At 58.4% G+C, this 54,751-nt stretch carries 54 protein-coding genes and 3 tRNA genes (2 of these 57 only partly in view); 39 read left to right on the top strand and 18 right to left on the bottom strand.

Annotated features, from left to right (window positions below; all coding sequences use genetic code 11):
* The 7 genes from MHN28_RS06150 to MHN28_RS06120 form a co-directional block, all read left to right on the top strand.
* Positions 1-765: the 3' portion of an ABC transporter substrate-binding protein gene (locus tag MHN28_RS06150; protein WP_239337149.1), read on the top strand. It extends 186 nt beyond the left edge of the window; only the last 765 of its 951 coding nucleotides appear in the window; its start codon lies off the left edge, out of view; its stop codon occupies positions 763-765.
* A gap of 10 nt (positions 766-775) precedes the next feature.
* Entirely contained in the window at positions 776-1,825 is a 1,050-nt protein-coding gene (locus tag MHN28_RS06145; RefSeq protein ID WP_239337148.1) for a betaine/proline/choline family ABC transporter ATP-binding protein, read from the top strand.
* Positions 1,822-3,942, top strand: coding sequence for a proline/glycine betaine ABC transporter permease (locus MHN28_RS06140; RefSeq protein ID WP_239337147.1), 2,121 nt, complete (start codon positions 1,822-1,824; stop codon positions 3,940-3,942). Before MHN28_RS06145 ends, MHN28_RS06140 begins: the two co-directional genes overlap by 4 nt.
* A gap of 106 nt (positions 3,943-4,048) precedes the next feature.
* Positions 4,049-4,714: an NnrU family protein gene (locus MHN28_RS06135; protein WP_239337146.1), complete on the top strand. Its 666-nt coding sequence runs from the start codon at positions 4,049-4,051 to the stop codon at positions 4,712-4,714.
* A 72-nt stretch (positions 4,715-4,786) separates the two neighbouring features.
* Positions 4,787-5,308: a DUF2478 domain-containing protein gene (locus MHN28_RS06130; RefSeq protein ID WP_239337145.1), complete on the top strand. Its 522-nt coding sequence runs from the start codon at positions 4,787-4,789 to the stop codon at positions 5,306-5,308.
* Between the two features lie 86 nt (positions 5,309-5,394).
* A complete protein-coding gene (locus tag MHN28_RS06125; protein WP_239337143.1) occupies positions 5,395-6,642 on the top strand; it encodes a D-arabinono-1,4-lactone oxidase in 1,248 nt (415 codons plus the stop codon).
* Complete coding sequence (locus tag MHN28_RS06120; protein ID WP_239337141.1) at positions 6,639-7,760, top strand: alanine racemase; 1,122 nt, start codon at positions 6,639-6,641, stop codon at positions 7,758-7,760. The genes MHN28_RS06125 and MHN28_RS06120 overlap by 4 nt, the downstream gene beginning before the upstream one ends.
* A gap of 299 nt (positions 7,761-8,059) precedes the next feature.
* Here the strand turns inward: MHN28_RS06120 and MHN28_RS06115 are convergent.
* Positions 8,060-8,143: transfer RNA gene (locus tag MHN28_RS06115), tRNA-Tyr, on the bottom strand.
* Positions 8,144-8,259: 116 nt separating this feature from the next.
* Between MHN28_RS06115 and rlmB the strand changes: the two genes are divergently transcribed.
* From rlmB to MHN28_RS06095, 4 genes are all read left to right on the top strand, one after another.
* Complete coding sequence (rlmB, locus tag MHN28_RS06110) at positions 8,260-9,033, top strand: 23S rRNA (guanosine(2251)-2'-O)-methyltransferase RlmB (RefSeq protein WP_239337139.1); 774 nt, start codon at positions 8,260-8,262, stop codon at positions 9,031-9,033.
* Entirely contained in the window at positions 9,014-9,328 is a 315-nt protein-coding gene (locus tag MHN28_RS06105; RefSeq protein WP_370645673.1) for a hypothetical protein, read from the top strand. Before rlmB ends, MHN28_RS06105 begins: the two co-directional genes overlap by 20 nt.
* Before the next feature lie 105 nt (positions 9,329-9,433).
* Positions 9,434-9,886 carry a YHS domain-containing (seleno)protein gene (locus tag MHN28_RS06100; protein ID WP_239337136.1) on the top strand — a complete coding sequence of 151 codons (453 nt, stop codon included), beginning with the start codon at positions 9,434-9,436 and terminating at the stop codon, positions 9,884-9,886.
* Between the two features lie 198 nt (positions 9,887-10,084).
* Complete coding sequence (locus MHN28_RS06095) at positions 10,085-10,555, top strand: CoA-binding protein (protein ID WP_239337133.1); 471 nt, start codon at positions 10,085-10,087, stop codon at positions 10,553-10,555.
* A 4-nt stretch (positions 10,556-10,559) separates the two neighbouring features.
* On the opposite strand, the gene MHN28_RS06090 is transcribed toward MHN28_RS06095, so the two are convergent.
* The 4 genes from MHN28_RS06090 to MHN28_RS06075 all read right to left on the bottom strand — a co-directional run bounded on the left by MHN28_RS06090 (position 10,560) and on the right by MHN28_RS06075 (position 14,491).
* Positions 10,560-11,135, bottom strand: a complete 576-nt coding sequence (locus MHN28_RS06090; RefSeq protein WP_239337131.1) for a hypothetical protein — start codon at positions 11,133-11,135, stop codon at positions 10,560-10,562.
* A gap of 74 nt (positions 11,136-11,209) precedes the next feature.
* Positions 11,210-11,527: a phosphoribosyl-ATP diphosphatase gene (locus MHN28_RS06085; protein ID WP_239337130.1), complete on the bottom strand. Its 318-nt coding sequence runs from the start codon at positions 11,525-11,527 to the stop codon at positions 11,210-11,212.
* A complete protein-coding gene (hisF, locus tag MHN28_RS06080) occupies positions 11,524-12,285 on the bottom strand; it encodes an imidazole glycerol phosphate synthase subunit HisF (RefSeq protein ID WP_239337129.1) in 762 nt (253 codons plus the stop codon). The genes MHN28_RS06085 and hisF overlap by 4 nt, the downstream gene beginning before the upstream one ends.
* 148 nt (positions 12,286-12,433) lie before the next feature.
* Positions 12,434-14,491, bottom strand: coding sequence for a spermidine synthase (locus MHN28_RS06075; protein WP_239337128.1), 2,058 nt, complete (start codon positions 14,489-14,491; stop codon positions 12,434-12,436).
* A gap of 406 nt (positions 14,492-14,897) precedes the next feature.
* Between MHN28_RS06075 and MHN28_RS06070 the strand changes: the two genes are divergently transcribed.
* A complete protein-coding gene (locus MHN28_RS06070) occupies positions 14,898-15,344 on the top strand; it encodes a DUF302 domain-containing protein (protein ID WP_239337127.1) in 447 nt (148 codons plus the stop codon).
* 42 nt (positions 15,345-15,386) lie between these two features.
* Here the strand turns inward: MHN28_RS06070 and hisA are convergent, their stop codons facing one another.
* Entirely contained in the window at positions 15,387-16,109 is a 723-nt protein-coding gene (gene hisA, locus MHN28_RS06065; RefSeq protein ID WP_239337125.1) for a 1-(5-phosphoribosyl)-5-[(5-phosphoribosylamino)methylideneamino]imidazole-4-carboxamide isomerase, read from the bottom strand.
* 134 nt (positions 16,110-16,243) lie between these two features.
* Here hisA and MHN28_RS06060 point away from each other — a divergent pair, with 134 nt between their 5' ends.
* Positions 16,244-16,645, top strand: a complete 402-nt coding sequence (locus MHN28_RS06060; RefSeq protein WP_239337123.1) for a DUF2147 domain-containing protein — start codon at positions 16,244-16,246, stop codon at positions 16,643-16,645.
* A gap of 4 nt (positions 16,646-16,649) precedes the next feature.
* On the opposite strand, the gene hisH is transcribed toward MHN28_RS06060, so the two are convergent.
* Positions 16,650-17,288, bottom strand: a complete 639-nt coding sequence (gene hisH, locus MHN28_RS06055) for an imidazole glycerol phosphate synthase subunit HisH (RefSeq protein ID WP_239337121.1) — start codon at positions 17,286-17,288, stop codon at positions 16,650-16,652.
* The gene (gene hisB, locus MHN28_RS06050) at positions 17,289-17,876 is read right to left on the bottom strand and encodes an imidazoleglycerol-phosphate dehydratase HisB (RefSeq protein ID WP_155147315.1); all 588 of its coding nucleotides are present in this window, start codon (positions 17,874-17,876) and stop codon (positions 17,289-17,291) included.
* Positions 17,877-18,029: 153 nt separating this feature from the next.
* On the opposite strand from hisB, the gene MHN28_RS06045 reads away from it, so the two are divergent.
* On the top strand, positions 18,030-18,269 hold the full coding sequence (locus MHN28_RS06045) for an Lrp/AsnC family transcriptional regulator (protein WP_155147317.1): 240 nt from the start codon (positions 18,030-18,032) through the stop codon (positions 18,267-18,269).
* A 1-nt stretch (position 18,270) separates the two neighbouring features.
* Here MHN28_RS06045 and MHN28_RS06040 read toward each other — a convergent pair whose 3' ends face one another.
* The 4 genes from MHN28_RS06040 to MHN28_RS06025 form a co-directional block, all read right to left on the bottom strand.
* Positions 18,271-18,873 carry a hypothetical protein gene (locus MHN28_RS06040; protein ID WP_239337120.1) on the bottom strand — a complete coding sequence of 201 codons (603 nt, stop codon included), beginning with the start codon at positions 18,871-18,873 and terminating at the stop codon, positions 18,271-18,273.
* Positions 18,874-18,920: 47 nt separating this feature from the next.
* Positions 18,921-19,787 carry a GNAT family N-acetyltransferase gene (locus MHN28_RS06035; RefSeq protein WP_239337119.1) on the bottom strand — a complete coding sequence of 289 codons (867 nt, stop codon included), beginning with the start codon at positions 19,785-19,787 and terminating at the stop codon, positions 18,921-18,923.
* Between the two features lie 84 nt (positions 19,788-19,871).
* Positions 19,872-19,946: transfer RNA gene (locus MHN28_RS06030), tRNA-Gly, on the bottom strand.
* Between the two features lie 36 nt (positions 19,947-19,982).
* A tRNA-Gly gene (locus MHN28_RS06025) sits at positions 19,983-20,057 on the bottom strand.
* 149 nt (positions 20,058-20,206) lie between these two features.
* On the opposite strand from MHN28_RS06025, the gene MHN28_RS06020 reads away from it, so the two are divergent.
* On the top strand, positions 20,207-20,359 hold the full coding sequence (locus tag MHN28_RS06020; RefSeq protein WP_239337118.1) for a hypothetical protein: 153 nt from the start codon (positions 20,207-20,209) through the stop codon (positions 20,357-20,359).
* A 15-nt stretch (positions 20,360-20,374) separates the two neighbouring features.
* Here the strand turns inward: MHN28_RS06020 and MHN28_RS06015 are convergent, their stop codons facing one another.
* From MHN28_RS06015 to MHN28_RS06000, 4 genes are all read right to left on the bottom strand, one after another.
* The gene (locus MHN28_RS06015) at positions 20,375-20,758 is read right to left on the bottom strand and encodes an MAPEG family protein (RefSeq protein ID WP_239337117.1); all 384 of its coding nucleotides are present in this window, start codon (positions 20,756-20,758) and stop codon (positions 20,375-20,377) included.
* 78 nt (positions 20,759-20,836) lie between these two features.
* Positions 20,837-24,274 (bottom strand): pyruvate carboxylase, encoded by a 3,438-nt coding sequence (locus MHN28_RS06010; protein WP_239337116.1) that lies wholly within the window; start codon positions 24,272-24,274, stop codon positions 20,837-20,839.
* Positions 24,275-24,401: 127 nt separating this feature from the next.
* A complete protein-coding gene (locus MHN28_RS06005; RefSeq protein ID WP_239337115.1) occupies positions 24,402-25,556 on the bottom strand; it encodes an alpha-hydroxy acid oxidase in 1,155 nt (384 codons plus the stop codon).
* 39 nt (positions 25,557-25,595) lie between these two features.
* Positions 25,596-27,374 (bottom strand): diguanylate cyclase, encoded by a 1,779-nt coding sequence (locus MHN28_RS06000; RefSeq protein WP_239337114.1) that lies wholly within the window; start codon positions 27,372-27,374, stop codon positions 25,596-25,598.
* A 181-nt stretch (positions 27,375-27,555) separates the two neighbouring features.
* Here MHN28_RS06000 and MHN28_RS05995 point away from each other — a divergent pair, with 181 nt between their 5' ends.
* A complete protein-coding gene (locus tag MHN28_RS05995) occupies positions 27,556-29,952 on the top strand; it encodes an ATP-dependent helicase (protein WP_239337113.1) in 2,397 nt (798 codons plus the stop codon).
* A gap of 408 nt (positions 29,953-30,360) precedes the next feature.
* Here MHN28_RS05995 and MHN28_RS05990 read toward each other — a convergent pair whose 3' ends face one another.
* Entirely contained in the window at positions 30,361-30,585 is a 225-nt protein-coding gene (locus tag MHN28_RS05990; protein ID WP_239337111.1) for a DUF1127 domain-containing protein, read from the bottom strand.
* Positions 30,586-31,490: 905 nt separating this feature from the next.
* On the opposite strand from MHN28_RS05990, the gene mraZ reads away from it, so the two are divergent.
* From mraZ to MHN28_RS05945, 9 genes are all read left to right on the top strand, one after another.
* Complete coding sequence (gene mraZ / locus MHN28_RS05985; RefSeq protein ID WP_239337109.1) at positions 31,491-31,994, top strand: division/cell wall cluster transcriptional repressor MraZ; 504 nt, start codon at positions 31,491-31,493, stop codon at positions 31,992-31,994.
* A gap of 4 nt (positions 31,995-31,998) precedes the next feature.
* Positions 31,999-32,991 carry a 16S rRNA (cytosine(1402)-N(4))-methyltransferase RsmH gene (rsmH, locus tag MHN28_RS05980; protein WP_239337669.1) on the top strand — a complete coding sequence of 331 codons (993 nt, stop codon included), beginning with the start codon at positions 31,999-32,001 and terminating at the stop codon, positions 32,989-32,991.
* Positions 32,988-33,356, top strand: a complete 369-nt coding sequence (locus MHN28_RS05975; RefSeq protein WP_239337107.1) for a cell division protein FtsL — start codon at positions 32,988-32,990, stop codon at positions 33,354-33,356. Before rsmH ends, MHN28_RS05975 begins: the two co-directional genes overlap by 4 nt.
* Positions 33,353-35,140: a penicillin-binding protein 2 gene (locus tag MHN28_RS05970; RefSeq protein WP_239337106.1), complete on the top strand. Its 1,788-nt coding sequence runs from the start codon at positions 33,353-33,355 to the stop codon at positions 35,138-35,140. Before MHN28_RS05975 ends, MHN28_RS05970 begins: the two co-directional genes overlap by 4 nt.
* Positions 35,141-35,162: 22 nt before the next feature.
* The gene (locus MHN28_RS05965; protein ID WP_239337105.1) at positions 35,163-36,644 is read left to right on the top strand and encodes a UDP-N-acetylmuramoyl-L-alanyl-D-glutamate--2,6-diaminopimelate ligase; all 1,482 of its coding nucleotides are present in this window, start codon (positions 35,163-35,165) and stop codon (positions 36,642-36,644) included.
* The gene (gene murF / locus MHN28_RS05960) at positions 36,641-38,035 is read left to right on the top strand and encodes a UDP-N-acetylmuramoyl-tripeptide--D-alanyl-D-alanine ligase (protein WP_239337104.1); all 1,395 of its coding nucleotides are present in this window, start codon (positions 36,641-36,643) and stop codon (positions 38,033-38,035) included. Before MHN28_RS05965 ends, murF begins: the two co-directional genes overlap by 4 nt.
* A gap of 36 nt (positions 38,036-38,071) precedes the next feature.
* Positions 38,072-39,154, top strand: a complete 1,083-nt coding sequence (gene mraY, locus MHN28_RS05955; RefSeq protein WP_239337103.1) for a phospho-N-acetylmuramoyl-pentapeptide-transferase — start codon at positions 38,072-38,074, stop codon at positions 39,152-39,154.
* 150 nt (positions 39,155-39,304) lie between these two features.
* A complete protein-coding gene (murD, locus tag MHN28_RS05950) occupies positions 39,305-40,705 on the top strand; it encodes a UDP-N-acetylmuramoyl-L-alanine--D-glutamate ligase (RefSeq protein ID WP_239337102.1) in 1,401 nt (466 codons plus the stop codon).
* 105 nt (positions 40,706-40,810) lie between these two features.
* Positions 40,811-41,185: a glycine zipper family protein gene (locus MHN28_RS05945; RefSeq protein ID WP_239337101.1), complete on the top strand. Its 375-nt coding sequence runs from the start codon at positions 40,811-40,813 to the stop codon at positions 41,183-41,185.
* Here MHN28_RS05945 and MHN28_RS05940 read toward each other — a convergent pair.
* A complete protein-coding gene (locus MHN28_RS05940) occupies positions 41,182-42,363 on the bottom strand; it encodes an NAD(P)/FAD-dependent oxidoreductase (protein WP_239337100.1) in 1,182 nt (393 codons plus the stop codon). The genes MHN28_RS05945 and MHN28_RS05940 overlap by 4 nt on opposite strands.
* Before the next feature lie 134 nt (positions 42,364-42,497).
* Between MHN28_RS05940 and MHN28_RS05935 the strand changes: the two genes are divergently transcribed.
* The 14 genes from MHN28_RS05935 to lpxC all read left to right on the top strand — a co-directional run.
* A complete protein-coding gene (locus MHN28_RS05935; RefSeq protein WP_239337099.1) occupies positions 42,498-42,791 on the top strand; it encodes an antibiotic biosynthesis monooxygenase in 294 nt (97 codons plus the stop codon).
* A gap of 166 nt (positions 42,792-42,957) precedes the next feature.
* On the top strand, positions 42,958-44,121 hold the full coding sequence (gene ftsW, locus MHN28_RS05930) for a putative lipid II flippase FtsW (protein ID WP_239337097.1): 1,164 nt from the start codon (positions 42,958-42,960) through the stop codon (positions 44,119-44,121).
* On the top strand, positions 44,121-45,218 hold the full coding sequence (locus tag MHN28_RS05925; RefSeq protein WP_239337094.1) for a glycosyltransferase: 1,098 nt from the start codon (positions 44,121-44,123) through the stop codon (positions 45,216-45,218). Before ftsW ends, MHN28_RS05925 begins: the two co-directional genes overlap by 1 nt.
* Entirely contained in the window at positions 45,215-46,624 is a 1,410-nt protein-coding gene (gene murC, locus MHN28_RS05920) for a UDP-N-acetylmuramate--L-alanine ligase (RefSeq protein ID WP_239337092.1), read from the top strand. Before MHN28_RS05925 ends, murC begins: the two co-directional genes overlap by 4 nt.
* 58 nt (positions 46,625-46,682) lie before the next feature.
* Complete coding sequence (locus MHN28_RS05915; protein WP_239337089.1) at positions 46,683-46,949, top strand: DUF2484 family protein; 267 nt, start codon at positions 46,683-46,685, stop codon at positions 46,947-46,949.
* Positions 46,946-47,212, top strand: a complete 267-nt coding sequence (locus MHN28_RS05910; protein ID WP_239337086.1) for a DUF2484 family protein — start codon at positions 46,946-46,948, stop codon at positions 47,210-47,212. Before MHN28_RS05915 ends, MHN28_RS05910 begins: the two co-directional genes overlap by 4 nt.
* Positions 47,213-47,235: 23 nt before the next feature.
* On the top strand, positions 47,236-47,529 hold the full coding sequence (locus MHN28_RS05905; protein WP_239337083.1) for a hypothetical protein: 294 nt from the start codon (positions 47,236-47,238) through the stop codon (positions 47,527-47,529).
* The gene (gene murB, locus MHN28_RS05900) at positions 47,526-48,452 is read left to right on the top strand and encodes a UDP-N-acetylmuramate dehydrogenase (protein ID WP_239337080.1); all 927 of its coding nucleotides are present in this window, start codon (positions 47,526-47,528) and stop codon (positions 48,450-48,452) included. The genes MHN28_RS05905 and murB overlap by 4 nt, the downstream gene beginning before the upstream one ends.
* Before the next feature lie 147 nt (positions 48,453-48,599).
* The gene (locus MHN28_RS05895; protein ID WP_239337077.1) at positions 48,600-49,481 is read left to right on the top strand and encodes a D-alanine--D-alanine ligase; all 882 of its coding nucleotides are present in this window, start codon (positions 48,600-48,602) and stop codon (positions 49,479-49,481) included.
* Complete coding sequence (locus MHN28_RS05890; RefSeq protein ID WP_239337074.1) at positions 49,469-50,464, top strand: cell division protein FtsQ/DivIB; 996 nt, start codon at positions 49,469-49,471, stop codon at positions 50,462-50,464. Before MHN28_RS05895 ends, MHN28_RS05890 begins: the two co-directional genes overlap by 13 nt.
* Before the next feature lie 8 nt (positions 50,465-50,472).
* Positions 50,473-51,807, top strand: coding sequence for a cell division protein FtsA (gene ftsA / locus MHN28_RS05885; RefSeq protein ID WP_239337666.1), 1,335 nt, complete (start codon positions 50,473-50,475; stop codon positions 51,805-51,807).
* Positions 51,794-52,207 (top strand): hypothetical protein, encoded by a 414-nt coding sequence (locus MHN28_RS05880; RefSeq protein ID WP_239337072.1) that lies wholly within the window; start codon positions 51,794-51,796, stop codon positions 52,205-52,207. The genes ftsA and MHN28_RS05880 overlap by 14 nt, the downstream gene beginning before the upstream one ends.
* Before the next feature lie 348 nt (positions 52,208-52,555).
* Positions 52,556-54,175, top strand: coding sequence for a cell division protein FtsZ (gene ftsZ, locus MHN28_RS05875; protein WP_239337070.1), 1,620 nt, complete (start codon positions 52,556-52,558; stop codon positions 54,173-54,175).
* A 213-nt stretch (positions 54,176-54,388) separates the two neighbouring features.
* Positions 54,389-54,751, top strand: the 5' end (the start) of a protein-coding gene (gene lpxC, locus MHN28_RS05870) for a UDP-3-O-acyl-N-acetylglucosamine deacetylase (protein ID WP_239337069.1). The gene runs 558 nt beyond the window's last position; 363 of the gene's 921 nt are visible here — the first part of the coding sequence; its start codon is at positions 54,389-54,391; its stop codon lies off the right edge, out of view.

Here is a 54,751-nt window from a genome sequence, read left to right as displayed (position 1 = left end):
GGCATGATGAACCAGTTCCAGGCGATCGCAGACGGCGACATCACTGCTACGCTTGAAATCTGGTCGTCCAACGTTTCGGACGAATACGCCAAGAAGATCGACGAAGGCACCGTGGTCGAGATCGGCGATCTGGGTCTGGACGCCAAAGAAGGCATCGCCTATCCGGCGCACGTGGCCGATCTGTGCCCGGGTTTGCCCGCATGGGAAGCGCTGAAGGATTGCGCGCAAGTCTTTGCAACTGCTGAAACTCTGCCGGGTGGCCGTTTGGTCGATTACCCCGCCGATTGGGGAACACCGGGCGCGGACCGCATGGTTGGTCTTGAGCTGCCGTTCAAAGCGGTTCCTGCTGGTTCCGAAGGTGCTCTGATCGCCGAGCTGCGTGCCTCGACCGAGCGTAAGTCGCCGCTGCTGATCACCTTCTGGCAGCCCCATTGGGCAATGTCGGCCTATGACGTTCAGTTCGTTGACCTGCCCGCAGGCGAAGAAGCCTGCTTCAACGACCCGGCCTGGGGCCCGAACCCGAACGCCGTGAATGACTGCGATTTCTCGCCTTCGCGCATCTTCAAGGCCAGCTGGAACGGCATGGAAGACAAGTGGCCTGCCGCCTTTGAAATCCTGTCCAACTTCGAACTGGCGGTCGAAGACCAGCAGCCGATGATGGGTGCGATCGACGTTGACGGCGGTCAGGTCGAAGAGGTTGTCGCGGCATGGATGGCCGAGAACGAAGACAAATGGCGTCCGGTTGTAGACGCGGCAACGCAGTGAGTTCGCATAAGTGACTGACGCGAATACGCCAGCCATTGCCTGCCAGAATCTCTGGCAGGTCTTTGGCCAAGGCGCAGACAAAGCCCTGACCGACGCGCTGACTCGGTCAGGGAATGACGCAGACAAAGCCGCCGCCGATCTGCGCGAACATGGGTTCATCCCGGCTGTTCAGGACGCCAATTTCGACGTTAAGGAAGGCGAGCTTTTCGTCATCATGGGGCTGTCGGGGTCCGGTAAGTCCACGCTGATCCGCTGTATCTCGCAACTGCTGCCTGGAACGGGCGGCGAGATCCGGGTCGACGGTGAAAACGTCATTGGAGCACCGAAGAAAGCGCTGACCGAATTGAGGCGCAAAAAACTGGGCATGGTGTTCCAGCATTTCGGCCTGTTTCCACATATGACTGTTGCCGAGAACGTTGCCTATCCTTTGCGCGTTCAGGGCGTTGGCAAAAAGGAACGTCTGGCTCGTGCGCAAGAAGTGGTCTCGCTGGTCGGTCTGGAGGGGCGCGAAGATAGCTTCCCGCGCCAGCTTTCGGGTGGTCAGCGGCAACGTGTCGGAATCGCGCGGTCCCTGGCCGTGAACCCTGACATTTGGTTTCTGGATGAACCATTCTCGGCCCTCGATCCCCTGATCCGCCGCCAGTTGCAGGACGAATTCCTGCGCATTCAGGCGACGCTCAAGAAATCCATCGTCTTTATCACGCACGATATCCAAGAAGCGCTGAAACTGGCCGACCGCATCGCCATCATGCGGGATGGCAAGATCGTCCAGATCGGCACGCCGACTGACATTGTCCTGCGTCCGGTCGACGACTATGTCCGAGAGTTTTCGAAGGACGTGGCGAAGGGCCAGCACGCCAAGGTCGCTTCGGTCATGCGGGATGACGATCAGCGGGGGCCGGACGATCCGGGCCTGACCACGTCAATGACTTTGGACGCAGCACTGGCGCACTGCATGGAACTGTATGAACCCGTTCCGGTGCGCGACGAAAACGGCAACATTGTCGGGACGGTTCATCCTTCTGATCTCGCCGCCGCGCTGCAGGTGGAAGAAACATGACGGCCGTAACGGATCTCCCGTCGCAACACGCGTCGCATCTTACGGTAGGTGCGAAGGCTGCATTGATCACTGTTGTTGTCGGAGCTATTTGCCTCGCGCTGGAAGGTGTTGCGCCGTGGCTGGTCAAGTGGCCCACTGCTTGGGAACTGCCGGCCACACAATGGGTCGGAGCGTTTCTGGACTGGTTTCTGAACGGTATCAAACCAGCGATGCGGTTGTTTTCCGACCTGATGGCTTACCCAATGTACTGGGCCAACGTGCTACTTGGTAGCCAGCCGTGGCCAATAGAGCCAATCGATTTGAGCGAGCCAATTGAGCCAATCGTCACGCCGTGGCCACTTGTCATTGCTGTTGTTACTGCAATTGGGTGGTATTTAGGCGGTCTGCCGATGGCTACGCTCGGCTTTCTGGGACTCAGCTTTGTTTTGGCGTCTGGCTATTGGACTGAAAGCATGAGCACGCTTGCGTTGGTTTCAGTATCAGTTCCTGTCGCGCTAGTCGTTGGCGGTGCCATTGGCATCCTCGCCAATGAAGTGCCGCGCGTGAAGTCCTTTGTTCAGGCCGTACTGGACGTGATGCAGACGGTTCCGACCTTTGCATATCTGACACCGCTGTTGCTTCTGTTCGGCTTTGGCCCGGTGGTCGGCCTGATCGCCTCGGCCATTTATGCAGCCCCGCCCATGGCCCGTAACGTGATGCTGGGTCTGGAACGGGTCGAGCCCGAGATCAAAGAGGCCGCGATCATGTCCGGCGGCACGCGATTCCAGCAACTGTTTCAGGTCGAAATCCCGGCTGCAGCCACGCAGATCATGGTGGGTGTGAACCAATGCCTTATGGCCGCCTTGTCGATGGTCATCATCGCCGCCGTTATCGGCGGTTTCAACGACATCGGTTGGGAGGTTCTGCTGACCATGCGCAAGGCCCAGTTCGGTGAATCGCTGTTGGCCGGTCTGGTCATCGTGGTCTTTGCAGTGGTCATCGACCGCATGAGCGGCACGCTGGCGACCGAGCGCAAACGGTATGATCAACGCGTCGTCTGGGCGATTCTGGTATTCACCGCCCTGTTCACCGCCGCCTTCTGGGCGTGGCTGCCGAACCCGTCCGAATTGACCCTTTTGGACCCGGTGGCCGAGGCTGTCGACAGTGGCCTGACCGCGTTCACGCAAGCCAACGGCCCTTGGCTGGACGCGCTCAAGAACAACTCTTTGTTCTATGTGCTGCTGCCGTTGCGGATCGGGTTGGACCAAGCCGTTCTGCCGTTCACTTGGGGTTTCCAATGGACGCCGGGTATGAGTTTTGGCCTGTTCGCCGTCGGTGCCGCAATCGCCGCGCTGATGGCATGGCGCGGTCACCTGACCGGCGGTTTGGTCGTGCTGATCCTGATCGGTATGTTGGAGACCGGCATCTCAAACCTGCCTTGGCCCTTTGTCCTGACCGGGGCCGCCGCGCTCAGCTTTGTCGCGGGTGGCTGGCGTCTGGCGGCGCTTTCGGTTGGGTTGCTGTGCACCATCCTGGTTTCCGGCCTGTGGGAGCGGGCGTTGCTGTCGCTTTATCTGAGTGGTGCCGCCGTGTTTTCCTGCGCGGTGGTCGGAGGGTTGATCGGCTTGGCCAGCGCTGTATGGGAACCGGTTTGGAAAGTCGTTCGCCCAATTTGCGACATGCTGCAGACGATCCCTCTGTTCGTGTTCCTGATCCCGGTTCTGATGGTGTTCCAGATTGGCGAGTTCTCGGCCTTTCTGGCGATCTGCGCCTATGCAATCGTTCCGATGATCCGCTACACGCGGCATGGGCTGGTCAATACGCCCGAAGAAATGATGGAGGCCGCCATTTCCAGTGGTGCGACCGAGTGGCAGATCATGCGCGATGTGCGCGCACCTTATGCCGCGCCAACGATCCTGCTGGGGCTGAACCAAACCATCCTCTACGCTTTCGCCATGCTGGTGATCGCCGCTTTGATCGGGACCACCGGTCTTGGCCAGTCGATCTATCTGGCATTGGGTCAGGCAGATGTAGGTCTGGGGATCTCGGCTGGTGCCGCCATGGCGATTCTGGCGCTCGTTGCTGATCGTATCGTCCAGGGGTTTGCCGAAGAACAGCGCAAAGCGTTGGGACTGTAAAACAGGGCAGGGGCGGCGCGTTCGCCCCATTGCCCGCACTTGATTTCGGACAAGGACCATATCGAGTCAGGGCGTTAAACCCCGACCAACACGTTCGGAGAATACTATGACCGGTTGGGCCTTTTTCCTCGCAGCACTGATCACATTTCTTCTCAGCCACGCCATACCCGTGCGTCCCGGAGTGCGGGGGCGGCTGATCGAAACCTTGGGACGCAGAGGTTACTTTGCGGGGTATTCCGCACTGTCCCTGCTGGTACTTGCGTGGTTGATCGTGGCAGCGGCACAAGCGCCGTATGTAGAGGTCATCCCGCCATTCGCCATTTTTCGCTGGGCGCCTCTTCTGGTGATGCCGGTCGTGTGCTGGCTGGCGGTCGCGGGACTGTCCATCCAGAACCCGTTTTCCTTTGGCGGGATGGGGCATCGCGCGTTCGATCCGGAAAATCCCGGCATCCTGCGCACCACCCGCCACCCGATTCTTGCCGCATTGATGCTATGGGCCGGTGCGCATTTGCTGGCCAATGGCAGCCTGTCCCACGTTATCCTGTTTGGTCTGTTTGCGGGCTTTGCAGTAATGGGAATGGCCTTGATCGACCGTAGAAAAGCGCGCGAAATGGGTATGGAATGGACGCGCCTGTCCCGCAACACGGCACGGTTTTCGCTGCGTCCTCCGCGCCCGTGGCCGCGCCGTTGGGTGTGGCTGACCTCGATCGCAATTTTTATGGTTCTGCTTCACCTGCACGCATCTGTGATCGGACTTTCTCCGTTGCCTTAGAGCAGGGGAGTGGTCGGGCAGGCACTTGCGTGCTATCTGGAATGTCACAATTTTGTACCAAGGGGTCCTTCGATGTATCTGGCCTATGTCACCACCACTGACCGCGGCGCAACCGACCGGCTGCTGAGCGCGGTTGCCGAACGCCTGCTGTCCAAAGGCGCGAGCCTGGCTGGCGTGGTGCAAACCAACACCGAATGTGCCGACAGCAGCAAATGCGACATGGACGTCCGGGTTCTACCGGAAGGAGAGACCATTCGCATCTCGCAGTCCCTGGGTGAGCAGTCGCGCGGTTGTCGTTTGGACCCGGCCGCACTGGAACAAGCCGTCGGATATGTCACCGCATCTTTGGCCGATGCACCGCACCTGCTGATCATCAACAAATTCGGCAAGCACGAGGCCGACGGGCGCGGGTTCCGCCCTGTGATTGCCGAGGCGTTGGCCCAAGACATTCCTGTGTTGGTTGGTGTGAATGGTCTGAACAAGGAAAAATTCGACGAATTCACCGGCGGGGCCGCGGAACAGATCGGGTCAGATCTTGAAAGCATCACTGCCTGGTTCGACCGCGTCACAGCGCAACGGGTGGCTGCAGCCTGACAAAGCTCCCGTAAGGTAAGCTTCTGTTTTCCTGACTTGTTTCGTAGCACGTGTGCTGCAATCCTCTCGCCCGGAGGAGAATTCACATGTGGACCAACTGGGCCGGAAACCAGCGCGCCGACACGCCAATCGCGCGGCCGTCGTCAATTGCGGACCTGCAACAGGCGGTTGCGCAACCCCAAACTATGCGCGTTTTGGGTGCGGGCCATTCTTTCACGCCGATTGTCGCAGGTGGAGATCGGATACTGGACCTTTCGGGGCTCGACCTGCCCATTTTGGGTGAGGCGACAGAGGGCCGCGTATGGGTCAACGCCAATGCGCGGTTGCGTGACCTGTCTCTGGCGTTGGCGGATCGGGGGCTGGCTTTCCGCAATCTCGGGGATATCAACGCACAATCATTGGCGGGCGCTGTTTCGACGGCGACCCATGGAACCGGTCGCGGGCTTCCGTGTCTGGCGGCAGAAATCACCGCAGCCAAGATGGTCGGAGCGAACGGGGATATCTTGTCTGAGGACGATATCTCTCTTGAAATTGCGCAGGTTACGCTGGGCATGTTGGGAATTTTGATCGAGGCGGAAATCTCGGTCGTGCCGAAATACAACTTGCGTCGACAGGTTCAGTTGTCATCGGTCGCAGAAAGCTTGGTCACGATGCACCAGAAATGGGCGGACAACCGAAATTTCGAGTTCTTCTACATCCCGTTCACAGGAAAGACTGTGGAACTTCGCCATGCCTTGACCGAAGCGCCAGAGAGCAAAGCGCCGCGTGATCTGGATATGATCGCCGTGAAAGTGCTGAAACTGGCACGCAGTGTGGGCAGGGTCAGCGAAGGTCTGCGAGCAGCGATCCTGAAACTTCTGACACTTGCTCAATCCGACGAGGACTATGTCGGCGAAAGCTGGCGCGTCCTTTGCAGCGATCGGCGTATACAGTTCAAGGAAATGGAGTATCATCTGCCGCCTGACGTGGCAGGTGATGTGCTGCAAGAGGTCCTGACCCGACTGCACCGTGACCACAAGGACATCTATTTCCCGATCGAGGTTCGTCAGACGGCGGGTGACACGGCCTGCTTATCTCCATTTCAGGGTGGGCCGCGCATATCGATTGCCATCCACACCGACGCGAGTGAAGATCACCAGAGGTACTTCGAAGCGATCGAACCGCTGTTTGTCGAAGCCGGAGGACGCCCTCATTGGGGCAAGATGCACAACTTGACATATAAAGACCTGTCCGCGCTCTACCCGGATTTCGACCGGTTTTGTGAATTGCGGGAACAGCTTGATCCGACCGGTAAGTTCTTGACCCCCGCGCTTGCCCGGCTGTTTCGCCCATGAATGAGACCTACCTAAAAAACCTGTCTGATATGCTGCGGTCACATGGCGTGGACAAGCCCGTGGTCGTCGTGGATCTGGACCTGCTAGACGCCAATTGCGCCGTGGCCCAGGGCAGCGCGGACGCAGGGCTGGCGCGCCGTCTGGTCGCCAAGTCCTTGCCTTGCCTGCCATTGCTGGATCACATTCGGGCGCAGATTCCGGCCTCTGGCCTGATGACGTTTTCCGAACCGATGCTTCAGGCGCTTTTGACGGTCGAGCCCGAGACGGACCATCTGGTCGGTAAGCCCTTGCCCGTCAGCTCTGCCGCGAGACTCCTGTCGGCGAATGCAGGTGCAGCCATGCGCGTCCAATGGTTGATCGACACTCCGGTTCGACTTGGCGAGTATCTGGCATTGGCTTCGGACCAGCAGCTGTGTCTGCGGTTTTCGCTGGAGCTTGATATCGGCCTGCACCGCGGTGGAATTCGGCCCGAACGCGTGTCAGAGATCGCTCAACGCATCGCTGCGCACCCTTACGGCCAGCTTGCCGGGGTCATGGGGTACGAGGCGCATCTGGCCAAGCTACCGGGTATTTTGCGCAAACGGGCGGCGAGAACCAGCTCTGACGCGTTCAAGGCGGCAGTGTCTGCATTGCCAAATGGCGGGACCGGTATGTGCCTGAACACAGGCGGCAGTCTGACATTTCAATCCTACCTTGCAGATGGCGCCGCAAACGAGGTGGCTTTTGGTTCGGTTCTGGTCAAGCCCGGCGATTTCGATCACCCAACCACTCAGGCTTTTCAGCCAGCGGCATTCATCGCTACGCCGATCCTCAAAACGATGCCAGGAAACGCCCTGCCTGGACTGGATTTTTTGCCTCGGCGAAAAACGGATATTGCGGTGTTCGGCGGTCACTTTCTGGCTGAACCGGTCTTTCCCGAGGGGTTTGGCTATTCCGGAGTGTTTGGCCGGTCCAGCAACCAAGAGGTCTGGACGGGATCAGATATGGCCAACGTCGCAGCTGGTGATATCGCATTGCTGCGACCGACCCAAAGTGAGGCTGTACTGAACCAGTTCGGGCCGCTGTTGGCCGTCAGAGGACGGAAAGTTTCGCAAGAGTGGGATTGCCTGCCAAATTAGTGGGAAGCAGTCCGCCTCAGATCCGGGCGTGCGTTTCCATGTGACGCGGCATCTGCTCCGTTCAGATGGCTTCATCCTTGGCAGTTTATCCGCCTCAGATTCTAACCTGATGTCCGGTCTGCAGCTCAGCATCAGTCCGAGTGCACCCAGCAAATTCAGCTTTTTGGCTTCAATTTGGGAAAATTTCGCCGCGAATGATTGCAACGAACTTCGTCAAGATGGTCCGTGTGCGCTACAGAATCGAACACGTGCGCATCCCCAGCAGCGGAAACACCATTTCTTTCAATTGCTTGAAGAAGTGGTGGGCGACCCTGGAATCGAACCAGGCGTGCGTCTCCGCGAGGGAGTTACAGTCCCCTGCCACACCTTGCGGCCTGTCGCCCACTGTCAGGCGTTGCACCTGACGTGGAGGCGTGATTACTAGCGCCTTGAAGGAGCGTCAACAGGAAAATTCCGCTTTGACGCAGGAAACCGATTTCCCGGCCCGGAGGCCCAAGAAATGAAGAAACCCAAGTGGATCGTTGAAAAGGAACAGGCGCGCAAAGCTGCCGCGTCAGAAACAGTTTGGCTGTTCGGTTTGCATGCCGTTCGGGATGCTTTGATGAACCCGAAAAGGCAAAAGCTCCGTCTGATCGTGACGCGAAATGCGCGGGACAAGCTGGCGGAAGCCATTGAATTTGCTGGAATCGAAGCCGAGATGGTTGATCCGCGTAAATTCACCGCCCCGTTTGATCCAGGCTCGGTTCACCAGGGGGCTGCGCTTGAGGTCAAGCCGTTGGATTGGGGCGGACTGGCCGAGAACTGCATCGGGCGTGAGCATCCTCGTGTCATTTTGCTGGACCGAGTCACCGATCCCCATAACGTCGGGGCGATTCTGCGTTCGGCCGAGGTTCTGGGCGCCAGTGCCGTGATCGGCACGCGGCACCACTCTGCGCCGGAAACGGGCGCGCTGGCAAAAACAGCGAGTGGTGCGCTGGAGCGTCAACCCTATTTGCGGGTAAGAAACCTAGCCGATGCGATCGTCGAGTTGCAGAACATGGGCTTTCTGGTTCTGGGACTGGATGGAGAAGCCGAAAATACAATCGAAAATGCGCTTGGCGGAAAGCTGGACCAGCCTGTCGCACTGGTGCTGGGGGCTGAGGGGCCAGGTCTGCGGCAAAAGACCAAGGAAACCGTTGATCAACTGGTGAAAATCGACGCAGCCGGCGGGTTTGGCTCTCTCAATGTCTCAAATGCTGCCGCAATTGCCTTATATGCTTCAAGGCATCGATAGACAGGAGAGTCCCATTTCCAGCCCTTCCAAAATTGCCACCTGCTGTTACTGCGGAACGCGCGCTGCGTTGGTTTTGCAGGGGAAGCAGCGTCATGAACTCAGTTGTTCCAGCTGCGGGGCCCCTTTGCACGACCTCAAGATGGTTCCAAAGCACAAGCTGACTGAAAACAAGGCGAAACGCGACAACTACAAGTCCACGACCCCGAAAAAGAACAAAAAGAAAAAGAAGAAAAAGGGCGTTTTTGCGCGCGTCTTCGATGAGGCATGGGATGTTGTCGAGGATATCTTTGATTGACGCGGCTCTGGTGCGACACAGGCGTTCACAACCACGTTAATAGGGGTGTTACATGCGACAAAAGATTGCATTTTGATACCCTGATTTTGTAACCGTGAACACGCGATGCCAACCAGACGATTCATTCTCGGCGCGATAGCCGCCGCTGCGTTTCTTCCTGCCGCTCACGCGCAGGACATGCCCGTCTATTTTGAGACGGATGGCGCAGTCATGGCCGGTTATGACCCGGTCTCGTATTTCAGTGGTGGAATCCCGGTTCAGGGGCTGCCGGAATACTCCGTCATTTGGAAAGGTGCCGAGTGGCATTTCGCATCTGCCGAAAACCGTGACCTGTTCGAGAGCAATCCGCGCGCCTATGCGCCCCAGTTTGGCGGATACTGCGCTTATGCTATGGCGCAAGGTGAGTTGATCAGCACCGATCCGATGTTGTGGGATGTGGTCGACGGTCGGTTGTACCTGACTCACTCCCCCGAGATTGAGCGATTGTGGAACGATGACCGCGCTGAGTACATTCAAATGGCCGAGGAACACTGGCCGGTCGTGTTGTACCATCAATAGGCGATTTTCCGCTTTTTGCGCCCTGTCATCACAAAAATGCGAAACACCTCTTTTTTTCTCAGATCCCATGCTTAAATGTCACAGTGACCGCGGAACGGAACTGCCGCGGGTCATTTCACTGTCCCTCGTTCCAACAACTGGCGCTCAGGTTCGACCTGAGCGCTTTTTTCTTTTCCGCACCGCGTCTAGGGTGATCTCATGACGGATTACACGGACACCTTCCTGAAAGACATCCTGCGCCGCACCAAGGTTGTTGCTGTGGTCGGCGTTTCGATGAACCCCGTGCGGCCCAGTTACTACGTTGCGCGATATCTGTCGCTGAAAGGTTATACGGTCATTCCTGTGAACCCGGGGCATGCCGGGACCGAGCTGTTTGGCCAGACAGTTCGTGCATCACTCGGGGATATCTCAGAACCTGTTGATATGGTGGATATCTTTCGCCGATCTGAGGCTGTCCCGCCGATTGTCGACGAAGCCCTTTCCACATTTCCGAACCTGCGCACGATTTGGATGCAGATCGGTGTCGAACACCCCGGAGCAGCCACTAAAGCCCAAGCGCGCGGCGTTGACGTGGTCATGAACCGTTGTCCCAAAATCGAATATCAGAGGCTGTTCGGCGAACTTCGCATGGGTGGTTTCGCCACGGGTGTGATTTCGTCCAAGCTTTGACCGCTTACGAGCCCGGCGCAAGCTTCAGCCGAGCGACCTGTTCAAGGCGACGTTTTTCCAAAACGACTTCGCGTGGCACCCACTCGTAGCGTGTGTCTTCGAGCAACGGTGACCAGTACAAAACCCCACCATACCGCCATGGGTCCAGGACCACCCCGTCATACATCGTCTCACCCTTACGGCTGATAATGGCGGTGCTGTGGTCGATTCGGATCGGGTTGTCTGCGTTTGCAATTGCCCGATGCAACTCCAGCGTTTCGAAATCTTCCTGCTTTAACCGGCGCTCGATGTCTTCGGCCCAGTGCCAGCACAGCCCTCGCGGTCGTAAACCCTTATTCACCTTGGCATTGTGGATCAGGGGCGGATCGGTGATTTCATACTCCTGCACCAGCTGTGCGGTGTAGGAATAGGCAATGCGAGCGGCACGGTCGGCCTCTTCCGGATCGATATCAGGGCCGAGACTGCGGATTTCTGCCGCCAGCCTTTGAACCTCATCGCCGGTGGTTCGCGGCGGCGCAGAACAGGCGGCAATCGCCAAAACGGAAAGCAAAGCCAATACGAAGGTCAAAGCCCTGGTCATTCCCGCGTCCCTCGATCCGTGTCACACTGATCCCTGACTATACAGGGCAGGGTGGCAGGACGGAACCCGCGCGTTTAGCCCTTGGGGCGAGACGCTTTTTCGGCGATTCCGCTGGTCCCTTGGCGGCGGGCCAGTTCAGCAAACACATCGTCCAGGGCTACGTCCCGCGCGGCAAGCATGACCAGCAGGTGATAGAGCACATCCGCAGCCTCGGACGTCAGTTTTTTCCGATCGCCTTTGACGGCCTCGATGATCGCTTCGATTGCTTCCTCACCGAATTTCTCAGCGCATTTTTCTGGACCCTTGGACAGCAGTTTTGCGGTCCAGCTGGAATCGGGGTCGGTTCCTTTGCGCTCTTCAATCGTTGCGGCCAGATCGTGCAAGGTGCTCATGTCAGCCTCATCGGAATGCCTGCGGCGGCCATGTGTTCCTTGGCCTCGCGGATAGAGTACTCGCCGAAGTGGAAGATAGATGCCGCCAAGACGGCACTGGCCCCGCCTTCCGTCACGCCTTCGACCAGGTGGTCCAGATTGCCGACGCCGCCCGAAGCAATTACAGGGACGTCCACCGCATCCGAGATCGCGCGGGTCAGCGGCAGGTTGAAACCTGCCTTGGTGCCGTCGCGGTCCATTGAGGTCAGTAGAATCTCTCCGGCACCCTTGGCGACGACGGTCTTGGCAAACTCGACCGCATCGATACCGGTGGGTTTGCGGCCACCGTGGGTGAAGATTTCCCATTTGCCGGGGCTGACGGTCTTGGCGTCGATCGCGCAGACGATACATTGGCTGCCAAACTGATCCGCAGCCTCGGCGATGACATCCGGATTGGCCACTGCAGCCGAGTTGAAGCTGACCTTGTCTGCGCCGGCCAAAAGCAGCGCACGAACGTCATCTTTGGTACGAACGCCCCCGCCAACGGTTAGCGGCACAAAGCACTGCTCAGCCGTGCGCTGAACCACATCGAACATGGTGCCGCGATTTTCATGTGTTGCGTGGATGTCCAGAAAGCAGATCTCATCTGCGCCTGCGGCATCATAGGCCTTGGCCGACTCCACCGGGTCGCCTGCATCGCGAAGGCCAACGAAGTTGACACCTTTGACCACGCGGCCATCGGCGACATCCAGACAGGGAATGATGCGGGTTTTCAGCATGTCGGCGTCCTTTGTTGCCGCACCTCTAACGCCAATCCCTCGTTGATGCCAGTGGGGATGAGGCACGACGAAGGAAACGGCTGGGCCAATTGCTAGGCGCCCCCAAACGGATGGAGACGCCAATGTGTGCGGGAGGCTCGAGAAAACGTTAGTTCGAAGCGTTCTCGTCTTTGAGAAACTTGAGCGCAGACAGAAGGTTTGCCTTGTCGTCGGTCCATGGCTCGGTGCCGTCTGGAACGACCAATTGCCACTGTCCGTTGTCGACAAAGCTGTCAATCCTGGCTTTGTCCGGACTGATTATCACAACTTCCGAGGACGACGCGCCCGTACGATCTCTCTGCTCATTGTCGATTTGCAGAAACTGATGGGCAATGTTTAGCCCAAGAGCGTCCGCAATGCGTGCAAGGGGATCAACCAGATCATAGTAACGGTTTGAGACGTGAAAAACCAAAACTCCGTCATCAGCCAAACGCTCTGTATACATCTCGACGGCTTCTTTTGTGATGAGATGCAGTGGGATCGCATCTGAACTGTATGCGTCCAGTACCAGAATATCGAACTCAAAGGGGTTTTGTGCCAGTACGATCCGCGCATCACCAAGGTGTGTTTCGGAAGTTGGTGCGCACTCAGAGACATAGGTGAACATCGACGGATCTCGCGCGACCTGATCAACCATGGTGTCGATTTCGAAGAAGGCCCACGTCTGAGATGGCAGCTTGTAACAGGCCAAGGCTCCGGTACCCAAACCGACAATGCCAATGCTGTCGGACTGACGTCCGAAATCGGACGTTATAACCTGAGCCATTGGACCTTCAGGGTGATAATATGATAAGGGCGTTGGCCGCTTGCCGAAGTCCTCCTCTCGTTGCCAGCCATGCAACGTCGTTCCATTCTGGTATATCCGGTATTTGGAGTTCGAAAAAACAGTGTGCGTACCAAAGAAGCTTCGATCCTGAAGAATGGCGTTATCCTTGGGCGCAATAGCTGGCAGCATGAGAACCAAAACAAGAACGGCAATACGCGTCGGACTGTTTCGAAAGAAGAACATTATGGCTGCCAAAACCGCGGTTGCGACGACCAGGCGCAGGACACCTTCTCCAAGCGGTTTGATATCGCCGACCACACCAAAAATGATGAGCAGCGGATAACTCGCCAACAGGCCCATTGCCATATTTCGCGGTGTAAATGAAGCCTTTGTCAGTAACAGTAGTCCACTGGCAAGTATAAGGGTCAGCTGCGCTTCGATTTCGTCAACGAATACAAATGGTGCCACGATGGAGTTGAACAACCCACCAATTGCGCCTCCGACTGAAAGGGCAATGTAGAACACGGTCAACTGCTCTGCCGGTGGTCGCATTTCGTACAGCAACCTGTGCGCATACAGGGCGATCACGAAGAGAACGGGAACATAGATTAGGATGATGATGGGCGCGGCGTGCTGATTGATCAGGTCGGACAGCAGAACAACACCGACGGCCAGCGCCAGGACCATTGGAATACGCAAGCTTTCTGCGCTCAACTTCTTCCATTTGGCGAAAGCAAAAACAAACGACAAAATGTAAGTCGCCAGAGGTACAACCCAGATTAGCGGAATCGATCCCAAATCTGTGCTGACCTTCGTCGTAAAGGATAGCATCAAAGACGACGGGACGAAGGCGATAACTACCCAGGTCGCAACCTGCCTCAATTTTGGACTGCTGTATGAGATATTTGCGGTGACTGGTGCAAGTGATCCGCCTGATCCGCGGATCGCCACCAGGCCACTTATCAAAAGCAGCCCGCCAAAAACTACGAAGCCAAGGAACCATAGATTGCTGGTTTCACGGGCACCCCAAAAGGGATCGGCCAACAACGGGAAAGCCAGTAGAGCCAGCAATGACCCCACATTGCTGGCGCTGTAGAGAAAGTAGGGATCGTCTGCGGAAGGGCCTCCCGAGCGCGCGTACCATGCCTGCAACAAAGGTGCGTTTGCAGACAGAACTGCAAATGGCAAACCGACACCCAAGGCAAACAATTCAAGAGTTTGCAGTGCGGTTGAACTGGATGCGTCATAACTCCAGCTTTCGCTGATCGAAAGCGGCAAGAACGTCAGAGCGACCATCCAAAACGCCAAATGTGTAACAAGCTGCCAATGCAGCGGCAGCCATTTTGTTAGCAAATGAGCGTAAATGTAGCCAACAATCAGAACCACTTGGAAAAACAGCATTGCTGTTGTCCAAACTGCAGGTGCACCGCCTATTTGCGGCAGAACGAGCTTGGCAAATAGGGGCTGCACGAAAAACAAGAGGCAGGCGCTGACGAAAATAGTCGTGCAGAAACTGAACACTACGCCAATTCTGAACCAAGAATTGTTCAACAATTCTGTGCTTGAAATACTCACGTCTGAAATCCCTGCTCGCTCCCATTGATACGTCAGCTATCCAAGAAATGAGACCAAGTTGGGGCCAATGTGCGCAAAATATCTGTCAGGTCTGGGTATTGTTCTCAAATAATGGACGGTTCGCAGAGGTGATGCCTGGCCAGTGGCAAAGCCCCGCCGATGCCGCAGATGTGATTGTAAGTACGTGAAAAGCTGTGAAAATGAGGATGAAAATTACAGAAGGAAATCCGATATGCGAAAACTGATACTGGCAACAATTCTGACTTTCGGAGGGGCGATGTCTGCCATGGCCGACGATATCATCAAAGTAAACACGGATAAATCAGTGCAAGAGGCGATGGATGCTCTGGAAGCTGCCGTCGGCAATGCCGGCGCGACCGTTTTCGCTCGGGTAGATCACGCAGCGGGTGCGGAAAAAGTCGGGCTGACCATTCCCGCCAATCAGGTTCTGATCTTTGGCAACCCGGCGCTGGGAACGCCCGCTATGCAGATCGATCCGCGCGCGGGGCTATTCCTGCCACTGAAAGTGCAAGCGTACCAAGACGAGAACGGGCAGGTCTGGCTGGCCTATGAAGACCCCAAAGAGACAATGGACGAGCTTGACGCCGTCGAAAACTCACCGGTCATCGAAAAGATGCGCGGTGCTCTGGCAAAGCTGACCTCGGTCGCTTCGCAATAATCACAGTGTGTGTGCCTGCGGGACCACCGCAGGCACACAGCCTTACTTGTTGAGAGTTTTCAGAGCTTCTGCCAGATCAAGCGCGCCGTCATACAGCGCGCGACCCGAAATCGCACCGTTCAGTTCGACACCGCAATCACGTAGTGCGATCAAGTCATCCAATGAACTGACCCCACCCGACGCGATGACGGGAATTGAAACGGCACTCGCCAAAGCTGCGGTGGCTTCAATGTTAGGACCCTGCATCGCACCGTCGCGGTTGATATCAGTGTATATGATTGCCGCGACGCCTGCGTCTTCGAAGCTGCGGGCCAGGTCCGTGACCTGAACGTCAGTTTCTTCGGCCCAGCCTTTCGTCGCAACCAGGCCATTACGCGCGTCGATGCCAACAGCGACCTTGCCTGGAAATGCTTTGGCCGCGTCACGAACCAAATCGGGGTCTTCGACCGCTACGGTGCCCAGAATGACGCGCGCGAGGCCCTTGTCGATCCATGTTTCGATGGTGGCCATATCACGAATGCCGCCGCCGAGTTGTGCGGGCACGTTGCATTCCTTCAGGATGGCTTCAACCGGGGCTGCGTTGACCGGTTCGCCCGCGAACGCGCCGTTCAGGTCTACCAGGTGCAGCCACTCGCACCCGGCATCCACAAAGGCCCGCGCCTGAGCGGCAGGGTCGTCGTTGAAAACGGTAGCCTTGTCCATTTCACCGCGCAGCAGGCGCACGGCCTGGCCGTCTTTGAGGTCGATGGCGGGGTAGAGGATCATGTCAGGCGGCCCTATATCAAAACTGTTCGCGCGGGATATCGCACAAGCAGGGCAGGGGATGCAACGCGACGCAAAGTCAATCTTGCCCGGGGCCGACCTCCGGGCCAGAGTGATGGCAAAACAGGGAGGAGATCATGAAGAAACTTACACTTGCAACGGCGTTTGCGGCCATGGCGGCCAGCGCGGCAGCTGCCGACCCGGTTGACGGGCTGTGGAAGACAGAGCCGGGCGATACCGGCGGTTATCTGCACGTTTCGATTGCGCCGTGCGGCAGTGCCATTTGCGGCACGATCGACTCGGCCTTTGATGGGCAGGGCAATCAGCAGCTGAATTACGAGAACCTTGGCAAACAGATTATCTGGGACATGGTTCCGGAGGGCGGCGGAAGTTATGACGACGGCAAGATCTGGGCACCGGACCGCGACAAGACCTACAGCTCGAAAATGTCACTGGACAATCAGAATACGCTGACCGTCAAAGGCTGCGTCGCTGGTGGAATTATTTGCCGCGGCCAGACCTGGACTCGCGTTCAGTAAACCGTCACGGGTTCCAGGTCAGGAAATTTCCGATCATGCGCAGCCCCACATCCTGACTTTTTTCAGGGTGAAACTGCATTCCAATCATGGTGTCGCGGCCAATCACGGCCGTGACTTCCTGCCCATAGTCCACATAAGCCAGCCGTTGCGTCGGATCGCTGACCCGGAAATGGTAGGAGTGCACAAAGTAGGCGTGATCGCCCGATTGCACTCCGGCAAAGACTGGGTGATCGCTTTCCAGCACCAGATCGTTCCAGCCCATATGGGGCACTTTCAGCGCGTTGTCTGACGGTTCGATCCGCACTACATCGCCTGCGACCCAGCCCAGACCGTTTGTCTCGGTGTATTCGTGGCCCTTGGTGGCCATCAGTTGCATTCCAACGCAGATTCCCAGAAAAGGGCGGCCTTTCTGCTCAACTGCCTCGACCATCGCGTCGTAGATGCCTTTGTGTCCGCGCAGTTCGGCCGCGCAAGCGGGAAAAGCACCGTCACCGGGCAGAACCAAACGGTCCGCACGCGCAACGACGTCCGCATCCGATGTCACGACAACTTCGCCTGCGTCCAGTTCCCGCGCCATACGCTGAAACGCCTTCTCGGCCGAGTGCAGGTTGCCGCTTTCGTAGTCGATAATGGCTGTCAGCATTTACAGCGCGCCCTTCGTAGACGGAATCGCATCGGCTTTGCGTGGGTCAGTCTCTACCGCCAGACGCAATGCACGGGCGACCGCCTTGAACGCGGCCTCGGCAATGTGGTGGCTGTTGAAACCATGCAACTGGTCGATGTGCAGCGTGATGCCGCCATGGGTGCTGAGCGCCTGAAAGAACTCGCGCACCAGTTCGGTATCGAAGTTGCCGATCTTGGGAGTCGGCAGGTCAACGTTCCAGATCAGGAACGGGCGACCCGACAAATCCAACGCGCAACGCACCTGGGCGTCATCCATGGGCAGGTGACACTCGCCATAGCGACGGATGCCCTTCTTGTCGCCCAAGGCCTGCGTCAACGCCTGACCCAGCGCGATGCCGGTATCCTCGACCGTGTGGTGGTCGTCGATGTGATAATCGCCCTTGGCGCGGATCGTCATGTCGATCAGCGAATGGCGCGCAAGTTGGTCCAGCATGTGATCGAAGAACCCAACACCGGTCTGGTTATCATAAGTCCCGGTCCCGTCGAGATTGACCTCGACCGTGATCTCGGTCTCGGCGGTCTGACGGCTGATCTTTGCGCTGCGCATGGGCGAATTCCTTTTGCTACAGGCGCGCTTATAGACGGGGTTTGACCAGCTTATCCAGACCAACCGTCGCAATAGCTGCAATCTGTTGCAGGGGATTGCGCCCGGTGTCGTGCCATGCCAGCCTGCCGGAAACTCAATCAACAGGTCCAAATCATGTCCACCTGCGTTTTCATCCAGATCCGCTGCAAACCCGGCACCACCTACAAGGTCGCTGAAGATATCGCACTGCGCGAGATCCACTCGGAGCTTTATTCCACCAGCGGCGAATATGACCTGCTGCTCAAGCTCTACATCCCCGAAACTGACGATGTCGGTCATTTCATCAACGAAAACCTGCTGGTGATCCCGAATATCGAACGGTCACTGACCACAATGACCTTCAAAGCGTTCTGAGTCAGGCTGAGACCTCGGACGCGGAACTTTGCGGCGAGGCGCACGCCAGAATCGCGCCATTGCGCGCCTGCTGGTCAGTTGCTCTGGCCCGGAGCAACTGATGCACTCCGAAAAGTACCATCAAGGGTGCGCCAAGCGAGACAAGGTAATTGTCTCCGGCCATTTGCGACCAAACCATGCCGAGGGCGCAAACGCCCAGCAAAACGGCAGAATGCTTGCGTTTTTCCCTGTGGCTACTGGTCGGGTAGTTCAGAAACCCATTCTTTGTGAACACGGTTAAAACAAGTCCTGTTGCAAATACGGTCATCAAGACAAGCGTGGGGATGTTTCCGGTCAGCACTGACGCGATGTTGCGGTGGCCTGCGTAAATCAGACTCTCAATCAGAGGTGTGATCGCGACCATGAATATGTTGATGCCAAGCAGGATCGGCTGCGGCCGCAGCGAGTTTCGGGCATAGGCGACGCAAACCATCGCGGCCAGGACCGTTCCGACCCACCCTGCCAGTCGCAAGTCTGCCGTTGTGCGAAGCAGAATCATGAAGGTTAGGCCGGGAAGGTTCTCAAACATCTCAAGCAGCAATCGTTGTTGGTTGGCTCCCGGCATGTCTCAAAAGTCCCTGAACATTGCAAATTCGCTCGGGTGTTTCACAATCAGCCCAACTCAAATGTCGTAATGCCGTAGATCCGATCCAGGTCGATGTCCGGCGCGTGGCTGGAATACATACGGCCTGTTTCGAATACTTTGGTCAATCCCAACTGGTGCGCCATTGCCATGGCTTGCGTGTTGGGGTTGGGCATGTCGATGAAGACCTCTGCGTCCATCTGGTCGGCGGGAAGGGTCGTCAGCAGCGACGCCAAAAGGGCCTGGGCGATCTCGGGCGTGTCCGCAAACAAAGGCCCGACCTTGTACCCGGCCAAACACCGACGCAGCGTTGCATAGCCTCTGATTTGCCCGTCTTGTTCGAAAATCCGAGAGTGGTGATTGGGCGCATCCAGCCAAGTGTGCAGAAATGTATCGCGGGGGGCAGGGAAAAGACCTCGGTCATATGCCCTCAGCTCATCCGTCAGGGCGCTGAGGGGCGTGATCTGGCTGAGTGGCGACCGGCCCAACTGGTCCAGGATTCCACCGACCGTGCCTGAGAAACGGTAATTGTCATAGGCCAGTTCGAACCCGAATTTGCGATAGTTGTCCTGCTGTTCGACAACGCCGTCCATGCCCATGTTCCGGTGCTGGCAATGTGCCTTTACCGCTTCGGCGACCTGAAGCCCGTATCCCGATCCGCGATACTCGGGCCGAACGATGTAAAAGCCTAAGAACGAATAGTTATCGTCGTAATTCACGGCCGAGGCCGAGGCGATCATCTGACCGTCCAAGAACCCGCCCTTAAAACCCTCGGGGTCCGAGCTGCGGAAACAAACAGCGTCATGCAGACCGGGGTTCCAGCCTTCGTGGCCGGCCCAGTCGACGGCCGTCTGAACCTCATCCGCTGTTAAAGCGCGAATTACGTATTCCGGCATGGGGGGGCTCCGTCGTGATTGCGAACAACCCGAGGATGCCGCAACAACACCGAAAGAACCAGTAGGTTTGGAGAGTTTGGTATCTGGAGCGGGCGAGGCGATTCGAACGCCCGACCCTAACCTTGGCAAGGTTATGCTCTACCCCTGAGCTACGCCCGCATCAGATACATATGTTTCGGCCTTTCGACCTCTCAATGGAGCGGGCGAGGCGATTCGAACGCCCGACCCTAACCTTGGCAAGGTTATGCTCTACCCCTGAGCTACGCCCGCGCCGTTGAGTGAGGAGGGATGTATAAATTCCCACGCAGGGCTGCAAGCGGAAAAAACAAAAAAGAGGAAAATTATTTGCGACGGAAACGTGCCCTTTGACCGTTCAGGAACCAGAGCATTGAAAAATAAGAACGGTGGACGTGAAAAAAATGAAGAAAACTGCGGACCTGAAAATGGCGGCGCTGGCTGCAATGATTTTGGTGGCCTCAGCATTGTCAGGCAAAGACGACGGGCATTTGGGCGAAGCCAAGGCGTTTTTTATGGAAGCGCCCCGAATCGAAACTCGGATTTTGGCGGGTTAACCCCGCCACCCTGTTTTACAGCGCCAGCACCAGACTCGCGATTGCTGCACCTGCGATGACACCAAAGGTCAGCAGCATGCCAATCTGACGGAGAATCACGATCTGCGGTTTGCGGCCAAATCCATAGGCGTGCAGTACACGTCCGGCGAGAATGCCAAGACCCAAAAGGTTGACCAGCCAACCACTTGCCCCTTGCAACTCGACCATTGCGATCAGCAACAGAGCAAACGGCGCGTATTCGGCAAAGTTGGAGTGTGTCCGGATCACCTTCAGCATGTCGGTATTGCCGCCATCGCCGTAAGAAATCTTGTCGCTGCGGCGCTGCATGATGACCCGCACACTCAGCGCGACGTATAGAAGTGCCAGCAATGCGGCATAGACAGGGGTGATGGACAGCATGGTCTGCTCCTCTCAGGGCCAAAAAACAGGCCGCCCGGTTGCCCGAGCGGCCCTTGTAACCCTAATAGGTTAGGTCGTTTATTCCAGTTCGACCAGTAGGTCCTTTGCGTCAATCTGGCCACCGGGCTGGACGTGGATGGCTTTGACTGTCGCATCACGCTCGACGTGGATGCCGGTTTCCATCTTCATCGCTTCGATGGTCAGCAGCAGGTCGCCTTCCTTGACCTCTTGCCCCGCTGAAACCGCAACAGTGGCCACGACACCCGGCATCGGAGCGCCGATGTGGTTGGGGTTGCCGGCCTCGGCTTTGGGGCGGGCCTGTGTGCTTGATGTAACCATCCGGTTCGGAACGCGGATGACACGGGGCTGGCCGTTGAGTTCGAAGAACACGCGAACTTCGCCGTTCTCGTCGGTCTCACCGATGGCCTGACAGCGGATTTCCAGCGTCTTGCCCGGATCGATCTCGGCGGTGATCTCTTCGCCGGGCTCCATGCCATAGAAGAAAGTCCGCGTGGGCAGGGTGCGCACCGGGCCATAGGTCCGGTGACGACCCATGTAATCCAGGAAGACCTTCGGATACATGAGATAGCCGTTCAGATCCTCATCATCGATCTCTTTGCCCTCAAGTTGTTTGGAAAGGTCGGCGCGTGTCGCTTCCAGATCAACCGCTGGCACGTCCTTGCCCGGACGATCGGTGTTGGGAGTCTCATCCTTCAGCACCTTTTTGATGATCGTGTCGGGGAATCCGCCCGGAGGCTGGCCCAGGTTGCCGCGCATCATATCGACAACCGAGTCGGGGAAGGCCACATCTGTTTCGGGGCTTTCCACGTCGGCGCGGGTCATGTTCTGGCTGACCATCATCAGCGCCATGTCACCGACAACCTTCGAAGAAGGCGTCACTTTCACGATGTCGCCGAACATCTGGTTCACGTCAGCGTACATCTGCGCGACTTCGTGCCAGCGTTCTTCCAGCCCGAGACTACGCGCCTGCGCCTTGAGGTTGGTGAACTGACCGCCGGGCATCTCGTGCAGGTATACCTCGGACGCCGGGGCTTGCAGGCTGGATTCGAAAGCCGCGTACTGGCCACGAACCGCTTCGAAATAGTCGCTGATCTCGCGGATCGCCTTGATGTCCAGCCCAGTGTCACGCTCGGTATGGCGCAGGGCTTCGACCACTGTGCCCAGTGTCGCCTGAGAGGTGTTGCCCGAGAAGCTGTCCATCGCGCAATCCACCGCGTCCACGCCCGCCTCGGAGGCGGCCAGGATGGTGGCGCTGGCGATACCGGCAGTATCATGCGTGTGGAAGTGGATCGGCAGGCCAACCTCTTCCTTCAGTGCGCGGATCAGGATGCGCGCCGAGGCAGGCTTCAGCAGACCCGCCATGTCCTTCAGGCCCAGAATATGCGCGCCCGCGTCGCGAAGCTCTTTGGCCATGCCGACATAGTATTTCAGGTCATACTTGGCGCGATCCGGGTCGAGAATATCGCCGGTATAGCAAACCGTGCCCTCACAGATCTTGCCATTCTCGACGACCGCATCCATCGCAACGCGCATGTTCTCAACCCAGTTCAACGAGTCGAAGACGCGGAACACGTCGATGTTTTTTGACGCCTGACGGACGAACTCCTGCACCACGTTGTCGGGGTAGTTGGTGTAGCCAACCCCATTTGCACCGCGCAGCAGCATCTGGGTCATCAGGTTTGGCATCGCCTCGCGCAGGTCGCGCAGACGCTGCCACGGGCATTCCTGCAGGAAGCGGTAAGCCACATCAAACGTCGCGCCGCCCCAGCATTCGACCGAGAACAGTTGCGGCAGGTTGGCGGCATAGGTCGGTGCCACCTTGATCATGTCGATCGAGCGCATCCGGGTCGCCAGCAGCGACTGGTGGCCATCACGCATGGTGGTATCGGTTATCAAAAGCTGACGCTGGGCCTTCATCCAGTCGGCAACGGCTTGCGGACCCTTTTGTTCCAACAGGTTGCGCGTGCCCATCTGCGGTTCGGCCTTGGGCGCAGGTGCTTTAGCCTCTTTCAGGTCGGCGCGCGGTTCCGGACGGTCCTTGGTCTCGGGGTGCCCGTTCACCGTGATGTCGGCGATATAGGTCAGAACCTTGGTGCCCCGATCGCGGCGACGCTTGAAGGCAAACAGGTCCGGCGTCGTGTCGATGAACTTGGTGGTGTATTCGTTCGACAGGAAGGTCGGGTGCTTCAGCAGGTTGATGACAAAGTCGATATTGGTGCTGACGCCGCGAATACGGAACTCGCGCAGGGCGCGGTCCATGCGGGCAATGGCAGCCTCAGGCGTGGGCGCTTTAGCTGTTACTTTGGTCAGCAGAGAGTCATAGTACCGTGTGATCACGCCGCCCGCATAGGCGGTGCCCCCGTCCAGACGGATACCCATGCCGGTTGCCGAGCGATAGGCGGTGATACGACCGTAATCCGGGATGAAGTTGTTCTGCGGGTCTTCGGTCGTAATCCGGGTCTGCAGAGCATGGCCGGTCAGATGCACGTCGGCCTGGCTTGCCGCACCGGTCGCCTCGGCCAGAGTTTTGCCTTCGGCGATCAGGATCTGAGCCTGAACGATGTCGATACCGGTCACTTCCTCGGTGACGGTGTGTTCCACCTGCACGCGCGGGTTCACTTCGATGAAATAGAACTTGCCGGTTTCCATATCCATCAGGAATTCGACCGTGCCCGCGCATTCATAGTTCACATGGGCGCAGATCTTGCGGCCCAGTTCACAGATCTCCGCACGCTGTTCTTCGGACAGATACGGAGCAGGGGCGCGTTCAACGACCTTCTGATTCCGGCGCTGGACCGAGCAGTCGCGTTCGTAGAGGTGATAAATCTCACCATGCTTGTCGCCCAGAATCTGCACCTCGACGTGGCGGGCGCGGATGATCATCTTTTCCAGATACCCTTCGCCGTTGCCAAATGCGGCTTCGGCCTCGCGGCGGCCTTCCAGCACTTTTTCTTCCAACTCATCCTCAGAGTGGATCGGGCGCATGCCGCGCCCGCCGCCGCCCCAGGACGCTTTGAGCATCAGCGGGTAACCGATCTCTTTCGCCTCGGCGCGGATCGCGTCCATGTCATCGCCCAGCACTTCGGTCGCGGGAATCACCGGCACGCCGGCCGCGATGGCCACGCGCCGTGCGCTTGCCTTGTCGCCTAGGGCGCGCATGGTTTCCGCCTTGGGGCCAATGAAGGTAATGCCGTTCTGAACGCAGGCATCCACAAAGTCCGGGTTTTCGGACAGCAAGCCATAGCCGGGATGGATGGCATCCGCGCCGCATTCCTTGGCAACGCGAATGATCTCGTCAATCGACAAATAGGCGGCAACCGGCCCCATTCCTTCGCCAATACGATAGGCTTCATCCGCCTTGAACCGGTGCAGACCGAGTTTGTCTTCCTCGGCAAAGACGGCAACAGTGTGTTTGCCCATCTCGTTGGCCGCGCGCATCACGCGAATGGCTATCTCGCCGCGATTGGCAATCAGGATCTTCTTGAAGTCGGTCATGTTGGGTCCCGGTCCTACTTGTTTGGCCGTGTTGATAGGCGGACAATACGCGCACGTATATCAGTCGTTCTGGGTAGAACCGGCATGTTAACGCTCGCAAACGCCTTCTGTTAACGCTATCTGTCTTTTATCGCTGCGCCGCGGCATCAACAAGCGGTGTGATGGCGGGCAAGTGATTCAGCGTCTCAGCCCCCAATTGGCCCATGTTCGCCAGCAAATCCTGCCGCAAAATATCGATCACATGGGTAGGACCCTGAGGGCCTAATGCGCCCAATCCGTACATAAAACCCCGCCCCAGCATCACAAAATCGGCCCCAAGAGCCTTGGCACGCAGGACATCAAGGCCACCTTCGATCCCGCTATCGAAAATCAGGGGCAGGTCGCAGCCCGCGCGAATGGCGGGCAGGGCGTCGATGCTGGCCGGAGAGCCGTCGAACTGACGCCCCCCGTGATTCGAAATCCAGATGGCGTCAACCCCGGCTTTTTGCAGGGGCGCGGCATCTTCGGGGCGCAATACACCTTTGACCACCAGCGGGCCATCCCATGCATCGCGCAACCAATGCACATAGTCCATGTCAGGCGATGTACGAAGCAGGTACCCGACATGCGCTGTCGGAGGCAAATTGCTGGAGTTGTCCGTATACTTGTCCAGCGTCCGCATCCGCGGCGGGCCGCTGCGCGCCATGCCGATCGCCCAGGCGGGCCGTTGCGCGATCTGAGCCAGCAGCCGCGGGGTCAGTTTCGGCGGATTGGTCAAGCCCGAGCGCGTCTGACGTTCCCGCCGAGACGCAACCGGGACGTCTGCTGTCATGACAAGTGTCGTGAACCCCGCGTCCCGGACCCGATTCAAAAGGTCTTTGCGAATGTCCGGGTCTTTAGGGGGGTACAGTTGAAACCAGGCGTTTTCACCTAGATGAGGCGCAACGTCCTCGGGGCTTTGGCTGGCAACGTTTGACAGGGTAAAGGGCAGTCCGGCTTTGGCAGCCGCGCGGGCCAGATGCCCTTCTGCGTCGGGCCAGATCAAGCCAGCCATGCCGATCGGAGCAATTCCGAAAGGCAGCGGGTAGGTCTTGCCCAGAAACTCGGTCGACGTGTCAAACTCCATCGGTCCGTGCAGGATCGAGGGCATGAAGCCGACGCGATCCAAACCTTCTCGATTGCGATGCAGCGTTGCCTCAACCCCGGTTCCGCTGTCCAGGTATTCCCAGACAAAATGAGGTATCCGGCGCTTGGCACGGTGTTTCAGGTCGGCAATGCCGGGATAGCGGCTGTGAAGATCCATAAGGATTGATCAGACCTGAAACGCGATTCGGCAAGGATTTTAGGTGATTGGAGGCCCCCCAACCGCCTTGAACGGCTTCTTCAGTTCTGCCACCGGAGCCGTGTCGCTACCAGCAACTCGTACCTGATTGCGCCCTTTGTCCTTGGCCGCGTACAGCGCATCATCTGCTGCGCGCATCAGGTCTTGTGGCATGGTACCATGTGCCGGGTAGTGGGAAACACCAACAGAGATCGTAATGCGGGGTAGGGACTTTTCACCATAGCGAACCGACACGGCCTCAACCGCCTGCCGCAAGCGTTCGGCACGTGTAATTGCATCTTCCGAGGTATTGTCCGGCAGGATCAGCATGAATTCCTCACCACCGATGCGGCAGGCAACCTCATCCCGGTCGCACCCCTGCTCCAGAGCAGCGCCGACCGCGCGCAGTACCATGTCACCGGCATCATGACCGTGAGTGTCATTGAACTTCTTGAAATGATCCACATCCACGGCAATCAGGCTCAGTGGCGCACCAGTCTGCTGGCTGCGACTGATGGATTTGCGCAGGGTTTCGATCATATGGCGGCGGTTGAACAGACCGGTTAGGGGGTCCCGGACAGACTGGTCGTGCAGTTGATCGCGCATTCGCACGTTGGCAATGGCCATGCTGATCTGTTCGGCGCAGAGTTGAGCCAGTTTTTTGCTGGCGTGAAACGCTTCGTCCGTCCCTTCAAGCGCTCTCAAATGCAGCAGGCCAACCGTTTCGCCATGTGCGAGAATGGGAAAGCAGAAATAGGGTCGACCATCATGTGGTTCCGCGTGTTCACAGACAAAATCAATTTCGGATGCGCCAAACTCATAGGTCCGGCCGCGCCGCAAGCCCCAGCACCCCTCGGGGTGGATGTGTGCCTTGTGGGATCCACCGTTCCAACTGGCACACCCATCCAGCACATCACGAGAGTTCGAATAGACATATACGCTGCCCTCAGCCTCGGGCAGGATATGCGTCATGAAGCGCGACACCATGTCGAACAGCTCATCCAATGAGCGGCTGGATTGCAGCCATTCATTCAACTCGCCCAAAAGCCGCACTTCGCGGGCCAGCCGTAGTTGTTCGTCCATCAGATCGCGCTCTTTGGCGGATTGTTTGTGCAGGGCGCGCACTTGAAAGCGGTTGGTCCGGTAGCTTGCAAAGGACACGGCGGCGAGAGCCAACAGGGCAATACCGCTCAATACCGTCAACGATATCCTGAGCCGAGAAATAAACGTTGTGCGCAGGTCGGAGATATCCGTGAAGAACTCTATGGCACCGATGAATCGACCATTCTTGGTGACCGGCATGAAAACTTCGGCGACTTGATGTTGTGTCGCGTTCAGGATGTTGTCGGTGTGCAGATCTAGCCCGTCGATCTCTGACAGCGGCACAGCCTCCTGAATATAGTGAATCATTCCTCTGGCAACGTCGCTGCGAAAGAAGTCGCGGTTTTCAACGTTGCCGACTTCATCTGGGCGAGTCGACCAACTGACCCGCCCATTCGTGTCAAAAAGCTTGAAGCGATACACATCAGATGCTTCCGGCATTGACGCCAGAAACTCGGCGTCATGCGCGTCAATTATGCCGCTCTCCAGCGCAGTTTCGGGGTCATCCAGATGCAAGACGACACGGCGTTTCCAAAGCTCGGCTTGCTTCAGTATGTCGATCTTCAACATCCTGTCGACCAAGGGGGCGGGTAATTTGTAAATTCCCCAACCGCATCCAATCGCCAGAGAAATCAACAACATGCTGATGCCGATCCATTTCAGCCGATGATTAACGGCCCCCCGATTTTCCTGTTTCATTACTTCGCGCTCCCACAGCTATGAACCGATCATCGCGGTGGGGGTTTTACGGATGGTTAACGGATGCAGTTTCGGCCTCAGAAGCTTGATTAGAATTGATGGCAAAGTCCTCCCAAAAACAGTGCGAACAAGGCGTGAACAAACTCTTTCCCTCGGCCTCCATCCAGCGTAGTTTGGAAAGATGAGCAGTTTCGACGAAATGGACGCCTTTGAGGGCGCATCTCTGTCCGCGCGTGCAATGGCCGCGCGTCCCACGTCCTATCTGGACGATCTGAACCCGGCGCAGCGCGACGCGGTCGAGCGGCTGGATGGTCCTGTTTTGATGCTGGCAGGGGCGGGGACCGGCAAGACCAAGGCCCTGACGGCGCGAATCGCGCATTTGCTAAGCACCGGACGTGCACGCCCCAATGAGATTCTGTCGGTAACCTTTACCAATAAGGCCGCGCGCGAGATGAAAGAACGCGTGGGCCGTCTGTTGGGGCAACCGGCTGAAGGCATGCCTTGGCTGGGTACATTTCACTCGATCTGCGTGAAACTGTTGCGCCGGCATGCTGAACTGGCTGGCCTCAAATCGAATTTCACCATTCTGGATACGGACGATCAGCTGCGTCTGCTCAAGCAGTTGATCCGGGCCGCCAATATTGACGACAAGCGCTGGCCCGCGAGGATGCTGGCTGGAATCATTGATGACTGGAAGAACCGCGCGCTGATGCCCGATAAGGTGCCCGCTGCTGATGCAGGTGCCTATAACAGCAAGGGTATTGAGCTTTACGCGCAGTACCAGACGCGCCTGCGTGAGTTGAATGCGGTCGATTTCGGCGACCTGCTCTTGCACGTCGTCACGATATTTCAGACCCATCAGGACGTATTAGAGCAATATCAACGTTGGTTCCGTTATATCCTTGTGGATGAGTATCAGGACACCAACGTCGCCCAATATCTTTGGCTGAGGCTGTTGGCTGGCGGGCACAAGAATATTTGCTGTGTGGGTGATGACGATCAGTCCATCTATGGCTGGCGTGGGGCCGAAGTGGGTAACATCCTGCGGTTCGAAAAGGATTTTCCGGGCGCTTATGTCGTGCGGCTGGAGCAGAATTACCGCTCAACCCCCCATATTCTGGCTGCTGCATCCAATGTCATTCGCGGCAACGAAAGCCGCTTGGGTAAGGAATTGTGGACCGATGCGGAAGAGGGCGAAAAGGTTCGTCTGATCGGTCATTGGGATGGCGAAGAAGAGGCGCGTTGGATCGGTGAAGAGATCGACGCGATGCAGGGTGGTACGCGCGGCGTGCGGCCGTTCAATCTGGATGAAATCGCGATTCTTGTGCGTGCGAGCCACCAAATGCGCGCCTTCGAAGACCGTTTCCTGACCATCGGGCTGCCCTACAAAGTCATAGGTGGACCGCGATTCTATGAGCGGATGGAGATCCGCGATGCTATGGCCTATTTCCGGCTGGTGGTCAGCCCCGGCGACGATCTGGCGTTCGAGCGGATTGTGAACACGCCGAAACGCGGTCTTGGCGACAAGGCGCAACAAACGATTCAGATGACCGCGCGGGAAAACGGCGTGTCTCTGGTTGATGGAGCGCGCATTGCGGTCGATGGCGGACTGATCAAAGGCAAGGGCGGCAAGGCGCTGCGCGAGCTGATCGATGGGTTGGCGCGGTGGAACGCGATGACTCGTGGGCCGCGGATTGAGGTCGACGACGATTCGGTGATCGATGATGGCTCCGCTCCGATGCGGTTTGGTGAGCCCGAAGTCTCGCATATCGAGCTGGCCCAGATCATTCTGGACGAATCCGGCTATACCGCGCACTGGCAGAACGAAAAGACGCCCGAAGCGCCCGGCAGGCTGGAAAACCTCAAGGAACTGGTCAACCAGCTGGATAATTTCGAGAACCTGCAAGGTTTTTTGGAACATGTCAGCTTGGTGATGGACAATGAACAGGAAGGTGACGGGGCCAAGGTCTCGATCATGACATTGCACGCGGCCAAGGGGCTGGAATTTCCGACCGTGTTCCTGCCTGGATGGGAAGATGGTCTGTTTCCGTCCCAAAGGTCGATGGACGAATCGGGGATCAAAGGCCTCGAGGAGGAGCGGCGGCTGGCCTATGTGGGTATCACCCGAGCGGAAGAGGTCTGCACGATCTCATTTGCCGCCAACCGGCGTGTGTTTGGGCAATGGCAGAATGCGATGCCGTCCCGTTTCATTGACGAACTGCCGGAAGATCGCGTCGAAGTCCTGACGCCTCCGGGCTTGTATGGTGGGGGCCAGCCCACGGCCGGCATCGAAACCCGCGCTGCTGAGGCCAATGTCTATAACTCGCCCGGTTGGAAACGGATGCAGGCGCGGCAGGGGCAATATGGAATGTCCCAGCCGCGCGAAAGCCGCAACACCGTGATTGACGCAACAGCTGTGGCCAGTTTCACGCTGGGCGAACGCGTGTTCCATCAGAAATTTGGCTACGGCGCTGTAATCGGGATCGAAGGCGACAAGGTCGAAGTCGATTTTGACAAGGCGGGGATCAAAAAAGTGGTCTCGCGGTTCTTGTCCGCCAAGGATGACGTGCCGTTTTAGCCAAATGGAATGTGCCTGACGGCACATGCTCGATTGTTTGATGGGCGCCCGGTCTCGACTGCGGCGCCTTTTTCTTGGCCAGAAAAAAGAAAAACGGCGGTTCCCAGGGAGGAGGAGAGGAAACCGCCGTTCTTTTCAACACCAGGGCAGGGAGGAGGAGAGCCCCGATGTATCCGAACCCGGGTTTGATCCCGGTATGAGGAAGACGCGGCGACGTCAGGGAGGAGGAGAGACGTCGCCGCGCGCTTTTAACACCGGGAAAGGGAGGAGGAGTACCCGGTGTGTCAGTTTTCCGGCGTTCAGGGCCGGTATAAGGTGCGACGACATCAGGGAGGAGGAGAGATGTCGCCGCTGAAATACAGGTCCTAAAGGGAGGAGGAAGGACCTGATCTCGTTGTTTCTGTGCGCTTAACGCGCGACGTGGTCTTCAGCCGCTTGCTGGGCCAGGCGACGGATCATCGAGCGATGAAGCCCCAGATCAGCCAGTTCCCGGTTCGACAACTCAGACAGTTCATTAACTGTCTGGCGGTAAATGCGATAACGCGCGAACCGAGTCTTTGCCGCCTCAATCAGCGAAGCCAGGCCGGTTACCGGTGCACCTTTGAGTGCGGTGTTATGTGTTGCTACAGCCATTTGCTTAACTCGATAGTTTGTTCGTGCCGGTGTGTTCCGGCGTTTGCTTGAGATTGAAAATAGGCAAATGCTGCAATTGCACAATACTTCACGTGATCAATGCCGCTATGCAGCAAATGCATAGATATCAACTGGTTGCTGACGCGGTTTTGGAATCCCCTGTAAAACAAGGCTTTCGGTGGTTGCTTCCCTTGGGGCAAGTTTCACCCTGATATTTCAAGTTCTGAGGGTTGCGCGTTTTTTGAGCGAGGTTCGTCAAAACTTGGGCGCTGTATGTATCAGTTCCGCAGAGTACGTTTCTGTCATCAAGCGAGTTCGGTGCTATGGGAAATCATGGGCGCAGGCTGGGAGAGGGTAGATGTTGCGCCCTTTCGATTTGGTCGATGGTGGGTGATTCGTCAGAAATTTCTGCTGATTAACGCTCATTTGACGAAGTTTTTGGCTTAATCGATTTTTTTCTGGGAATTCGTGGGATAGTTTGGGTGCTGCCTTTATTTTGGCATATTTAGTGTTTTCGCAACTTCGATCGTCCACAAATGGTGCCTGCGAAGTGGTTTTCATTTGATCTTGGCTCGGTTAAATTGCGATTCTTCTAAGCGTGTCGCAAAAATTCCTATTGATTTCCATAAATTCCCATGGCATCCCTTATTCATCCGATGAGGACGAGGCACATGGGGCGCCAAACGACCCCGAACCAATAAAAAACAGGTTTCATACAGGCATCTCGCTTTCATCAATCAAGAGATCCGGCGCGCGGGCGAGCAGACATCCCCCCAGGTGGCGCGCGCAGCTGGACATCCCGCACAGCGGGTCAATGCGGCGGGTTGATCAGTGGCAGCAGATCAACCCGCCGTTTTTCATCCGGGGGAAACGTTGGTGGGGCGCAAGCGAAAGGGACAGTCGTCTTGGCGCGCAGGTTTAGAGGCGAAAGCCATCACAAGGTGGATACGAAGGGCAGGGTGTCGATCCCGGCCTCGTTTCGCCGTGTGCTTGAGGCCTCGGACCCGAACTGGCAACCTGGTGACAACCCCGAACTTGTGATAGTGTACGGCGATCACCGTCGCAAATTCCTTGAATGTTATACCATGCAGGCGATTGAAGAGGTGGACTCCAAGATCGATGCGCTGCCCCGCGGGTCAATGCAGCGGAAGATGTTGCAGCGCATGTTCCACGGTCAATCCTTCCCGACCACCGTGGACGAAACCGGTCGTCTGGTGCTGCCGGCCAAGTTGCGCAGCAAGATCGGGCTTGAGAACGAGGCGTTCTTTATTGCCGCTGGCGACACGTTCCAGATCTGGAAGCCGGAAACCTACGATTCCGAAGAACTGGCCGCTGCTGAAGAGTGGCTGGACGAACAGCCCGAGGACTTTGATCCTCTGGAGTTCCTTGATGGCACCGGGGATGCGTAACGGCATGGCCGGCGCTGAAACCCCTTCCAACAAACCCCATGTTCCTGTTCTGCTGCGCCCGTTACTGGACGCCGTTGCGCCTGTTTCGGGTAACTGGCTGGATGGCACATTCGGTGCCGGTGGCTATACACGCGGACTGCTGGAGGCCGGGGCCGACAAAGTCATTGGTGTGGACCGCGATCCGCTGGCATTTGAAATGGCAGCTGACTGGGCCGGGGGATATGGTGACCGGCTGGTGATGCAGCCGGGCGTTTTCTCGCGCATGGATGAATATGCGCAGGATCTGGACGGGATCGTCTTGGATCTTGGCGTGTCGTCGATGCAGCTGGATCTGGCCGAGCGTGGGTTTTCCTTTATGAAGGATGGCCCGTTGGACATGCGCATGAGCCAGGACGGTGAAAGCGCAGCCGATCTGGTCAACTCTGCGGCCGAGGCGCAACTGGCGGACATCTTGTTTCACTTTGGCGAGGAACGCGCCAGCCGCCGCATCGCCAAGGCTATTGTTAAAGCGCGCACCGAGGCGCCGATCACCACAACTCTGCGTCTGGCCGAGATCATCGAATCCTGTCTGCCCCGCCCCAAGCCTGGGCAATCGCATCCCGCAACGCGCAGCTTTCAGGGCCTGCGGATCGCGGTGAACGCCGAATATGAAGAGCTGTATCAAGGCCTCATGGCGGCTGAACGCGCTTTGAAGCCGGGTGGGCAACTGGCCGTGGTGACGTTTCATTCCATCGAGGACCGGATGGTTAAACGGTTTTTTCAGTCTCGTGCCGGAAAGACCGGCCGGGCCAACCGTTATGCGCCCGAGATTGAGCGGGAACAGCCACAGTTCACGCTAAAGACTCGAAAGGCAGTGGGTCCTGACGAGCAGGAATTACAGGAAAATCCGCGCGCGCGTTCGGCCAAGCTGCGCGTTGCAATTCGGACCAAGGCTCCAGCGGGGGAAATTGATGCCCGCGCGCTTGGGATGCCTCAATTAGGGGGAAGGGCAAAATGAAGAGTGTTTTGTATGTGTTGACTGCTCTGTCCGTGTTTGGACTTGCGCTGTGGGCCTATCAGGAAAACTACCGCACGCAGCAGGTCGTGAAGGAGACGCAAAGGCTGCAGCGCGAGATCGGGATGGCGCAGGTGCGTCTGGCGGTGCTGAACGCCGAGTGGGCGTATCTGAACCGCCCCGACCGGCTGCGCGAGCTGGCGGATATCAACTTTGAGCGGATGGGTCTTTTGCCCCTGCGTGCCGAGCAGTTCGGCCGCGCCGACCAGATTGCTTATGCCGAGGACCCGGATCTGCCGATCGTGGACCCGATCGAATTGCAGGCCATCACCGATATTCAGGCTCTGGGTGAGGTGCAGATCCCATGACCCGGACGCCTCTTCGCCCGCTTGCCCGGATCCTTGATGCCCGCGCCCGCGGTGAAAACCCAAAAGCGATTGAGCGAGAAAATATCCGCCAGCGCCACGAAGACATGAAGGACCGGGCCCGTGCCCGCGCCGAAGGTCGCTTGCTGGTGTTGGGTTTGTTCTTTTTCTGCGCGTTCTCGGTGGTCGGCTTTCGAATGGGAATGCTGGCCACGTCCGAAGCGCAGGAGCCTCTGGCCTCAGCCTCCGGTGCCGCGATTGCCATGCAGCGCGCCAACATCGTCGACCGCGAGGGGCGCATTCTGGCCACCAATTTAGACACCTACTCGGTGTACGCTCAACCACCGCTGATGATCGACCCGGTCGCTGCGGCCGATCAGCTTGTGGCAATCTTCCCTGATCTGGAAAAAGAGCGTCTGGTCAAGGACTTCACCGGCAATCGCAAGTTTCTTTGGATCAAAAAACGCATCTCGCCTGAGCAAAAGCAAGCCGTGCACGATATCGGCGATCCCGGTATTCTGTTTGGTCCGCGTGAGATGCGGCTGTATCCGAATGGCCGTCTGGCCGCACATATTCTGGGTGGTTCGAGTTTCGGGCGCGAGGGCGTCAGCGCTGCCGAGGTTATCGGCGTGGCGGGTGTGGAAAAGCAGTTCGACGATTACCTGCGCGATCCCGCCAACGGTAACAAACCCCTGCAGCTTTCGCTGGACCTGACGATTCAGGCGGCGGTCGAGCAGGTGCTGTTTGGCGGCATGAAGATCATGAACGCCAAGGGCGCCTCGGCTATTCTGATGAACGCGCATACGGGTGAGGTGATCTCGGCGGCGTCACTGCCGTCCTTTGACCCGAATGACCGCCCGCGTCCGCCGACCTCGGGCTTTGACCCCTCGGACAGCCCGTTGTTCAACCGCTATGTGCAGGGCGTCTACGAGCTTGGCTCCGTGTTCAAGATTTTTACGGCCGCACAGGCGGTTCAGTTGGGTCTGGTGAACTCGAACACCATCATCGACACGTCGGGGCCGATGAAGATTGGCCGTTTTCCCATCGGTGAGTTCAACGGCAAGAACTACGGTAAGATCAGCGTTTCGGATGTGATCGTTCACAGCTCGAACCGGGGCACGGGTCGTTTGGCATTGCAGATCGGCGCGCAACGGCAGCAGGATTTCCTGGAATCTTTGGGTATGTTCGATCCCACTCCGTTCGAGATTGTCGAAGCCAAGGGTGGCGAGCCGCTCAAGCCGAAGAAATGGGGCGAGCTGAGCACCGTTACGATTTCCTATGGTCATGGTCTGTCGACCAGTCCAATGCATCTGGCCGCTGGGTACGCGGCAATTGCCAATGGTGGGCATTACGTCAGCCCGACGATCCTGCGCAAGAATGGGGCGCAATACGGTCCGCGCGTGATGTCGGAAAGTGCTGCGACGCAAGCGCAGAACATGCTGCGCCGTGTGGTGACCGATGGCACCGCCAGCTTCGGCGACGTGAAGGGTTATGATGTCGCGGGCAAGACCGGCACGGCAGACAAACCCAAACCGCGCGGCGGCTACTACGATGACAAGGTGATCGCGACCTTCGCTACGCTGTTTCCCGCCTATGACCCCAAGTACGTTCTGATCGTGACTTTGGACGAGCCGTCCATTGTTGCTTATGGCGAAAAGCGGCGTACGGCAGGCTGGACAGCTGTTCCTGTCGCTGCGGAACTGATCGGTCGCATCGCTCCCTTGCTGGGTCTGCGTCCCCGGCTTGAGCCTGATGCGCGCGCTGCTATAACCCTGACCTCAAATTAGGCTGTCCGGCAAGAGGTGGGTCATGGGCACAAGGACAAAGAAACTGAGCCAACTGGCCCTGACCGCGCGAGGTGGCTTTAATCCCGATATCACCGGGTTGGCCGCCGATAGCCGAGAGGTCAAGGACGGTTACCTGTTTGCGGCACTTCCCGGCACGCGCGTTCATGGCGGTGAATTCATTCAATTTGCCCTGCGCATGGGCGCTGCTGCGATCCTGACGGATGCCGAAGGGGCCGAGATTGCCTCGGACGAACTGGCGGGGTCGGATGCCGCGCTGATCGTGGTCGAGGACCCCCGTCAGGCGTTGGCGGGCTGCGCCGCGCTGTGGTTCGGCGCGCAGCCTAAGACCATCGTCGCGGTTACTGGCACCAACGGTAAAACATCCGTAGCCACCTTTGTGCGTCAGATCTGGACTGAACTTGGCCACTCCGCTGTCAACCTGGGTACAACTGGTGTCGAGGGTGCTTGGACCGCCCCGCTGGCCCACACCACGCCCGAGCCGATTACCCTGCATCGCTGTTTGTCCGAAGCCGCCGAAAACGGGGTGACCCACGCGGCGATGGAGGCATCATCGCACGGCCTCGAACAACGCCGTCTGGATGGTGTGCATCTTGTGGCCGCCGGATTTTCGAACTTCACGCAGGACCATCTGGACTACCACGAGACATTCGAGGCGTACTTCGACGCCAAGGCAGGCCTGTTCGATCGGGTTCTACCGCAGGACGGCACAGCCGTAGTCAACATGAGTGACCCCAAGGGGGAAGAGATTTGCAGCCTTGCCCGAGCGCGGGGACAGAAGGTTCTGTCCGTAGGGCTTGCGGATGCAGACCTCTGCCTTCTCAACCAGCGCTTTGATGCAACGGGTCAGGACCTTCGGTTTTCCTGGCAGGGCAAGGTGTTCCAAACCCGTCTGAACCTGATCGGTGGCTTTCAGGCCGAGAACATCCTGCTGGCGTGCGGTCTGGTAATCGCGGCTGGTGAGGAACCAGAACGCGTATTCGAAACCCTGCCGCACCTGACAACCGTTCGGGGGCGTATGCAATTGGCCGCAACTCGCGAAAATGGCGCGGCGGTATTCGTGGATTATGCCCATACACCCGACGCGGTGGCCACAGCGCTCAAGGCGCTCAGACCGCACGTGATGGGTCGCCTGATTGCAATCGTTGGGGCGGGCGGGGACCGCGATGCCACCAAGCGCCCGCTGATGGGCCAAGCTGCCGCCGATCATGCCGATGTGGTCTTTGTAACCGACGACAACCCCCGCAGCGAAGACCCGGCGACGATCCGTGCCGCAGTGATGGAAGGCGCGCCGGGCGCGACGGAAGTCGGCGATCGGGCCGAGGCGATCCTGCGCGGTATTGACGCCCTGCAGCCGGGGGACGCACTGCTAATCGCAGGTAAAGGACATGAAACTGGCCAGATCGTCGGCGATCAGGTGCTTCCCTTTGATGATGTCGAACAAGCCAGCATCAGCGTGGCGGCTCTGGATGGGAGGGTCGCATGACGCTCTGGACTGCAGCTGAGGCCGCCGAAGCCACCGGTGGACGCGCTACCACCGATTGGGTAGCCAATGGTGTCTCGATTGACACCCGAACCATTCAGCCGGGCGACTTGTTCGTCGCGCTCAAGGCTGCGCGGGACGGGCACGATTTCGTGGCGCAGGCTCTGAAAAAAGGGGCAGGGGCGGCTTTGGTGTCCCGAATTCCTGAAGGTGTGCCCGAGGATGCGCCTTTGCTGATTGTCGAAAACGTGCAAACGGGGCTTGAGGCGCTCGGTCATGCCGCTCGGGCCAGAACCGGCGCTCGGGTGGTTGGCGTGACTGGCAGTGTCGGCAAGACATCGACCAAAGAAATGCTGGCGACCATTCTGGAGACGCAAGGTAAAACCCACGCCAGCGTCGCCAGTTACAACAATCATTGGGGCGTGCCGCTGACGCTTGCCCGGATGCCTGGCGACACCGAATTTGCAGTGATCGAAATCGGTATGAACCATCCCGGAGAGATCGGTCCGCTGGCAATTCAGGCCAGACCGCACGTGGCGCTTGTAACAACGGTGGCGGCGGTGCACCTCGAAGCCTTCGACTCGGTCGCGGATATCGCGCATGAGAAAGCGGCGATCTTTGACGGATTGGCGCAAGGCGGTGCGGCCATTGTCAATGCAGACATCGAACACGCAGATATCCTGCGGACCTGCGCAAAGAAGCTCGGTGCAAAGCCGATCGAGTTTGGCCACAATGCAGCGGATTTCACGCTGACCAGCGTGGTCCAAGACGCCGACTCGGTGCATGCGACGGCGTCAATTGCAGGAAAACCGATCTCGTTTGATGTGCAGTCCGCGGGGACTCATTTCGCCATGAATGCATTGGGTGCTTTGGCGGCCTGCGTCGAGTTGGGCGTTGATCTGGACAAGGCAATCGCCAGCCTCGGCGGATGGTCGCCGGTCAAGGGGCGCGGTGTGCGCGAGAAGATCGCCTTGGCAGATGGCGGTCAGATCGAATTGCTGGACGACAGCTATAATGCGAACCCAACCTCGATGGAGGCTGCTCTGGATGTTTTGGCGGCCGCACAGGGTTCGCGCCGCATCGCATTTCTGGGCGATATGAAAGAGTTGGGGGCAAATGAAATCGCCATGCACGCAGCGATAGCCGGTGTTCCAGCTATGCAGCATGTCGATCAGGTGCATTGCGTCGGTCCGTTGATGAAGGCGCTGCACGACGCGCTTCCGTCTAAAAAACGTGGGCTGTGGTCCGAGACCAGCGCCGAGATGGTCGAACATCTGACGAAGTTGGTTCAGGCGGGCGATACAGTGCTGGCAAAGGGATCTCTGAGCATGGCGCTGGCACTGATTGTTGACGGTTTGCGCAAAATGGGGCAAGGGGGCGCGCTTGATCGATGACCGCGCCCGCGACCTCTGTGTAAGAAAGGTTTTGTAATGCTCTATTGGTTGACCGCCCTGTCGGACGGAGGGGATTTTTTCAACCTCTTCCGCTATATTACGTTCCGCGCAGGCGGCGCCTTTCTGACCGCGCTGATATTCGGTTTTCTCTTTGGCAAGCCGCTGATCAACGTGCTTCGGAAAAAGCAGGGCAAGGGTCAGCCGATCCGGGATGACGGCCCCGAGGGACACTTCTCAAAGGCCGGAACGCCCACCATGGGCGGATTGCTGATCGTGGGCGCGCTTGTAACATCGACCCTGGTCTGGGCGCGATGGGACAATCCCTATGTCTGGATGGTTCTGTTCGTGACGCTGGCCTACGCTGCGATCGGGTTCGCGGATGACTATGCCAAGGTCTCAAAACAGAACACCAAGGGTGTTTCGGGCAAAATGCGGATGGCGCTGGGGGTCATCATTGCTGTTCTGGCAGCGTTGTGGGCCACGTTGCACCACCCCGAAGGGCTGCAGAACCAACTGGCGCTGCCGATCTTCAAGGATACACTGATCAATCTCGGGATCTTTTATATACCGTTCTCGATTGTTGTGATCGTCGGGGCGGCCAATGCGGTGAACTTGACGGATGGTCTGGACGGTCTGGCCATTATGCCGGCGATGATCGCGGCCTCGACGCTGGGCGTGATTGCCTATGCGGTGGGGCGGGTCGACTTTACCGAATATCTGGACGTGCATTATGTGCCAGGAACCGGAGAGATATTCATCTTTACTTCGGCACTGTTCGGCGCGGGTCTCGGGTTCCTTTGGTACAATGCTCCGCCCGCGGCGGTGTTCATGGGTGACACCGGATCGCTGGCGCTGGGCGGTGCCTTGGGCGCAATCGCAGTTGCGACCAAGCACGAACTGGTGCTGGCCGTCGTCGGTGGGTTGTTTGTGGTCGAAGCGCTGAGTGTTATTATCCAAGTGCTTTACTTCAAGCGCACTGGGCGCCGTGTGTTCCTGATGGCGCCGATCCATCACCACTATGAGAAAAAGGGCTGGGCTGAACCAACGATCGTGATCCGATTCTGGATCATTTCCCTGATCCTGGCGATGATCGGTCTGGCGACGCTGAAAGTCCGGTAACGCTCCCGCCAGGTTCGGCGGACCTGCGGTCCACCTGCCACCTGTTGGGCCGGGCTCGCGCTGTCGCGCGAGCTTTTTGCCGCCCTTGCCATCCGGGAATTCTTCGGTGCAGTGTGGCGGCCAATTCAAAGTCAAAAAAGGGTGGGCAGTATGATCCCGGTCAAAGGGTTTTCAGGGCAGAAGGTTGCGGTTCTGGGGCTTGGCCGGTCGGGGCTGGCCACGGCGCGTGCGCTGCAGGCGGGTGGAGCCGAGCCGGTGTGCTGGGATGACAACCCTGCTGCGCGCGAAAGGGCCGAGGCAGAGGAGTTCACCTGCGCCGATCTGCGCCGTCATGGAGCATTTGATGATACCGCCTCCTTGATCGTCTCGCCGGGTATTCCGCATCTTTATCCCGATCCGAACCCGGTCGTGGTGGCCGCGCTTGAGGCCGGAATCCCGATCGATAACGATATCGGTCTGTTCTTCCGCTCGTTTGCAGGGCCTGAGTGGAACAACTATGATACGCCGCCGCGCGTGATCGCGGTCACCGGCTCGAACGGTAAATCGACCACGGCGGCGCTAATCCATCACATCCTGACCGAGGCCGGGCGTGAGGCTCAACTGGCAGGCAATATCGGCCGCGGAGTGCTGGATATCGATCCGGGCGGCGACGGATCGGTCGTGGTGCTGGAGCTGTCCAGTTATCAAACAGAACTGGCCCGGGCGCTGACACCGGATGTGGCGGTGTTCACCAACCTCTCGCCCGACCACCTGGACCGCCATGGCGGTATGGGTGGCTATTTTGCGGCCAAGCGCCGGTTGTTTGCCGAAGGTGGACCGGATCGGGCCGTGATTGGCATCGACGAGAAAGAAGGCGCGTTTTTGGCCGGCCAATTGGCAGAAGGCCCCGCCGATGATCGGGTGATCCGCGTTTCGGTTGCACGCAAATTGACTGGCCTCGGATGGCAGGTCTTTGCGCGCAAGGGGTTCCTGTCGGAATACCGAAAGGGGCGGCAGGCCGGATCGATTGACCTGCGTGGGATCAAGGGTCTGCCGGGGGCGCATAATCATCAGAACGCCTGCGCCGCTTACGCCGCCTGCCGCGCGCTGGGGTTGGCTCCACGTGTGATCGAAAGCGCGCTGCACAACTATCCGGGCTTGCCGCATCGCAGCCAGATCATAGCTGAGGCGGACGGCGTCACCTACGTGAATGACTCCAAGGCGACAAATGTCGACAGTGCCCTCAAAGCCTTGAGTGCATTCAAGCAAATCCGCTGGATCTGTGGCGGGCTTGAAAAGGAGGGCGGGCTGGCGGCCCTGAACGGCGCAGCGGATCAGGTCATCAAAGCTTATGTCATAGGCCGTGAGGCAGCGAACTTCGCCATGCAGCTTGAGGCAGACGCGCAGGTGTGCACCACAATGTCCGAAGCCGTCGAGCAAGCTATGAACGACGCAAAGCCCGGCGAGACCGTTCTGCTTGCCCCGGCGGCCGCCAGTTTCGACCAGTATGACAATTTCGAACAGCGTGGCGAGGATTTTGTGGCGCAGGTCCGGCAAAGGCTGCCGAAATAGCCGTTTGCAATAGACCGCCGGTTGAACGAAGCTGAGGTGCTATCAGCTTGACGCGCCATGTTAATTGGTTTTGCTTGCCTGCAAATTCAACACGAGGTCATGACTATGCCATACCGTAAACTTTCTCTGATCTTGCCCGCCATTCTGGTTGTGGGTGCATGCACGAATGTCGGTGCGAACTATCAACCGGTCATCGACGGCCCGGTGAGCCCGAACTACAATGCGGATCTGGCACAGTGTCAGGCTCTGGCAAGGTCGCAGCCAACTTTGAACAGCAGAACGGCAGGTGCTGCAGCCATCGGTGCTGTTGGTGCTGCGGGAACCAAAGCCATTATCGACGACAGCGCAAGCGATCTGGGACGTACCGCAGCCGCCGGTGCGCTGATCGGTGCCGGAGCCAGCGCGCTGCAAAACACCCAGAACCAGGAAGTGATCGTGCGCAACTGTATGCGTGGTCGTGGTTACAACGTCGTCGGCTAACTCTGCCCGGCGATTGCAATCCCTGCGGCGTGGCCCGAAGACCACGCCCACTGGAAATTGTAGCCGCCTAACCAGCCGGTGACATCCACCGCTTCGCCAATCGCAAAGAGGCCGGGGACATCCCTGGCCTCCATTGTTTTGGACGACAGGTCATCGGTGTCGATCCCGCCCAATGTAACCTCAGCGGTGCGATAGCCTTCGGTGCCTGACGGTGTCAGCTGCCAGTTCGATAGGGCGGTAATCAGGTCCGTCAGCGCGGTGTCAGACTGATCGGCCAGATTGCCCTGCATTGGGAGGTGTTTGCTCAGGTATTCCACCAGCCTTGCCGGAATATGGCGTGCAAGTTCAGTTGTCAGCGCTTTGCGCCCGCCACTTTGCCGCTGATCTCGCAGCACGTCGAACAAGGGCAGTTCAGGGATCAGGTTGACTCGGATCGTCTCACCTTCCCGCCAGTAAGAAGACAGCTGTAGGACTGATGGCCCGCTGAGGCCGCGATGGGTGAACAACAAGGCTTCGTCAAAGCTGGTCTTGTCATTTGACAGCCGTGCAGGCAGGGAAACTCCGGAAAGGTCTTTGAACTGTCCGTTCGAAAAGGTGAATGGCACCAGCGCGGCCCGCGTTTCAGTCAAGCGCAGCCCGAATTGCTTTGCGATATCATAGGCCAGTCCGGTCGCGCCCATCTTGGGAATGGATTTGCCGCCTGTGGCCAGCACGAGTTTGGCGCAGGTCAGTTTCAGGCGCTGCCCCTCACGTTCAACTTCCAGCGCAAACCCCGCGTCAGTTTTGCGCAGGTCTTTCAGCTCGGTTCGCACCCACAAGTCTGACCCGACGCGCTCCATCTCGTCCAGCAGCATCTGAATGATCTGCTTCGAGGACCCGTCACAGAACAGCTGTCCCAGGGTTTTCTCATGCCACGCGATCCCGTGGCGTCCGACAAGATCAACGAAATCCCACTGCGTGTAACGCGCCAGTGCCGATTTGCAGAAATGCGGGTTCTGCGACAGGAAATTTTCGGGTGCCGCATACATGTTGGTAAAATTGCAGCGCCCACCGCCCGAGATGCGGATTTTCTCTCCTGCGGCTTTGGCGTGGTCGATCACCAGCACCCGCCCTCCGCAATGCGTGGCGCACATCATACCGGCCGCGCCGGCACCTAAGATGATCGTGTCATAGGTCATGCGCAGCGCATGGCGGGAAATGGCGGAGATATCAAGTGGAAGCGAATGTCGGTGTGAAGGATTGAGGAGGTCTTATGTTAGACTTTTACGTAGTAAGAAACCCAGTCGTGCCCGTTGCATAGGAGGACGCCCAGATGATCATACGGATTTTCCAAGTCACAGTTCGGCCCGGTAAAGAGGCCGAATTCTCAAAATTCTTTCACGAGACGGCGATTCCCCTGATGCAAAACACGGATGGTATCGTTCAGGTTCTACCCGGGGCTCCACGCAAGGAAACGCCTCGCGAGTTCAGCTTTGTTATGGTCTGGAGCAGCTTGGATGAGTTAAAAGCCTTTGTCGGCGAGGACTACACGAGCCCACATATTGATCCGGCTGAGGCTGAGCTGGTCGAATCCAGAACGATCAAGCACTACGACCTGGTTGCTTAAGCCTCCGGTAAATCTGAAAATGGCTGCCACATTCGTACTGGCGGCTTTCGGCCACCAAATTCCGTGCCTAACTGTCATTCCGCTAGCCCAATCGCAAAAATCCCTGTAGACTCTCAATCAGATCCCGAAAACGGGACGTTAACGAGGCAGAGAGTGGCGGTATCTCATGACTGAGATGGTGTATGGCGCGGTCCAGGACCAGCGCGGTGAACCGATTCTTCCAAAGTGGTGGCGTACGATTGATCGCTGGACAATGTCCTGTGTTCTGATCCTGTTTGTCATCGGGCTGTTGCTGGGGCTGGCTGCTTCGCCGCCGCTGGCCGGGCGCAATGGGTTTGATCCGTTCCACTATGTCGAACGGCAGGTGTTGTTTGGCGGTCTGGCGTTGATTGCGATGCTACTGACCTCGATGATGTCTCCGACATTGGTGCGGCGTCTGGCGGTGCTGGGCTTTCTGGCCTCATTCATCGCGCTGGCTTTCTTGCCGGTCTTTGGGACGGATTTCGGCAAAGGCGCTGTGCGCTGGTACTCGCTGGGCTTTGCGTCGATGCAACCGTCAGAGTTCCTTAAGCCCGGATTTGTTGTCGTGGCCGCGTGGCTTCTGGCGGCCTCGCAAGAGATCAATGGCCCTCCGGGGCGGTTGTGGTCCTTTGCGCTGTGCATGGCGATTGTCGCGATGCTGGTGCTGCAGCCCGATTTCGGACAGGCCTGTCTGATCCTGTTCGGCTGGGGCGTGATGTACTTCGTGGCCGGGGCGCCGATGCTGCTGCTGGTTGGCATGGCCGGGGTCGTGGTACTGGGCGGCATGTTCGCCTATTCGAATTCGGAACACTTCGCGCGTCGCATTGACGGCTTTCTGAACCAAGAGGTCGACCCGACCACGCAGCTTGGCTACGCCACCAATGCCATCCGCGAGGGCGGATTGTTCGGTGTTGGTGTGGGTGAGGGGCAGGTGAAGTGGTCTCTGCCCGACGCGCATACGGATTTCATTATCGCCGTCGCGGCTGAGGAATACGGGCTGATCCTGGTGCTGATCATCATCGCGCTCTATTCGCTGATCGTGGTACGCTCGCTGCTGAGGCTGATGCGCGAACGGGATATGTTCATCCGCCTTGCCGGGACCGGTCTGGCCTGCATGTTTGGCGTTCAGGCGATGATCAATATGGGTGTGGCTGTGCGCCTGCTGCCCGCCAAAGGTATGACGTTACCATTCGTCAGCTATGGCGGCTCTTCACTGATCGCAGGTGGCATCGCCGTCGGCATGTTGCTGGCCTTCACCCGAAGCCGTCCACAGGGCGAACTTGGCGATATTCTGCGCGGAAGAGGATAATGGGGAAACCTTACCTGTTGATTGCTGCTGGCGGCACCGGGGGCCATATGTTCCCCGCGCAGGCGCTGGCCGAAGCGATGCTGAACAAAGGTTGGCGCGTACGCTTGTCTACGGATGAGCGCGGCGCACGGTATACTGGTGGCTTTCCGCAAACGACTGAGATTGTCGAGGTGGCCTCGGCCACCTTCGCGCGCGGCGGTCTGGCTGCCAAGGCTATGGTCGGACCTAAAATCGCGGCAGGCATGACCAACGTTGCGATCCAGATGATGCGGGATAAACCGGATGTGGTCGTGGGCTTTGGCGGATACCCGTCGATTCCCGCTCTGGGGGCCGCCACGATGCTGAACGTTCCGCGTATGATCCACGAACAGAACGGTGTTCTGGGGCGCGTGAACCAACTGTTCGCCAAGCGCGTGGCCATCGTGGCCTGTGGTGCCTGGCCAACCGACCTGCCCGAGGGCGCCAACGGCATCCATACCGGAAACCCGGTGCGCGCCGCAGTTCTGGATCGTGCCGCGGCCGGATACATCCCACCGGGCGATTATCCGATGTCTGTTCTGGTGATGGGCGGTTCTCAGGGCGCGCGCATCCTAAGCGACGTTGTCCCCGGTGCTATCGCCGCTTTGCCCGAAGACCTGCGCAGCCATATCCGCGTGGCCCATCAGGCGCGCGACGAGGATGGTGAGCGGGTCACTGCGTTCTATGCCGAACACGGGATCCGCGCCGAAGTCCTGCCGTTCTTCGATGATGTTCCCCGGCGCATGTCCGATGCGCAACTGGTCATCTCACGTGCTGGTGCGTCCAGCGTTGCCGATATCTCGGTCATCGGGCGGCCATCTATCCTGATCCCCTTTGCAGCTGCCGCAGGTGACCACCAGACCGCCAACGCACGCGGGTTGGTTCAGGCGGGCGGCGCGATCATGATCCCTGAAAACGCGCTTGACGTTTCCGCGCTGACAGAGCAAATCACCGCAGTTCTGACCAACCCCGAAGCCGCGCAAAAGATGGCCCATGCCGCCCTCTCGACCGGTGCCCCCGACGCGACAGAGCGTCTGGTCGCTCTTGTCGAACAACTGGCGCAGAAGGAGACCACATGAATCCAGCAACCAAACTGCCGCAAGACGTAGGATCGATCCATTTCGTAGGGATCGGTGGGATCGGAATGTCAGGGATTGCAGAGGTACTGTTGAACCTTGGCTATCGTGTACAGGGATCGGACCTGAAAGCGTCCAAGATAACCGACCGTTTGGCAGGTCTGGGGGCTGAGATTTTTGTTGGTCAACGGGCTGAAAACCTGGAAAACGCCGCCGTTGTGGTGGTGTCGACTGCGATCAAACCGGGTAATCCGGAACTGGATGGGGCCCGAGCACGGGGGCTGCCGGTAGTTCGCCGCGCCGACATGCTGGCGGAACTGATGCGCCTCAAGTCGAATATAGCTATCGCGGGCACGCACGGTAAGACCACGACGACGACGATGATGGCCGAACTGATGGTGGCCGGCGATTTTGACCCGACCGTCATCAATGGCGGTATCATCCATGCCTATGGCTCGAATGCGCGGATGGGGCAGGGCGAATGGATGGTGGTCGAGGCAGATGAGTCGGATGGCTCATTTAATCGTCTGCCCGCAACCATCGCCATCGTGACCAATATCGACCCAGAGCATATGGAGCATTGGGGCGATTTCGACCAATTGCGTGATGGGTTTCACGAGTTTGTCTCGAACCTGCCGTTCTATGGTCTCGCTGTCTGCTGCACCGATCATGCAGAGGTGCAGACATTGGTGGGCAGGATCACCGACCGGCGCGTACGCACATATGGTTTTAACGCGCAGGCCGATGTGCGGGCGCTGAACCTGACTTACAAGGGTGGCGTCGCTCATTTCGATATTCACCTGCAGTACGAAGACACAGTGATCGAAGGTTGCACTCTGCCGATGCCCGGCGACCACAATGTCTCGAACGCGTTGTCTGCGGCGGCTGTTGCCCGTCATTTGGGTATGAAGGCATCCGAAATCCGCGATGCCCTTGCGAACTTCGGCGGCGTCAATCGCCGCTTTACCAAAGTCGGTGAGGTCGATGGTGTCACGATCATCGACGACTATGGGCACCACCCGGTCGAAATCGCGGCTGTTCTGAAAGCTGCCCGTCAGGCAACCGATGGCCGCGTCATTGCCGTGCATCAACCCCACCGCTTTTCGCGCCTGTCGAACCTGTTCGATGATTTCTGCACCTGCTTCAATGACGCCGACGTTGTCGCCATAGCGGACGTTTTCGCCGCCGGAGAAGACCCGATCGAAGGGGCCAGCCGCGATGATCTGGTACAGGGGTTGATCCGTCACGGCCATCGCCACGCACGGGCGTTGCTGGACGAAAACGATCTGGAACGCCTTGTTCGCGAACAGGCCCGCCCCGGTGATATGGTCGTCTGCCTGGGGGCCGGTACGATCAGCAGCTGGGCCAACGGATTGCCTGAGCGTTTGCAGCGCAAACAAGCCGTGTAGCACCATGGACTCCGCTGCGACGCAACTTTAGAGTGTCGCGTCGCAACCGCAGATAAGAATGTCCTTGGAGGGGCAATTGGTGTATTCGGTCGTATTCGCTGCCTTGTGGGTTGTGGCCTCGACAATCGTGGCCATGCTGCCAATGCGTCTGCAATTCCCGCCGGGCGTTGTCCTTTTCGTCTCCGCCCCTGCGCTGATTGTTTGGCTGGGGCACGATTTTGGCTGGTTCTTTTCGGTGCTGGCCTTTGCGGCCTTTGCGTCCATGTTCCGCAATCCCATCCGCTATTACTGGCGTCGATGGACGGGGCAGGAGGTTGAGGAATGAGCTGGTCGATCGCCTTGGCCGCCCTGTGGGGAATTGTCGCAAACGTGCTGGCAATGATCCCGAGCAAAGACAACCACTGGACCCGCGCTTATATTCTGATTGGCGTCGGCATCCCGATCCTGGGCTATGTGACATTGCAGAACGGTCCGTGGATCGGATTGCTTGTTCTGGCAATGGGCATGTCCGTGCTGCGTTGGCCAGTGATTTACCTGACCCGTTGGACAAAGGCGAAATTGCAGGGCATGAAGACGACGAACAAGTAACCGACCATTTTCAGGAGGCTCCTATGGTCGACATTGCCACATTCGCTTATCTGCCGCTTATTGCGTTCGTTCTGGGCGGCATCGCCGGCCTGGTCGCCGCGCGCTGGATCGGGACCAAAGCCTTGCTGTGGCTGATTGGTCTGACCTCAGTCGCTGGCCTGGTGCTGATCGTGATGCTGGCAGGCGTTGAAACGGGCGAGGAGCAACAGGCCTTCGGTCCCTTCGTTTGGTTGACCGGCGCCGTATTGCCCTTCCTCTTTGCCGTCATCATGGGCGGTGTTGGCGGGCGCAGTCTGGCCAACCGGGGAAACGCATGAACGGTTTGCCTGTTGTTCGGGGTCGCCTGTCTGAGGCCCGAACCCTTTCCGACCTGACCTGGCTCCGCGTCGGCGGTCCAGCGGACTTCCTGTTTCAACCGGCCGACATTGCAGACTTGCAAGCCTTTCTACGAGATCTTCCGGCAAACGTTCCGGTGTTCCCGATGGGCGTCGGATCGAACCTGATCGTCCGCGATGGAGGCCTGCGCGCAGTCGTGATCCGGCTGGGGCGCGGGTTCAACGGCATCACGGTGGAAGGTAACACCGTTACCGCCGGCGCCGCGGCGCTGGACGCGCATGTGGCGCGCAAAGCGGCGGATGCGGGCGTTGATCTGACCTTCCTACGCACGATCCCCGGCTCAGTCGGCGGTGCGGTGCGGATGAACGCAGGCTGTTACGGCAGCTATACTGCGGATGTGCTGCGCAAGGCCACAATCATTACCCGTCAAGGTGACCTTGTGGACCTGACACCGCAAGATCTGAACTTCCGCTATCGCCAGTCCGATCTTCCCGAGGGTGCTGTTTTGGTCTCGGCCACATTCGAAGGCTCCTCTGGCGATCCCGAAGAGTTGCACGCCCGGATGTCGGCCCAGTTGCAAAAACGCGACGAAACTCAGCCGACCAAGGACCGCAGTGCCGGTTCGACGTTCCGCAACCCGGCCGGATTTTCTTCGACCGGACGGGCGGACGATGTGCACGACCTGAAGGCCTGGAAGGTGATCGATAGCGCCGGGATGCGCGGCGCGACGCGGGGTGGTGCGCAGATGAGCGAGAAGCACTCGAATTTCCTGATCAACACCGGCACTGCCACCGCCGCTGACCTCGAAGGTCTGGGTGAAGAGGTGCGAAAAAAGGTTTACGAAACAAGCGGCATCACGCTAGAGTGGGAAATCATGCGGATCGGTGATCCGCTGACAGAATAAGGCCCTTACCGTCAGACCAATAACAGGCAATTTAAGGCGACGGATCAAAGGCATAAACGCAGTACGGACCACGACATAAGGTCCGGGGACATTGAGGCGCACGAAGTGGGACTGTCGAGCAGGACAAACCCCAAAGTGGCGGTATTGATGGGTGGACCCTCGAAAGAACGCGAGGTGTCTCTCAGCTCTGGGCGCGAATGCGCAGCCGCCCTGAAGGGAGAAGGCTTTGAAGTGGTCGAACTGGACGCAGGTCCTGACCTCTATGCGCGCCTTCTGAAGATTAAGCCAGACGTTGTTTTCAATGCCCTACATGGCCGCTGGGGCGAAGATGGTTGTGTGCAGGGTCTGCTGGAATGGATGCGCATTCCGTACACGCATTCCGGTGTTCTAGCCTCGGCTCTGGCCATGGACAAGCAGCGCAGCAAAGAGGTTTACGAGGCCGAAGGCCTGCCTGTTGTACCCAGTGTGATCGTTCCTAAAGTTGAGGTCATCAAGGTTCACGTGATGGAGCCTCCTTACGTGGCCAAGCCTAACAACGAAGGTTCCAGCGTCGGCATCTACATCGTGCACGAAGGGTCCAATGGCCCGCCGCAGCTATCGGATGAAATGCCCGATCTGGTGATGGTCGAGAAATACATTGCTGGTCGCGAACTGACTGTGACCGTGATGGACGACCGCGCCCTGACAGTGACCGAAATCATGACCGACGGTGGCTGGTACGATTACGATGCCAAGTACAAGCCCGGCGGGTCGTGGCACGTTCTGCCCGCTGACGTTCCGGCCGACATTTTCGACCGCTGTATGGATTATGCGTTGCGTGCCCATAATGCGCTGGGCTGCAAAGGTGTCAGCCGAACGGATTTTCGCTGGGATGACAACATGGGCGCGGACGGGCTGTTCCTGTTGGAAACAAATACACAGCCCGGCATGACGCCAACCTCGCTGGTGCCGGAACAGGCCGCACATCTGGGTATGACATTCGGACAGCTTTGCGCGTGGATGGTAGGGGATGCTTCATGCGACCGCTGACAGCCACCCGGGCACCTGTGATCCACCGGTCCAAACAACTGGCCGGTCCGGACGCTGATTTTGAATCCGGGGCGCGCACGGGGGCAGAACCCAAGTTGCGATTGCGTGGCTTGATTGGTCGCAATACCGATCGGCTCGACCCGGCGCCGTCACGCCTCAGTTATCGGCTGCAACGCTGGATGCTGACACCGGGAATTCGTCGCGGCCTGAAGTTCGGGTTGCCGGTTCTTGCAATATGTGCGGCGGCCGGCATCTATTTCGGTTCGCAAGAGCGTCGCGACGCACTGGTGGCCTATGTCGTCGACATCAAAACCTCAATCCAGCAGCGCCCCGAATTCATGGTCAATCTGATGGCTATTGATGGGGCTGGGACCAATCTGTCCGAAGATATTCGCGAGGTTGTGCCTCTGGATTTCCCGGTCAGTTCCTGGGACCTGGATGTTGAACAGATCCGCGACACGATCACCGGGCTGAACCCGGTCAAATCGGCCACAGTACGCGTTCGTCCGGGCGGTATTCTGCAGGTGGATGTGGTCGAGCGTCAGCCCGTCATTGTCTGGCGGACCCGTCGCGGTATCGAATTGCTGGATGAAACCGGTGCACATGTCGAGCAGATCGCTTCTCGTAAGGATCACGCCAACCTACCGCTGATCGCGGGAAAAGGTGCTGATGCGCATGTGGGCGAAGCGCTGGATCTTCTCACAACCGCGCGCAGCCTTGGTACTCGGGTGCGCGGGTTGGTGCGGATTGGCGAACGCCGCTGGGATCTGGTTCTGGATCGCGGCCAACGCATCATGCTGCCAACCGAAAGGCCAGTTCGCGCGTTGGAGCGGGTTCTGGCGGTAAACGAAGTGCAGGACCTACTGGAGCGGGATGTTGCAGTGGTCGATATGCGCCTAGGGCAGCGTCCGACAATCAGAATGACCAAAGCCGCCAGCGAAGACTGGTGGAATACAAAAGTGACAGTGGGTAGCGAGCAGTAACGACCATGATGACCGATCTTTATCAGTCCCAACGCGCAATGCGGCAGATGCGCAGGCAGGCGATGCAACGCGGTGTTGTCGCCATTCTGGATGTAGGTAGTTCGAAAATTGCCTGTCTTGTGCTGCGGTTCGACGGATCAGCGCGGTTGAGCGAGGATAACACCATCGGTTCGATGGCCGGTCAGACTGGTTTTCGTGTCATAGGCGCGGCGACCACCCGGTCACGCGGTGTACAGTTTGGCGAAGTCACCGCCATGCAGGAAACCGAACGTGCCATCCGAACTGCTCTGCAGGCGGCGCAGAAAATGGCGGATATCCGTGTTGATCATGTGATCGCCAGCTTCTCGGGCGCGAACCCGCGTTCATACGGTCTGGACGCTCAGGTCGATCTGGAAGGTCAGGTCGTGACCGAGGCTGAAGTGGGCCGTGTTTTGAACGCCTGCGACGTGCCGGATTACGGGGCAGGGCGCGAGGTACTTCATGCCCAGCCCGTGAATTTTGCGCTCGACAATCGCTCAGGCCTGATCGACCCGCGCGGTCAGATGGGGCAGAGCCTTGCCGTCGACATGCACATGCTGACCGTCGACGCGACTGCGATCCAGAACATCGTGCGCTGCATTAAGCGATGCGATCTGGAACTGGCCGGGATTGCGAACTCGGCCTATGTGTCTGGGGTTTCCGCACTGGTCGAGGATGAGCAGGAACTGGGCGCGGCCTGTATCGACATGGGCGGCGGCACAACCAGCGTGTCGATTTTCATGAAAAAGCACATGATCTATGCCGATTGCGTTCGCATGGGCGGAGATCACGTGACATCGGACATCTCGATGGGGCTGGGCATTCCGGCCTCAGTGGCCGAACGGATCAAGACCTTCAACGGTGGTGTCCACGCGACCGGAGCCGATGACCGAGACCTGATCGATATAGGTGGTGATACCGGCGATTGGGAACATGACCGCCGCACTGTCAGCCGTGCCGAGCTGATCGGAATTATGCGGCCCCGCGTCGAGGAGATCCTCGAAGAAGTGCGCGTTCGTCTGGATGCAGCCGGTTTTGAGCATTTGCCCAGCCAGCAAATCGTGCTGACCGGCGGTGGCAGTCAGATCATGGGGCTGGACGGCCTTGCCACGCGCATCCTTGGTCAGCGTGTTCGCCTTGGGCGTCCGCTGCGCGTTCATGGCCTGCCGCAATCGGCGACAGGGCCGGGGTTCTCATCCGCCGTGGGGCTCAGCCTGTTCGCGGCGCACCCGCAGGACGAATGGTGGGACTTTGAAATCCCGGTCGACACCTATGCCGCGCGCCCGTTCAAACGCGCCGTGCGCTGGTTCCGTGACAATTGGTAAGGCAGGGATTGCGGCGCTGCTGGCGTTGCTCCCGCTGGCCGCACAAGCGCAGACCCGGATAACGCCCGAAGCGTTTCTGAGCGCGGTTCAGGGCAAGACCGTCATGTTCCACGACTATCCCACTGGCGAATTGGTGGGCACCGAGGAATTCCTCAGCCCCACGCTTTCAGTCTGGCGGATGGTGGGGCGGGGTTGCGTCTATGGTCAGATCACGACGCCCGACGGGCAGATCTGTTTTCTTTATGACGATGATGAGGACGGCATCCCCGTCTGTTGGTGGCCTTTCTTGCACGAAGACCGGTTAATGGTGCGGTTGGCGACTTTCACCCATTCCGAAATTCAAGAGGTCCGCAGTATCTCTGAGGACGGTCTGAATTGCCCAAGTGCCCCGATTAGCTAAAGAAATGGGTTGCAGCCGACCTGTTTATCCCGCAAGATATCCACATGGCCCGTCAGAGGCCCGCGGCAGGACCTGAGCAGTTTTCCGCAGTATGACAGTTTATGAGTCCCCTTGGTGAGGTGTCGGTTGATAGCCGCGCGTAAATCGCCTGTTTTGTGCTACATTGAGTTAATTGCGCAACATCTGGCAGCCTTTGCGAAATACTGCCGGTCAGCGCCTTATTTCCTCCATATTTTGTGGAAATACGCGATTTTTGGCGTGACGTTTGTCGTTTCGAGCGGTAGGATCGGTGAAGGATAGGTAAGAAAAACACCGCTTTGGCGGGTCAAAAAAACAGGCGGACAGAGCATGACATTGAATCTTTCGATGCCCGGGCACGACGAACTGAAGCCTCGGATTACAGTATTTGGCGTTGGTGGTGCAGGCGGCAACGCTGTCAACAACATGATTGAGAAGCAGCTGGACGGCGTCGATTTCGTGGTCGCCAACACCGATGCGCAGGCGCTGCAACAAAGCCAGTCTTCGGCGCGGGTGCAACTGGGTGTGAAAGTCACCGAAGGTCTGGGGGCAGGGGCCCGACCGACCGTAGGTGCCGCAGCTGCTGAAGAAAGCATTGAGCAAATCGTCGACCATCTGGCGGGCGCACACATGTGCTTTATCACTGCCGGAATGGGCGGCGGCACCGGCACCGGCGCAGCCCCGATCATCGCTCAGGCCGCGCGTGAGCTGGGTGTGCTGACCGTAGGTGTCGTAACCAAACCCTTCCAATTCGAAGGTGCCAAGCGCATGCGTCAGGCCGAGGACGGCGTTGAGATGCTGCAAAAGGTCGTCGATACGCTGATCATCATTCCGAACCAGAACCTGTTCCGCCTGGCCAACGAAAAGACGACCTTTACCGAGGCGTTCTCGATGGCGGACGATGTTCTGTATCAGGGCGTTAAGGGTGTAACCGACCTGATGGTGCGCCCGGGTCTGATCAACCTCGACTTTGCCGACGTACGTGCGGTGATGGACGAGATGGGCAAAGCGATGATGGGCACCGGCGAAGCAACCGGCGAAGATCGCGCGGTTCAGGCGGCCGAGAAGGCCATCGCCAACCCGCTGCTGGACGAGATCAGCCTCAAAGGTGCGAAGGGCGTGTTGATCAACATCACCGGCTCGCACGACCTGACCCTGTTCGAACTGGACGAAGCCGCCAACCGCATCCGCGAGGAAGTGGACCCCGAAGCCAACATCATCGTCGGTTCGACCCTGGATACCGTGATGGAAGGCGGCATGCGTGTGTCGGTCGTCGCAACTGGTATCGATGCCAGCGAAAAAAGTGAGGACGTTCCGGTTGCGCGCCGTTCGATGTCGGCCCCGCTGACCCGCACGGTTTCGGCTGAAGAGCCGGCGCAGGAAGAAGCTCCGGTTGCCGCTGAGACAGTTGAACAAGCGCCGCTGCCTGAAGTGAACCGCGAACCTTCGCTGTTTGAAACACCGGAAGAGCCCGCGCAGCCGCAGTTCCAGCCGCGTGCAGAGCGGGACGATGACGGTCTGCCGCCCCCGGCATACCAGCCGCGCGTCGCCGAATTCGAGCCGACCCCCGAACCGGTTGAGCCTGCGCCCGAGAGCTTTGTCGCTCCGCAGCCTCAACCGGCAGCGGGTACACCTTCGCCCGAGGCACTGCAGCGACTGCAGGCCGCCGTTCAGAACGTCCCGCCGTCCGAGCGGAGCCCCTCGATGGTTCGCCCTGCGGCCCCTCAACCGTCCCCTGCGCCGCAGGAAGAGGCGCATGACCGGCCCCGTTTTGGCTTCAATCGGTTGATCGACCGGATGACCGGCCATGCGGCCGATACACCGGCCCAACCGCCGCGTCAGCAGCCCGTAATGCGCCAAGCTGACGCTACGGCACCTGCGAGGGAAGAAGCAGACCCCGAGCAGGATCGGATCGAAATCCCCGCCTTTTTGCGCCGTCAGGCCAACTGATCGCGGTAACAAAATGATTGCAAAGGGTCGCCAAATGGCGGCCCTTTTCTTTTGTTTTACAGGGATTTAAAGGGGTGTAAGCAGGGATTTGCCGATCTGTTACATACATGTTTCATTCGGTTACAAAGAGTGAGTTGAGCCTTGACGCTGCCTTCCTTAACTGAGTGTCCAACACGGCCGAACCAGGTCGGACACCACTCTTCGAGGTTCAACTTGCAACATACGCTCAAATCTCCGGTCACGTTTACAGGCGTCGGGCTGCACAGCGGCAAGCCTGCGACGATGGTCCTGAAACCGGCAGCTGCCGGTCACGGCATCTGGTTCAAGCGGACGGATATTGAGCTGGGCAATGCCCTCATCCCTGCGATCTATGATGTGGTGGAGCGTACCCCGCTCTGCACCCGTCTGATCAACGATGCGGGTGTCTCTGTTTCAACTGTCGAGCATATCATGGCAGCTCTGGCTGGTTGTGGTGTTCACAACGCCCTGATCGAGATCGATGGTCCCGAAGTTCCGATCATGGACGGTTCGTCGATCGATTTCGTGCGCGGTATCATGGCAAAAGGCGTTCGCCGT

Origin of the sequence: Ruegeria sp. Ofav3-42 (assembly GCF_022347725.1) — a bacterium.
Classification (GTDB): Bacteria; Pseudomonadota; Alphaproteobacteria; order Rhodobacterales; family Rhodobacteraceae; genus Ruegeria.
Note: the sequence above shows the minus strand (reverse complement) of the source record. Positions and strands in the feature narration are given on the sequence as shown.

What these genes read in the sequence shown, in the direction of transcription:
- MHN28_RS06140 (WP_239337147.1), top strand. Translation starts at nt 1,822, where the DNA reads ATGACGGCCGTAACGGATCTCCCGTCGCAACACGCGTCGCATCTTACG.
- MHN28_RS06135 (WP_239337146.1), top strand. Translation starts at nt 4,049, where the DNA reads ATGACCGGTTGGGCCTTTTTCCTCGCAGCACTGATCACATTTCTTCTC.
- MHN28_RS06130 (WP_239337145.1), top strand. Translation starts at nt 4,787, where the DNA reads ATGTATCTGGCCTATGTCACCACCACTGACCGCGGCGCAACCGACCGG.
- MHN28_RS06125 (WP_239337143.1), top strand. Translation starts at nt 5,395, where the DNA reads ATGTGGACCAACTGGGCCGGAAACCAGCGCGCCGACACGCCAATCGCG.
- MHN28_RS06120 (WP_239337141.1), top strand. Translation starts at nt 6,639, where the DNA reads ATGAATGAGACCTACCTAAAAAACCTGTCTGATATGCTGCGGTCACAT.
- rlmB (WP_239337139.1), top strand. Translation starts at nt 8,260, where the DNA reads ATGAAGAAACCCAAGTGGATCGTTGAAAAGGAACAGGCGCGCAAAGCT.
- MHN28_RS06105 (WP_370645673.1), top strand. Translation starts at nt 9,014, where the DNA reads ATGCTTCAAGGCATCGATAGACAGGAGAGTCCCATTTCCAGCCCTTCC.
- MHN28_RS06100 (WP_239337136.1), top strand. Translation starts at nt 9,434, where the DNA reads ATGCCAACCAGACGATTCATTCTCGGCGCGATAGCCGCCGCTGCGTTT.
- MHN28_RS06095 (WP_239337133.1), top strand. Translation starts at nt 10,085, where the DNA reads ATGACGGATTACACGGACACCTTCCTGAAAGACATCCTGCGCCGCACC.
- MHN28_RS06090 (WP_239337131.1), bottom strand. Translation starts at nt 11,135, where the DNA reads ATGACCAGGGCTTTGACCTTCGTATTGGCTTTGCTTTCCGTTTTGGCG.
- MHN28_RS06085 (WP_239337130.1), bottom strand. Translation starts at nt 11,527, where the DNA reads ATGAGCACCTTGCACGATCTGGCCGCAACGATTGAAGAGCGCAAAGGA.
- hisF (WP_239337129.1), bottom strand. Translation starts at nt 12,285, where the DNA reads ATGCTGAAAACCCGCATCATTCCCTGTCTGGATGTCGCCGATGGCCGC.
- MHN28_RS06075 (WP_239337128.1), bottom strand. Translation starts at nt 14,491, where the DNA reads ATGCTGTTTTTCCAAGTGGTTCTGATTGTTGGCTACATTTACGCTCAT.
- MHN28_RS06070 (WP_239337127.1), top strand. Translation starts at nt 14,898, where the DNA reads ATGCGAAAACTGATACTGGCAACAATTCTGACTTTCGGAGGGGCGATG.
- hisA (WP_239337125.1), bottom strand. Translation starts at nt 16,109, where the DNA reads ATGATCCTCTACCCCGCCATCGACCTCAAAGACGGCCAGGCCGTGCGC.
- MHN28_RS06060 (WP_239337123.1), top strand. Translation starts at nt 16,244, where the DNA reads ATGAAGAAACTTACACTTGCAACGGCGTTTGCGGCCATGGCGGCCAGC.
- hisH (WP_239337121.1), bottom strand. Translation starts at nt 17,288, where the DNA reads ATGCTGACAGCCATTATCGACTACGAAAGCGGCAACCTGCACTCGGCC.
- hisB (WP_155147315.1), bottom strand. Translation starts at nt 17,876, where the DNA reads ATGCGCAGCGCAAAGATCAGCCGTCAGACCGCCGAGACCGAGATCACG.
- MHN28_RS06045 (WP_155147317.1), top strand. Translation starts at nt 18,030, where the DNA reads ATGTCCACCTGCGTTTTCATCCAGATCCGCTGCAAACCCGGCACCACC.
- MHN28_RS06040 (WP_239337120.1), bottom strand. Translation starts at nt 18,873, where the DNA reads ATGCCGGGAGCCAACCAACAACGATTGCTGCTTGAGATGTTTGAGAAC.
- MHN28_RS06035 (WP_239337119.1), bottom strand. Translation starts at nt 19,787, where the DNA reads ATGCCGGAATACGTAATTCGCGCTTTAACAGCGGATGAGGTTCAGACG.
- MHN28_RS06020 (WP_239337118.1), top strand. Translation starts at nt 20,207, where the DNA reads ATGAAGAAAACTGCGGACCTGAAAATGGCGGCGCTGGCTGCAATGATT.
- MHN28_RS06015 (WP_239337117.1), bottom strand. Translation starts at nt 20,758, where the DNA reads ATGCTGTCCATCACCCCTGTCTATGCCGCATTGCTGGCACTTCTATAC.
- MHN28_RS06010 (WP_239337116.1), bottom strand. Translation starts at nt 24,274, where the DNA reads ATGACCGACTTCAAGAAGATCCTGATTGCCAATCGCGGCGAGATAGCC.
- MHN28_RS06005 (WP_239337115.1), bottom strand. Translation starts at nt 25,556, where the DNA reads ATGGATCTTCACAGCCGCTATCCCGGCATTGCCGACCTGAAACACCGT.
- MHN28_RS06000 (WP_239337114.1), bottom strand. Translation starts at nt 27,374, where the DNA reads ATGAAACAGGAAAATCGGGGGGCCGTTAATCATCGGCTGAAATGGATC.
- MHN28_RS05995 (WP_239337113.1), top strand. Translation starts at nt 27,556, where the DNA reads ATGAGCAGTTTCGACGAAATGGACGCCTTTGAGGGCGCATCTCTGTCC.
- MHN28_RS05990 (WP_239337111.1), bottom strand. Translation starts at nt 30,585, where the DNA reads ATGGCTGTAGCAACACATAACACCGCACTCAAAGGTGCACCGGTAACC.
- rsmH (WP_239337669.1), top strand. Translation starts at nt 31,999, where the DNA reads ATGGCCGGCGCTGAAACCCCTTCCAACAAACCCCATGTTCCTGTTCTG.
- MHN28_RS05975 (WP_239337107.1), top strand. Translation starts at nt 32,988, where the DNA reads ATGAAGAGTGTTTTGTATGTGTTGACTGCTCTGTCCGTGTTTGGACTT.
- MHN28_RS05970 (WP_239337106.1), top strand. Translation starts at nt 33,353, where the DNA reads ATGACCCGGACGCCTCTTCGCCCGCTTGCCCGGATCCTTGATGCCCGC.
- MHN28_RS05965 (WP_239337105.1), top strand. Translation starts at nt 35,163, where the DNA reads ATGGGCACAAGGACAAAGAAACTGAGCCAACTGGCCCTGACCGCGCGA.
- murF (WP_239337104.1), top strand. Translation starts at nt 36,641, where the DNA reads ATGACGCTCTGGACTGCAGCTGAGGCCGCCGAAGCCACCGGTGGACGC.
- mraY (WP_239337103.1), top strand. Translation starts at nt 38,072, where the DNA reads ATGCTCTATTGGTTGACCGCCCTGTCGGACGGAGGGGATTTTTTCAAC.
- murD (WP_239337102.1), top strand. Translation starts at nt 39,305, where the DNA reads ATGATCCCGGTCAAAGGGTTTTCAGGGCAGAAGGTTGCGGTTCTGGGG.
- MHN28_RS05945 (WP_239337101.1), top strand. Translation starts at nt 40,811, where the DNA reads ATGCCATACCGTAAACTTTCTCTGATCTTGCCCGCCATTCTGGTTGTG.
- MHN28_RS05940 (WP_239337100.1), bottom strand. Translation starts at nt 42,363, where the DNA reads ATGACCTATGACACGATCATCTTAGGTGCCGGCGCGGCCGGTATGATG.
- MHN28_RS05935 (WP_239337099.1), top strand. Translation starts at nt 42,498, where the DNA reads ATGATCATACGGATTTTCCAAGTCACAGTTCGGCCCGGTAAAGAGGCC.
- ftsW (WP_239337097.1), top strand. Translation starts at nt 42,958, where the DNA reads ATGACTGAGATGGTGTATGGCGCGGTCCAGGACCAGCGCGGTGAACCG.
- MHN28_RS05925 (WP_239337094.1), top strand. Translation starts at nt 44,121, where the DNA reads ATGGGGAAACCTTACCTGTTGATTGCTGCTGGCGGCACCGGGGGCCAT.
- murC (WP_239337092.1), top strand. Translation starts at nt 45,215, where the DNA reads ATGAATCCAGCAACCAAACTGCCGCAAGACGTAGGATCGATCCATTTC.
- MHN28_RS05915 (WP_239337089.1), top strand. Translation starts at nt 46,683, where the DNA reads ATGTCCTTGGAGGGGCAATTGGTGTATTCGGTCGTATTCGCTGCCTTG.
- MHN28_RS05910 (WP_239337086.1), top strand. Translation starts at nt 46,946, where the DNA reads ATGAGCTGGTCGATCGCCTTGGCCGCCCTGTGGGGAATTGTCGCAAAC.
- MHN28_RS05905 (WP_239337083.1), top strand. Translation starts at nt 47,236, where the DNA reads ATGGTCGACATTGCCACATTCGCTTATCTGCCGCTTATTGCGTTCGTT.
- murB (WP_239337080.1), top strand. Translation starts at nt 47,526, where the DNA reads ATGAACGGTTTGCCTGTTGTTCGGGGTCGCCTGTCTGAGGCCCGAACC.
- MHN28_RS05895 (WP_239337077.1), top strand. Translation starts at nt 48,600, where the DNA reads ATGGGTGGACCCTCGAAAGAACGCGAGGTGTCTCTCAGCTCTGGGCGC.
- MHN28_RS05890 (WP_239337074.1), top strand. Translation starts at nt 49,469, where the DNA reads ATGCGACCGCTGACAGCCACCCGGGCACCTGTGATCCACCGGTCCAAA.
- ftsA (WP_239337666.1), top strand. Translation starts at nt 50,473, where the DNA reads ATGACCGATCTTTATCAGTCCCAACGCGCAATGCGGCAGATGCGCAGG.
- ftsZ (WP_239337070.1), top strand. Translation starts at nt 52,556, where the DNA reads ATGACATTGAATCTTTCGATGCCCGGGCACGACGAACTGAAGCCTCGG.